Origin of the sequence: Micromonospora sp. NPDC050397, assembly GCF_044901685.1 — a bacterium.
Classification (GTDB): Bacteria; Actinomycetota; Actinomycetes; order Mycobacteriales; family Micromonosporaceae; genus Micromonospora_G.
The window spans coordinates 55,640-113,310 of the sequence record NZ_JBJDPS010000018.1; the positions used below are offsets into that span (position 1 = coordinate 55,640).

Below are 57,671 nucleotides of genomic sequence, written 5' to 3' on the forward strand. Positions count from 1 at the left end.
CCGGGCCCTGGCCCAGGTCTTCGGCTCGTGGCCCACCACCTCGGCGGAGGGGAGCCCCGGCGTGGCGCGCGGCTGGATCGCCCCCAGGTCCAGGGCCCTGCCGCCGGTCGGCACCCGCAACAGCTCACGCAGGGACCGCTTCGACCCGCTCATGCCGACACCGGCGTCGCCGAGAAGGTCCCCCTCGGCCTGGCCGGCGAACCCGACCGGCCGGACCGGACCGCACCACCCCACTCGCTCATCCCTCGATCATCGCCGAAGAGCCAGCCCGCCGCGACGCGACCCCGAGGTCAAGCGGCTGGTCCGGGTGGGGCGGCGGGCGCTCAGACCACCAGGGCGAGCCACTTGCGGTACGCGGACGCGAACGGCTCGGTGCCGTCGCCGAGTGCGTCGTAGAGCCACTCGGCCGCCGCCTCGGCCTGCACGATCACGTCCTCCGGATAGCCGAACCGGACCCGGTGCTCGGCGAACTCGTCCTCGTCGCGCAGCTCGACCGCCCCGGTGGCCCGGCGCCGGACCACGTCCAGGTCGAGGTCGATCAAGTGGACCGTGTCACCCTCCCACCGGGCCGGGCTGGCGATGTCGCAGTAGACCTCGCTGGTCCTCGGCGGCGGGTTGAACATGCCGGTCCACCAGGCCGAGTGCGGCACCAGCAGCACGAACGGAATCTGCTCCACGGACGGACGGCCGTGGTAGACCGACTCGGTGCCGGCGGTGACGCCGAGCCAGACACCCAGGTCGTCCTCGGCGAGCCGGCGGGCGGGGTAGTCCCGGTGCGCGGTGCCGTCGTACTTCCGGTAGACGACACGGACCACATCGCTCGACATTCCCGCACCCTAACCGATGCCGGCCATCCCGCGCCCGCATGAAAGGAAGGGCCCCTTATTAACGCATAGCGTTAATAAGGGGCCCTTCCTTTCAGAGGTGCGTGGTCCTGTCGGGACGGCCAGGTACGGTCCTACGGTGACCGCGCCGACCACCGCCGACAACCCCGCCGACTCCGAGGACGCCGAGTCCACCGCACCGGCACCGGCAACCCGGCGGCGCCGACGCGCCGGCCGACCGAGCACCGACGACCTGCTCGCCGCCGCCGTCGGCGCGGTGCCCGGCGGCTCGGCCCGGCCCGGCCAGCAGCAGATGGCCTCGGCGATCGAGCGGAGCATCGAGAGCGGCGAGCACCTGCTGGTCCAGGCTGGCACCGGCACCGGCAAGTCGCTGGCCTATCTCGCCCCGGCGCTCACCGTCGACGGTCCCGTGGTGGTCTCCACCGCCACCCTCGCCCTCCAGTCCCAACTGGTCGAGCACGACCTGCCCCGGCTGGCCGACGCGGTCGAGCCGGTGCTCGGCCGGCGGCCGACGTACGCGGTGCTCAAGGGGCGTCACCACTACCTCTGCCTGGCCCGGCTGGACAACTCCACTGAGGACGAGCCGGAGGACACCCTCTTCGACGCCCCCGGGCGGGGTGGGGGCGGCACCAAGTGGCTGGGCGAGGCGGGCCGGCTCGGCAAGCAGGTCGAACGGCTGCGGGCCTGGGCCGAGCGGACCGAGACCGGTGACCGCGACGAACTGGACCCGGGCGTGGACGACCAGGCGTGGCGGCTGGTCTCGATGCCGGCGCGGGAGTGCGTGGGGGCGGGGCGGTGTCCGTACGGGCCGGAGTGCTTCGCCGAGGCGTCCCGGGTCCGCGCCCGCGAGGCCGACATCGTGGTCACCAACCACAGCCTGCTCGCCGTCGACCTGCTCAACGACCGGCACATCGTCCCGCCGCACAAGCTGCTGGTGGTGGACGAGGCACACGAACTCGCCGACCGGGTCTCCTCAGCCTCCCAGGCCGAACTCGTACCGGAGCAGATCGACCGGGCCGCCCGGCGGGCCCGGCCGCTGCTCACCCCGGAGATCGCCGAGACGCTCACCGCGGCCGGTGACGCGCTCGCCATCGGGCTCGCCGAGGTGCCGGCCGGGCGGATCACGGCCGGGCTGCCAGCACCGCTGCGCGAGGCCTGCACGCTGCTCGACGCCGCCACCCGGCAGGCGCTGGAGCGGATTGGCGAGATCAAGGCCGACGACCCCGACCCGGTACGCAAGCAGCAGTCCAAGGCGGTGCTCGACGACCTCTCCAGCACCTCCCAACGACTGCTGGAGGAGGACGACTACGACGTCGCCTGGGTGGAGAAGTCCGACGGCCCCGGTGCCGGTCGACGCGCCCTGGTGGTGGCACCGCTCTCCGTGGCGGGTCTGCTCGCCAACGAGCTGTACGACGAACGTACCGTCGTGGTGACCTCGGCCACGCTGACCCTCGGCGGGCGGTTCGACACCGTCGCCAAGGCCCTGGGCCTCGGTGCGGTCGCGGCCGAGCCGCCGTCACCGGCCGCCGCCGCCCTGGCCGCGTCGACCGACCGGGCGGACCGGACCGGGACGACGACGAAGAACAGCACGGCGACGAAGAACAGCACGCCGGCGAAGAACAGCACGGCGGCGAAGAACAGCACGGCGGTAAGGAACGGCACGGCGGCGAAGAACGGGGCGGCGGCGAAGAACGGGGCGAGCGTCGCCGACGGGGTCCCGGACGCCGAGGGTGAGTCGGGAGCCGGGTGGCGGTCGCTCGACGTCGGGTCGCCGTTCGACTACGCCCGGCAGGGCATCCTGTACGTCGCCGCGCACCTCCCTCGACCGGCCGCCTCCGGGCTCCCCGACGCGGCCGGTGCCGAGTTGCTCGAACTGGTCGGCGCGCTCGGTGGACGTACCCTCGGTCTCTTCTCCTCCCGACGGGCCGCGCAGCAGGCGGCGGAGCTGCTCCGTGCGAAGACCGACCTGCCGGTGCTGCTCCAGGGCGAGGAAGCGCTGCCGCTGCTGGTCCGCCGATTCCGGGAGGAGCGGGCGAGCTGCCTGTTCGGGGTGATGTCACTCTGGCAGGGCGTGGACGTGCCGGGTGACGCGTGCCAGCTCGTGGTGATCGACCGGCTGCCGTTCCCCCGGCCGGACGAGCCACTGGCTGCGGCGCGCGCGGCTGCGGTGGATGCCTCCGGCGGCTCCGGGTTCGCCTCGGTCAGCGTCCCGATCGCGGCGGTACGACTGGCGCAGGGAGTGGGCCGGCTGATCCGCTCCACCGGCGACAAGGGCGTGGTCGCGGTCCTCGACTCGCGGTTGGAGACGGCCCGGGGCTACGGCGCGTTCCTGCGCCGCTCGCTGCCACCGTTCTGGTACACCACCCGGCCCGAGGTGGCCCGGGGCGCGCTGCAACGCCTCGCCAAGGAGTGAGCCGGCCGGGCCGGGCCGCAGGGCCCGGACGCCGAAACCCGGATCCGGCCGGCGGGACGGCGGCCGGGCGACGGCCGCCGGGCGGGCGGCTGAGACGACGGCCGCCGGGCGACGGCTGAGACGACGGCCGCCGGGCGACGGCTGAGGCGACGGGACGTGGCCGGGCTGGTCAGGGTGCGGACGAGGCGACCACGACCGCGTCCGGCGGCACCTCCGGTGGGCGTCGGTGGGCCAGCCGGCGTACGGCGGTGTTGAGCACCGCGATCAGTGGCACGGCGACAAGCGCGCCGACGATCCCGGCCAGCACCACCCCGGCGGCGATGCCGACGATCACCGCGAGCGGGTGGATCGCCACCGCCCGTCCCATGATCAACGGTTGCAGGATGTGTCCCTCGATCTGCTGCACACCGATCACCACGCCGAGGATGATCGCGGCGGTGACCGGACCGCTGTCAACGAGCGCGACCAGCACCGCGACCGCACCCGAGAGCGCGGCGCCGACGATCGGGATGAACGCGCCGAGGAAGACCAGCGCGGCCAGCGGGAACGCGAACGGCACGTCGAAGATGACCAGGAAGATGCCGATACCGACCGCGTCGATGAAGGCGACCAGCACGGTGGCCCGTACGTAGGCGACCAGGGTCATCCACGAGGCCCGCCCCGCGTCGTCAATCCGCCACCGGGCGTTGACCGGGAGCAGCCGGACCAGGAAACGCCAGATCTTGCCGCCGTCACGGAGGAAGAAGAAGGTGGCGAAGAGCACCAGCAGGGCACCGGTGAGCAGTTCGAAGAGCGTGGTCGCGGTGGAGAGAGCCCCGCTGGTCAGCGCCTGGGTGTTCTCGTCAATCCACTTCTGCGCCTCGTCGATGTACGAGTTGAGCTGGTTGTCCGACAGGTGCAGCGGCCCGGTACGGAGCCAGTTCTGGATCTGCCGGATGCCCTCGGAGGCGTTCTTGCTCAACTCGGGCACACCACCGATGAACTCGGTCACCACCCGGGTGAGCGTGCCCACCACCGCCGCGATGCCGCCGACCAGCACCAACGCGGTCGCCAACGAGCGGGGGAACCGGGCCCGGAGCAGCCAGCCGACGGCCGGTGCGAGCAGGGCGGAGAGCAGCAGCGCGATGACCAGCGGGATGATCACGATCCTGATCGTCCCGATCAGCCTGAGCAGCGCGTAGGTGACCAGGCCGATGGCGAGCAACCGCCAGGACCAGGCACCCGCGATCCGCAGTGCCCTCGGCACCTCCGCGTCGTCCCGGCTGGCCGTGGAGGAGTGCGGCGCCGCCCCGGAGTCGGACGGCGTGCGCGGTGGCGGCACGGGTGCGGCGTACTGGTCCTCGGTCGACCGCTCCGGGGCGGGCAGCCGCTCGTCGGCGGGCACCCGCTCACCCGCCGCCCGCCTGGCCCGGACCGACGCCCGGCCGGACTCGTACGCGCGGCGGGCCTTTGCCCGTAGCTGTTCGAATCGGCTCAAGCGCACCTCCTGGCTGAGGGGCCGGCTCCTGGCTGGAAAATCGGCCTTCCTACGGTAGCCGGCGCGAACACACCGAAACGGTCCGTTCCAGCCCTGATTTCTCCCCCAGTATTGCCCCTGACCACGCCCTGCCAACCAGCCCGGCGGCCGTGACCTCGGCCTCCACGGCCGGCGCTCCGGCCGCACGGTAGCGTTCCGGTCGTGACCGCCGATCCAGACCTCGACAACGGCCTACCGATCCGCCTGCTGCACGACCGCGTCCTGGTGCGCCTGGAGGGAAGCGAGGGCGAACGGCGTTCGAGTGCCGGCATCGTCATCCCGGCGACCGCGTCGATGGGACGCCGGCTGGCCTGGGCGACCGCGGTGGGCGTCGGACCGAACGTACGCTCGATCGTCTCCGGCGACCGGGTCCTCTACGACCCGGACGACCGTTCCGAGGTGGAACTGCACGGTCGGGAGTACGTCCTGCTGCGGGAACGCGACGTGCACGCGGTCGCCGCCCAGCGGGTCGACACCGACTCCACCGGCCTGTACCTCTGACCCGCCGACTGGTCCGCGCCCCCGGACCGGTCCGCGCCCCCGGACCGGTCCGCGCCCCCGGACCGGTCCGCGCCCCCGGACCGGTCCGCGCCCCCGGACCGGTCCGCGCTCCTGAACCCGGGTCAGCGGTGTCCCACCGGCGGTGGACCGTACGTTCCGTAACCGGGCGGTGGTGGCCCGTAACCGGGCGGTAGGGGGTGACCGGGCGGTGGCGGCGGCGTGAGGACCACCGGGATCGGCACCACCGGCTCGTCCGGGGCGGCGATCGTGCGTGGTTGCCCGTCCGGGAAGGCCAGGTGGTAGTTCGTCCCGTCCCAGTGCGCGACCGGCGCCTGCGGGTCCCGACCCACGAAAACCCTCCGGTACGCGGCGATGTCGTTGAGCAGCAGCCACTCCTCGTGGGCGGTCTGCGCCCGCTGCGACGGTTTGGTGTCCAGTCCCCGCAGCATCCCGTCGCGCAGCAGCGCGAGCCGGGTCGCGGAGAACTGGAAGCCGCGCATCGCCTTCAGGCCGGGCTCACCGGCCACCCGCCGGGCCCACCGCCGGGCCGAGTGCCGCCGCCCGAGGCTGCCGAGTGCGGCCACCTCGGGAGGGCTGAGCCAGCCGGCGCGTACGTAGTCGGGCAGCCGCCGCTCGGTCAGTCGTCCCTCCCAGCCCCGCAGCCAGACCGCCAGGCCGACCATGCCGAAGAAGATCGGCACCATCACCCCGATGTAGCCGTAGAGCACGATCAGGTTCTGCCCGAGCGCGGCGGCCAGCGACGGCATCAGGTTCCAGGTGCCGTGCAACATCATCGCCGCCAGCAGGCCGGCGAGCGGGGCGAAGACCCGGATCCGCCGGTCCGCCGCCCGGGCCGCGATGCCCAGGCCGATACCGGTCATCGCGGTGAAGAGCGGATGGGCGAAGCCGGTGAGCAGGATCCGCACGATGAAGATCGCGAAGACGTTCTGCACCCCGGTCGCCGGGCCGTACTGGTCGGCACCGGCGGCGTAGCCGTACCCGCCCAGGTAGAGGATGTTCTCCACCATCGCGAAGCCGACCGCCGAGAGTCCGCAGTAGACGATCCCGTCGGTGATGCCGGACCACTCGCGGCGTCGGAACAGCAGCAGCAACAGCGGGCCGAGCGCCTTGGTCAACTCCTCGACGAACGGCGCGCCGAGCACCGACACCAGTGAATCTGGCAGCCCCCACCGGGCGAACTGGTCGGCGGTGAGCTGGTTGACCTCGAGCGAGGCGGTGGTCGCGACAAAGGCGCCCCAGGTGAAGCAGAAAAGCAGGTAGATCATCGGCTCGGGCTCGTACCGGTCGAGCCAGAGGAAGCAGGCGATCAGCACCGGCACCGGCAGGATCGCCGCGGCCAGCCCGATGAGCAACGCCTGGAGACCGAGACTGTCACCGAGTTGGATGGCCATGAAGACGGCGCAGCCGGCGATGAGCAGGATCACCGCCGCCAGCACCAGGCCCCGCCGCCAGGTCAGCCCCCGACCGCCGAACCAGCCACCCCCGCGCGGGCCGGCACCGGCCGGCCCGACACCAGCCGGGACGGCACCAGCCGGCACGGGCGGCGCGGCGGGCGGGATCGGCGGTTGCGTCGACGGCTGCGGCTGCGTCGACGGCTGCGGCTGCGGCTGCGGCTGCGGAACTCCGCCGGGCGGGGTGTCGGCCATGCCGCCCAGCGTAGTCACCCCCGACCCGCTGGCCGGACCGCAATCGGCCCGGTTATGCTGCCAGCCAGGTCACGAGTGCCAGCGACCAACGACCACCATCACGACCGACGCCGGGTCACCACCCGGACGAGGCCGACGGAGGTGGACGAAGCCCCAGCTTGCTGGCCGGCAACCCTCGTCGAGTTCGCGGTGGGGTGCCCTGGGTGATGACCGGGCCCAGCCCGAACCGCGTGCTGGGCAAGCGCGGGCCCCAACCCTCAGCAACCGGGGTCCCGGATTGCCGGAGGTCGTACCCATGGGTTCTGTTCTCGCACCCGTCGTCCCCACCCCGACCGGTGCCGATCCGCTGGACGTACTCGGCGTGCCCGACCTGGTCAACCTCGACTACGCGGCCACCGCACCCTGCGCCCGGGTGGCCGCCGACGCGGTGGCCGAGCTGCTGCCCTGGTACGGAAGCGTGCACCGGGGCGCCGGTGGGCTGTCCCAGCGCAGCACGCTCGCCTACGAGCGGGCCCGCCAGACGATCGGCGACTTTCTCGGCACCCGCCCCGACGACGAAGTGATTTTCACCCGGAACACCACCGACGCGCTCAACCTGCTCGCCCGCGCGGTGCCGGCCGGCACCAGCGTGGTCACTTTCGGCGGTGAGCACCACGCCAACCTGCTGCCCTGGCCGAACGTGGTGCGGCTGCCGGTGCCGGCGACCCCCGACGCGGCGGTCCGGGCGCTCGGCGAGGCGCTGGGCGAACTGCGCCGGGGCAGCGACCGGTCGGCACCGATCCTGGTCGCGGTGACCGGCGCCAGCAACGTCACCGGCGAGTGCTGGCCGACCGAGGCGCTGGCCACGGTCGCCCACCGGCACGGCGCCCGGATCGCGGTCGACGCCGCCCAACTCGCCCCGCACCTACCGGTGGACCTCGCCGCCTCGGGGATCGACTACGTGGCGATCTCCGGGCACAAGCTCTACGCCCCGTTCGGCACCGGCGTGCTCGCCGGGCGGGCGGACTGGCTCGACGCGGCGCCGCCGTACCTGGTGGGTGGTGGCGCGACGCTCGGCGTGGGCAATGCCACCCACGACGTACGCTGGGCAACCGGCCCCGGGCGGCACGAGGCCGGCACCCCCAACCTGCTCGGCGCGGTGGCCCTGGCCGCGGTCTGTGCCGCCCTCGACGCGGCCGACCGGGGCGAGTTGTACGCCCGGGAGCAGCGCCTGCTGGCCCGGTTGCGGGACGGGCTGCGCGCCCTGCCGCACGTCGTCGAACTGCGGACCTTCGGCGCCGACGCGCCACGGGTCGGCATCGTCTCGTTCGTGGTCGCCGGCCGGGACTCCGCCGAGGTCGCCACGGAACTCGGTCGCCGCTACGCGATCGGGCTCCGCGACGGCCTGTTCTGCGCCCATCCGCTAGCTCGCCGGCTGCTCACCGAGGCGGCCGACCGCAGCGGTCGGGGTGACCTCCCACCGACCGCGCTGCGCGCGAGCATCGGGCTGGGCAGCACCCCCGCCCACGTCGACCGACTGCTCGACGCCCTGGCCGAGCTGCGCTGACCCGACACTACCCTCCGGGCACTACCCGCCCGGCCGAGCCGCGCTGCCCCGACGCCGCCCGGTCGTCCTGTCGCCCATTCGGCTGGACGACCGGGCGGCTGGGCGGTTGGACGACCGGACGGCTGGACGGCTGGACGGCTGGGTTCAGTGTGCCGACGGGCGGGACGCGTGCGACGCCGGTGTCTGGGCGCTCACCGCCCGCCGGACCAGCCGGTTCGCCTCGGTCCGCTCCAGCCCGGTGGCCCGAAGCACGTCACTGGCGGTGGTACGGACCTGGGCGACCACCACGCTGCCGGAGAACCCGACCCCCTCGCTGTACGCCCGTCCGGCCGCACTGACCGAGCGGAGCACCCGTTCCCGGGCCGCCTCCGGCTCCAGCCCCGCGCCGAGTTCCTGGTGCAGCAGCCGTACGGCGTCGGCGAGTTGCCGTACCGCCGAGGCCATCGCGGCCGGGACCGGCTCGTCGTCCTCCAGCGCGGTCACCGCCCGCCGCACCAGCACCCCGCTGTTGTGTACGGCGTGGTTGATGTACTCGGCGCTCTCCGCGTACCGGGTCAGTGCCCGCCGCCGGTTCCACCGGGCGGGGGCGAGGGTGGCCGTCTCCCGACCCCCCTCCAGCGCGTCCTGGAGTCCGTCCATGTACTCCTCGACCCGACGCAGCCGCTCCAAAGCGGTGGCGGCCCGGGTGGAGTCGTGTTCGGCCAGCGCGTCCGCGGTGACGGTCAGTTGCTCGGCAAGGGTCTCCAGCGCGGGTCGGGCCGCCCGGTCGACGATCCGCAGCGGGTTGAGCGGCAGCAGGAGGGCCACCACCGCCAGCCCGACGCCACCGCCGACCAGCGCGTCGATCACCCGGGGGAACTCCACGTCGCTCATTTTCGGGGCGAGCGCCACCAGCAGTACGGCGGTCGCCGCCGCCTGGGTCACCACGGCGACGCTGCCGCCGAGGAAAATGGTGACGATGATGGAGAGCGTGACGATCAGCCCGAGCTGCCACGGTCCGCTGCCGACGACGATGATCAGCAGGTCGCCGATCCCGATCCCGACGGCGACCCCGAGGATCAGCTCGACGGTCCGGCGCAGCCGCTGGCCGAGCGAGGCCGCCAGGGTGCCGACCGCCGAGATCGGCGCGAAGACCGGGTCGGTGTTGCCGAGGATGTCGTGCGAGATGAACCAGGAGAGCAGGGCCGCGACGCCGGCCTGTAGGGCGAGGACGAAGTTGGCCCGGACGGCGTCCATCCGGTCCCGCACCGTGGTCTTGGAGCGCGCGCCCAGCTCGCTCACCATGTGGTTGACCCGCTCGCTGTCAAGGTCTGCTGCCGAGCGGACCTTGTTCCGGGCGGACTCCATGGCCGGGACTACCCGCCGGTCGCCCGGTGAATCCTGCTCGACGCGACGGATCGCGGGATGACCGAGCCGTTCGGCGACGACCACGCGTACCCGGGCGACCTGGTCGCGCGGTGGCGGGCGGCGGCCCGGGGCGCGGGCGCCACCGCTGCCGATCCGGCCCTGGTGGCGGCCGGCGAGGGGCTGCTGCGCCGGTGGCGCGAGCCGCACCGGCACTACCACACGGTCGACCACCTGACGGCCGTCCTCTCCGTCGTCGACGCCGAATCGGCCTGGCTCGACCATCCCGGGCCGGAGCGGCTCGACCATCCCGGGCCGGAACAGCACGACCATCCCGGGCCGGAGCGGCTCGACCATCCCGGGCCGGAACAGCACGACCATCCCGGGCCGGCGAGCGACCTGGTCCGGCTGGCGGCGTGGTGCCACGACGCGATCTACGAGCCCCGATCGGCCGGTGACGCCAACGAACGGGACAGTGCGGCCCTCGCCGGCGAACTGCTGACCGGGCTGGGGCTGCCGGGCGCCGCCGTGGCCGAGGTCGAACGCCTGGTGCTGCTCACCGCCGGGCACCGGACCGAGCCGGGCGACCGGGCCGGTTCGCTGCTCTGCGACGCCGACCTCGCGATCCTCGCCGCCCCGCCGGCCGAGTACGACCGGTACGCCACCGCGATCCGCCGGGAGTACGCACACGTGCCGGAGGACCTGTTCCGCGCCGGACGGGCGGCCGTACTCCGGGAACTGCTCGCCCTGCCGACCCGCTACCGGTTGCCCGACCTCGCCGCCCGGTGGGAGCGGCCGGCGCGCGCAAACCTCACCCGTGAACTGGCCCGGCTCGCACCCGGCGACGGCCCCGACATCGACTCCCCCGGATCGCCGTGAGACATGGATCGCCCATGAGAGGTGGGGCGCCGTGAGAGGTGAATCGCCGTGAGAGTGCCGGCGGCGGATCAGGAGACGGAGTGTTTCGGCCGGCGCAGGTTGGCGGTACGGAGCAGGCGGGCGATCTCCCGGCTGGGAACCACCCGGGCGCCGAGCCAGACGGCCATCGCGAACCGGTTCTCCGGCAGGTCGTAGTGGTCCCGGTCGAACGCTCGGGGCGGGGAACCGAGCATCTCCGCGAAGACGTGCAGCTCAGCGTAGGACACGTCGCTGACCAGGTGGGACCAGAGCCGGTCGCGGTACGGCCAGGCGGGCGGATCGACGTACACCATGGTCCTCACGGTAGTCCGGCGGCTAGCCTGCCACCCATGGTCCGATCCAGCCTGATCGACGAGCTGCGCGCCGCCCTCGGTACGGCGGCGGTGCTGACCGACCCCGATCTGCTCCGGGGTTACCAGCGGGACGAGGCGGATCTCTGCGCGTCCGCGCCGCCCTCGGTGGTGGTCCGCCCCCGCACCACCGCGGAGGTGGTCGAGGTGGTGCGGCTGGCGTCGGCGTACGACGTACCGGTGATCCCGCAGGGTGCACGGACCGGGCTGGCCGGTGGGGCGAACTCGGTCGACGGGGCGCTGGTGCTCGCCACCACCGCGATGGACCGGGTCCTGGAGATCGACCCGGTGAACCGGATCGCCGTGGTGCAGCCCGGGGTGGTCAACGCGGCCCTGGCCGCCGAAGTGGCCCGGCACGGCCTGCGTTACCCGCCCGACCCGGGCTCGTGGGAGTCGTCCACCATCGGCGGCAACGTGGCCACCAACGCGGGCGGCATGTGCTGCGTGAAGTACGGCGTGACCACCGAGTACGTCCTCGGCCTGGAGGTGGTGCTCGCCTCCGGCGAGGTGTTGCGCACCGGTCGGCGTACCGCCAAGGGGGTGGCGGGTTACGACCTGACCCGGCTCTTCGTCGGCTCGGAGGGCACCCTCGGGGTGATCACGGAGATCACCCTGGCCCTGCGTCCGGCACCGGAGGAGTCGCTGACCATGGTCGCGGTCTTCCCCTCGATCGCCACCGCCGGGGCGGCGGTCGCCGAGATCTCGTCCCGGGGACTCTCCCCGAGCCTGCTGGAACTGCTGGACCAGACCCACCTGCGGGCGATCGAGGCGTACCGGCCGATGGGGTTGCGTACGGACGCGCGGGCACTCCTGCTCGCGGCGGTCGACACCGGCTCACGGGCCCCGGCCGACCTGGCCCGGCTCGCCGCCGCCTGCACCGAGACCGGCGCCGACGAGGTCTTCACCGCGACCGACCCGGTCGAGGCCGCTGCCCTGCTCCAGGCCCGGCGGCTGGCCCATCCGGCGATGGAGCGGTACGCCGCCGAGGCGTTCCCGGGTGGGAACGGCGGACTCTTCCTCGACGACGTGGCGGTGCCACGCAGCCGGTTGGCCGCTCTGCTGGACGGGGTCGAGCGGATCGCCGAGGAGCAGAAGGTGCTGATCGGCGTGGTCGGACATGCCGGCGACGGCAACATGCACCCATTGATCGTGGTTGACCGGGCGGATCCGGAGAGCGTGGCGCGCAGCCAGCGCGCCTTCGACGCGATCATGGAGCTGGCTCTCACCCTCGGCGGCACCTGCACCGGCGAGCACGGCGTCGGCCTGCTCAAACGGGACTGGCTGGCCCGGGAGATCGGCCCGGTCGGGATGCGGGTCCATTATGCGATCAAGTCGGCACTCGACCCCGACGGCCGATTCAACCCGGGCAAGGTCGTCCCAGGTTGAACCGGGCACCGTCCTCAGAGCGGGGTGATGCCCTCCAGCAGCCGGACGATCGCGCTGGCGGTCGCGGGAGCGCCGCTGGGGCACGCCTGCCAAACGACCGTGATCCGGCCGGTGTTCAGGGCGTACGAGCTCGCGTTGCGGCAGCGGGGCCGGTTCGCCTCACGCCCCTCGGCGGCCAGCTTCGGGTCGGCGAGCAGCCCCTGTAGCCGCTGCCGCTGCGAGGCGTTCAGCGTGCCGTTGTCGTCCCGGGAGCCGGCCCGGTAGCTCCACCGGCCGTCCTCCTCCACCGTCAGCGACTGGGCACCCTGGGTCGAACCGCCGGTACGCACGATCGAGACCCGGGCCGGGGTGGGGCTCGGCGACTTACTGGTCCGGCTCGCGCTCGGCCGGGGCGTCACGCTCGCGCCGGGGGTGGTCGGGGCGACGGTGGGCGAGGGAGCCGGCGGGGTGGCCGGTGGCGCCTCGGCGGTGGGCGTCTCCGGCGCCGACGAACCCGCCTCCCACAGCGGCGGTCCCGCATCGCTCTGTCCGCAGGCGGCCAACGGCAACACCAGCAGACCAACGGCGATGACGGGTACGGCACGTAGCCACAGCCGGACGCTCATTCGACCCACCGTACGGGCAGCGGATCGCGGACGCAGCAATCGAACGTGAACGGATCGGACCTGTTGTGCGGCAGAGCGCCGGTATTCCCCACATCTGTCCGATGTGCACCCTGTCGGTGACCGGACCGACCATCGGTCGCCGCCGCCCTCGCCGGTCAGCTCGGCAACTCCACCCCGGTCACGCCGGAGCCCCGGTCGGCGGCGAAGCCCCGTACGTCCGGCACACCGAGCCGGGCGGCGTCGGCGGTCGCGTCGTCGGGCATCCGCTGCGACTGCCGCTCGGCCTCGACCCGGGCCAGGTAGTGCTCCACCTCGCGGTCCCGGACCTGAGCGTCCCAGCCGAGCACCCGACCCATGATCTCGGCGGCGTGCTCGGCCGACTCGGTGCCCCGGTGGGCGGTCTCGAACGAGATCCGGGTCCGCCGGGTCAGTACGTCGTCCAGGTGCAGCGCCCCCTCCGCGCTGGCCGCGTACGCGACCTCGGCGGCTAGGTACTCCGGTGCCCCGGCCAGCGGCGAGGCGAGCAGCGGGTCGGCCGCGATCAGGGCGAGCAGATCGACGGTGAGGGTGCCGTACCGCTCCAACAGGTGCTCGACCACACCGACCTGCACCTCGTGCCGGCGGGCCAGGTCGGCCCGGTCCCGCCACATGGCCGGGAAGCCGTCCGCACCGAGCAGCGGCAGGTCGGCCGTACGCGACGGGCGGGCGTTGCCGAGCCGGCGGGCCGCCCGGTCCACCACGTCGCTGGCCATCACCCGGTAGGTGGTGTACTTCCCGCCCGCCACCAGCAGCAGGCCGAGCATCGGCTCGACCACCGCGTGTTCCCGGGACAGCTTCGAGGTGGAATCCGCCTCGCCGGAGAGCAGCGGGCGCAGCCCCGCGTACACGCCCTCGATGTCCGAGGTGGTGAGCGGCCGGTCGAGCACCATGTTCACCTGTTCGAGCAGGTAATCGATGTCGCGGGCGGAGGCCGCCGGGTGGGCCCGGTCGAGCCGCCAGTCGGTGTCCGTGGTGCCGATGATCCAGTGACCGCCCCACGGGAGCACGAAGAGCACCGAGGTCGCCGTACGCAGGATCAGCCCGGCCTCGCCGGTGATCGCCGAGCGCGGGACGACCAGGTGCACGCCCTTGGAGGAGCGGACCCGCAGCCCCGGACGGGCGCCGATGTCGCCGAGCATCCGCGACATGTCGTCGCTCCACACCCCGGTGGCGGCGATCACGGTACGGGCGCTCACCTCGAACTCGGCGTCGGGCGAGCCCGGACGAGCCTCCATGTCGCGGACCCGTACCCCGGTCACCTCGCGGGCCTGCCGGAGCAGGCCGACGGCGCGAGTGCTGGTCACCACGGCCGCGCCCAGGCTCGCCGCCGTCCGGGCCAGGGTGACGACCAGGCGGGCGTCGTCCATCTGGCCGTCGTAGTAGCGGATCGCCCCGGCGACCGCGTCGGCCCGCAGGCTCGGGAAGAGGCGGCGGGCACCCTCCCGGGTCAGGTGGCGGTGCAGCGGCATCCCCCGCCCGCCGCCGAAGAGACCGGCGAACGCGTCGTACGCGGCCACCCCGGCGCCGTAGTAGGAACGTCGCCAGGCCCGCGCGGGCAGCGCCGCCGGGCCGGCTCCCGAGGGGAGCGGGACCAGGATCGGCACCGGCCGGACCAGGTGCGGCGCGAGCCGGGTGGCGAGCAGACCACGTTCGGTGAGCGCCTCGTGCACCAGACCGAATTCGAGCTGCTCCAGGTAGCGCAGGCCACCGTGGATAAGTTTGCTGGACCGGCTGGAGGTGCCGGCGGCGTAGTCGCGCGCCTCCACCAGGGCGACCCGGAGTCCGCGCGACGCGGCGTCGAGGGCGGCGCCCGCGCCGGTCACCCCACCACCGATCACGAGTACGTCGAACCGCTCGCTCCGCAGGCGACGCAGATCCGCCGCGCGGCGGGCCGGTGAGAGTTGACCGGCGGTGTACCGGGAGATATTCGGATCGCGCACCCGTCCACGTTAACCGCCCTCGGTGAACAGTTCTCCCCCTCGGTGGGTCGTACTGTGTCCGACATGCAGGTCGGACCCCCGCAGCCCGCCGAAGATCCATCTCTCCCGCCGATCCCCCCGCCCTCGCCGCCCGGCCGGGGTCCACTGCCACCGCCCTCGCCGCCCGCCGGCGGTCCGCTGCCGCCCTCGCCGCCCGCCGGCGGTCCGCCCTCGCCACTCGCCGACACTGCGCCACCGCCATCGCCGCCCGGCTGGGGTCCGCCGCCGCCCGGGACACCGCCCTGGCCGCCGGGACCGATGTCGGCTCCCCCGGGCCCTGGGCCCTGGCCGGTGGTGGCCGCCGTCCTGGTCGGCTGCTGGGCGGTCGCGGTGACCGTGGGCGCCCAGGCGGTCGGCTGGCTGGTCGAACAGCTCCTGCTGGTCGGCGGGCTGACCCAGCCGGTCTGGGTGTGGCCGGTAACCGGGCTCGTCAACGCGGTGCTGGTCGGCGTACCGGCCGGGCTGCTGGCCGGGCTGCCCCGGTCACCGACGGTCCGGGCCACCGGGCGGGTCTGGCTGGTCGGCGCGATCGCACTCGGCGGATTCGGTCTACTGCGGGTGATACCGCTGGCCCGGCACGAGGGCTACCTCGCCGCGCTCACCGTAACCGCCGCGTTGGCGGCGATTCTCGTACGCTGGCGCGCCCGCCGCCCCCGCCCGGCGCTCGCCCCGGCGCGGCCCTCCGCCGGCACCTGCTGGGCGGTCACCGCCGGACTGGCGCTGCTGCTGCCGTGGCTCTGGCTCGGCGCACTGGGCGGCGCGACCGAAACCGTGCTGGCGGTCACCGCCTCGGCCGCCGTCGGCTGGTTCGCCGCCGAACTGCTCGACCCGACCTACTGGACCGGTTACGAGCGCCGGGCCGACGGCACCACGGCCGGTCCGGCCCGGTTGGTGCTGCTCGGCGGGCTGGTGGCCGGGGTCACCCTGGCCCTGCTCGCGGGCGGGATTGGAGCCGCCGGCAGCCAACTCGCCGTCCTGCTGGCCCTGCCGGCGGCCGGCTTCACCGTCGCCGCGCTCCGCCGAACGATCCACCCGACCAACTCGGCCGCCTCGGCCGGCTCGGCCGCCTCGGCCGGCTCGGCCGCCTCGGCCGGCTCGGCCGCCTCGGCCGGCTCGGCCGCCTCGGCCGGATCAGCCGGATCAGCCGGCTCGACCGGCTCGACCGGCTCCGGCTCGACGGGATCAACCGGATCAACCGGGTCGGCTGGGGGGCACCTACGGCCGGGATCGGCGACGGCGCCGACCGGCTGGCTGGTCGGGCTGGCCGTGCTCGGCCCGCTGGCCCTGGTCGACCCGGAGGAGATCTCGATCCTGCTGGCCACCAGTCGGGACGTGCCCTACTGGACATTGCTCGCCGCCACCGCCGCGCTCGGCATCGCCCTGCTCTCCGGCCTCGGTTACGGCCTGGCGTTCGCCCGGGTACGGGCCACGCTCCCGCGCCGGCTGGTGGCGGCCTCCGTCGCCGCGGTGCTGGTGCTCGCCTCCGCCGGGGTGTACCTCGGACTCGGCCAACCCGGCCTGTACGGCGAACGTCTCTTCGTGGTGCTGAAGGAGCAGGCGTCGCTGGACGACCTGGCGGCAGGCCCGACCGGCCCGACCGGTCAACCGAGCCGGGTACGCGAAGTCCACCGCCGGCTGATCGACACCGCCCAGCGGTCCCAGGCGGACCTGCGTCGCCAACTCGACCGCTGGCACCTCGACTACACGCCCTACTACCTGGTCAACGCGATCGAGGTGGACGGTGGTCCGGCCGTACGCGGCTGGCTGTCCCGCCGGGACGACGTCGATCGCGTCCTGCTCGGCCAACGGATCCGTCCCCTGCCCGAGCCGCCCGGCACCACCCACGGCGACCAGCCGGCGCCGAACGTACCGGCCTGGAACATCAGCCAGATCGGTGCCGACCGGGTCTGGACCCGGTTGGGCGTCGACGGCTCCGGCATCGTCGTCGGCAGTTCCGACTCGGGTGCGGACGGTCGACACCCGGCACTGGCCGGCGGTTTCCGGGGCGGCGACGACTCCTGGTTCGACCCGTGGAACGGCACCAAATTCCCGGACGACCAGGGTGGTCACGGCACGCACACGCTCGCCTCGGCGGTCGGTGCCGAGAACGTCGGCGTGGCACCCGGCGCGGAATGGATCGGTTGCGTGAACCTCGACCGTAACCTCGGCAACCCGGCGCGCTACCTGGACTGCCTCCAGTTCATGCTGGCGCCCTTCCCGAACGGCGCGGACCCGTTCACCGGCGGTCGCCCCGAGCGGGCACCCCAGGTGCTGACCAACTCGTGGGGCTGCCCGCCGATCGAGGGCTGCGACCTGGGCGTACTCCGCCCTGCCACGGCCGCCTTCGCCGCCGCCGGCATCTTCTTCACCGCCGCCGCCGGCAACACCGGACCACGCTGCGGTTCGGTCGACGACCCGCCGGCTCCGTACTCCGATGTCCTCACCGTCGGCGCGGTCGACCGTGAGCGGCGGGTGGCACCGTTCTCGAGCCGGGGTCCGGCGGCCGGCGGCGCCGCAAAGCCCGACCTGGTCGCGCCCGGTGCCGACGTGCTCTCGGCGATGCCGGGCGGCGGGTACGCCACGCTCAGCGGCACCTCGATGGCGACCCCACAGGTGGCCGGGGTGGTGGCGTTGATGTGGTCGGCCAACCCCGCGCTCATCGGTGACCTGGCCCGGACCCGGCAGATCCTCCGCACCACCGCCTCCCCGGTGGCAGGACCCACCACCGACTGCGGACCCACCAGCAACTCCACCGGCGCCGGCCTCCTCTCCGCCGAAGCCGCCGTCCGCGCCGCCCAGGGGTAAGGAAGGGCCCCTTGTTATCGCTTTTTGTATAGGAAGGGGCCCTTCCTAACCAGCCGGGGCGGGCAGCGGAGCAGGGGCGCGATGTCCTATGGTCGGCGGTCGTGGATTACGACTTCTCGATCATCGAGCTGACCGACGACGACGTACCCGCGGTGGTGGCCCTCTGCGCCGAGGCGCTGGACCTGCCGGACGACGCGGCCGAGGCGTCCGTGATCGTGACCCGGCTCCGCGACACCACAACCCTGCCGGCTGCCACCACCCGGCGCCGTACGGTCGGTTTTGTCGCCGTCGCGGACTCCGCCACGGTCGGCGTGGTGCTCGGTTCGATCGCCCACCGCGACCCGTCGCTCGGTCATGTCGACTTGATCGCGGTGCACCCGTCGCACCGCAGGCGGGGAATCGGGCGGGCGCTGGTGGCCCGGATCGAGGGTGCGCTCTCCGGGCTCGGCGCGGGCTCGGTGCTGCTCGCCGGCAACCCACCGCACTACGCCTGGCCCGGCATCGACGTGCGTTACACCCCGGCGATCTGTGCCGCCATGGCGCTCGGCTACGAGCAGGAGAACACCGCCTGGAACATGACCGCGGACCTGTCGTACGACGAGTCGCCGGCACTGCGCACCACCGAACCGGCGCAACGGCGACTCGCCGATCAGGGCATCACGGTACGTCGGGCCGAGCCCGAGGACGCCGACGCGATCGTCGGGTTCGCCCGGGAGACGTTCGGTGCCGGCTGGGGCGGTGAGGTCGCCGACTCGATCGGTCGGGCCGGCGCCGGCTGCCACATCGCCGTGCGGGAACGGCAGGACGACGGCGGGGAACAGGACGACAACAAGCGGCCAGACGACGGCGGGGAACAGGACCGCGACGAGCGGCCGGGCGACGGTGGGAAGCGGGTCGAGGTGCTCGGCTTCGCCGCGTACGGATCGTCCCGCCCGAGTTGGTTCGGGCCGATGGGCACCGCACCGGCGGCGCAGGGACTGGGCATCGGCGGGGTGCTACTCCGGCGTTGCCTGGCCGACCAGCGGGCGGCCGGGCACGAGCGGGCCGAGATCGGCTGGGTGGGTCCGGTGCCGTTCTACGCCCGTAACTCCGGAGCCCGGATCGAACGCGTTTTTTTCCTCTACCGCAAGCAACTCTGAACGCGGACCGCGCCCTTCTTATCGCGTGCCGCGTGCCGCGTGCTGCGGGCCGCGTATCGCGGGCCGCACGCTGCACATATCGCGGGCCGCGTATCGCCTGCCACATGCCGCGTATCGCGGGCCGTATGCCACGTATCGCGGGCCGTATGCCACGTATCGCCTGCCGCTTGCTGCGTATCGCGAGCGCGGGTCGTGAAGCAACTCCGAAACGTCAGGAAGAGGGCGAATAGGAGATATCCGTTTATAGTGCCGTTTCTCAGCACTGTCCCCTGCCGGCCTCCTACCGTTTGGGCGAAGGAGGAAATCATGGCGAAGGACGACGAAGCGACTGACGATCCCCCGGCCGCCGCCTGGGCCAGGATGGCAGCCGAGATCCCGGCCGACACGCCGGTACATCGCCTCGATTACGGCGACGCGGACCAGCGGATCGAGATGGATGGGACGGACGAGCTCACCTCCGACGAACCACTGGAGATGGTCGACGCCCCGGTTCAAATCAGAAAACCGTTCTCCCGCGCCGACAAGCAGCGCAATCAGCGGCGACTGCCGACATGACAAAGGGGCGGACCGCTCGCGCGGCCCGCCCCTTCGGGAGTCTGGACTCAGAAGTCCATGTCCCCGCCGCCCGGCGCAGCCGCCGGGGCCGGGTTCTTCTCCGGCTTGTCCGCCACCACCGCCTCGGTGGTCAGGAACAGGGCCGCGATCGAGGCCGCGTTCTGCAGCGCCGAACGGGTCACCTTGGCCGGGTCGATGATGCCGGCCTTGAGCAGGTCGACGTACTCACCGTTCGCGGCGTTGAGGCCGTGGCCCGGCTCCAGGTTGCGCACCTTCTCCACCACGACGCCACCCTCGAGGCCGGCGTTGACGGCGATCTGGCGCAGCGGGGCGTCGAGCGCGATCTTGACGATCTGCGCACCGGTCGCCTCGTCACCCGCGAGGTCGAGCTTGTCGAAGGCGGTCTTGCCGGCTTGCACCAGCGCGACGCCACCACCGGGGACGATGCCCTCCTCGACGGCCGCCTTCGCGTTGCGAACGGCGTCCTCGATGCGGTGCTTGCGCTCCTTGAGCTCGACCTCGGTGGCCGCGCCGACCTTGATCACCGCAACACCGCCGGCCAGCTTGGCCAGGCGCTCCTGCAGCTTCTCACGGTCGTAGTCGGAGTCGCTCTTCTCGATCTCGGCCCGGATCTGGTTGACCCGACCCTGGATCTGGTCAGCGTCACCGGCACCGTCGACGATGGTGGTCTCGTCCTTGGTCACCACGACCTTGCGGGCGCGGCCGAGCATGTCGAGGCCGACGCCGTCGAGCTTCAGGCCCAGCTCCTCGCTGATGACAGCGCCACCCGCGAGGATCGCGATGTCGGTCAGCATGGCCTTGCGGCGGTCGCCGAAGCCCGGAGCCTTGACGGCGACGGACTTGAAGGTGCCCCGGACCTTGTTGACGATGAGGGTGGCCAGCGCCTCGCCCTCGACGTCCTCGGAGATGATCAGCAGCGGCTTGCCCGACTGCATGACCTTCTCCAGGATCGGCAGCAGGTCCTTCACCGAAGCGATCTTGCTGTTGACGATCAGGATGTAGGGGTCGTCGAGGACGGCCTCCATCCGCTCCGGGTCGGTCCAGAAGTACGGCGAGATGTAGCCCTTGTCGAAGCGCATACCCTCGGTGAGCTCGAGTTCGAGCCCGAAGGTGTTGCTCTCCTCGACGGTGATGACGCCTTCCTTGCCGACCTTGTCCATCGCCTCGGCGATGATCTCACCGACGGTGGTGTCACCGGCGGAGATCGACGCGGTGGAGGCGATCTGCTCCTTGGTCTCGACGTCCTTCGCGAGCTTGGCCAGCTCCTCCGCCACCGCAGCCACCGCGGCCTCGATGCCCCGCTTCAGGGCCATCGGGTTCGCGCCGGCCGCGACGTTGCGCAGGCCCTCGCGGACCAGCGCCTGGGCCAGGACGGTCGCCGTCGTCGTGCCGTCACCGGCAACGTCGTCGGTCTTCTTGGCGACCTCCTTGACCAGCTCGGCGCCGATCTTCTCGTAGCTGTCCTCGAGCTCGATCTCCTTGGCGATGCTCACACCATCGTTGGTGATGGTGGGGGCGCCCCACTTCTTCTCGAGCACGACGTTGCGGCCCTTCGGGCCGAGCGTCACCTTGACGGCGTCGGCGAGCTGGTTCATGCCCCGCTCGAGGCCACGGCGGGCCTCTTCGTCGAACGCGATGATCTTGGCCATACGGCGTTGTCCTCCTGGACACTCACGGCCGCCCGAGCCGGTTGGTCCGGATCGGCCGCCTGACTACGCACCTTCGGACGTCACCACTGCGCTGGCGCGCGGCACGATCCGGTGCGGTCACACCGGACCAACTCCCGCGCGCTAGGCGGCAGTGACGTCCGTCGGTCGGGCCGGACAGCCCGCGACGACCGGCCATCCGCCCCGCTCCCGTCACCGGTCGCGAAACCGTGGCCCTAACCGCCCCGACCTTCTGGCACTCACACCGCGCGAGTGCCAATCACTTGTTTAGCACTCTCCCATGGCGAGTGCAAGCGAGTGCGCCAGAGCGGGCGCGGCGATCCACCCCGGCACGGGCCCAGGGCGCCTGCGGCGACCAGCAAGAACTCCAGCGCCGCCGGGCAACCACCGGCACCGGGCGGGGCGGCGTACGCGGCACCGGCGGGCCAGCGACACGGGAGCGACGTACGGGTGAACGGTCGGGGCGCCAAATGGCAGCAGCGAGCAAAAGCCCCAATTCACGGGAAAGTACTACAGACTCGGACAATTCACGAGTCCGTCACACAACGGGCAGCATCAGCCCCAATGCGCGGCACCATCCGGATCGGTACAGCCGGACGGGGCGGCGACGACCGCACGCCGACGTTCGGGCGCACGTACGCCAGGGTGGGTCCGTTGGGACGAAACCGATGACAGGGACGCCGCACTACCCGGCAAGCCGACGACGCCCCGTCGAATCGAAGTCGATTGTCGTTATCGCGGTATTCGATCAGTCAGACAACCGGTAGGTCAGATCGACGTTCAGGCGAGCAGGCGCACCTTCTCGGCCTGCGGGCCCTTCTGACCCTGGGCGATTTCGAACTCCACCCGCTGGCCGTCGTCGAGCGCCTTGTAACCATCCATCTCGATCGCGGAGAAATGGACGAATACGTCCTGCCCGCCGTCGACCGCAATGAAGCCGTAGCCCTTTTCACTGTTGAACCACTTGACGGTGCCCTGTGCCACGGTGCACTTCCTCACTTCGATCGTGCTGGGTCGCAAACCCCCGGTGTCGACGTACGTCGACCGGAGCCGCCGACTCGGTGGACCATATCGTCCGACGAAATCAGCAGCCGAAATCGCACGCTACACGAGGTCCGACCTCGGTGCACTACCACAAAAGGGACAGCAGGTTTCACTCTCCACCCACACCAACACATTGCCGCCACATCGTCAGGCGTCTTTACCTCGTACAATTGATCATGTATATCGCGCGGACCCGGCCGGGCGGTTGATCCTCAATCCGGTTGCCGGGCCGGCCCAGCGAGGGTAGGCATGCCTGATGACCAGCGTGCCGACATGGCCCACAACCGCACCGCCCGACAGGTCCGACGCCGGCCGCGACGCCTGGCCCCGGGTGCGGCGGATCCGGCCGACGGACACCGCGCGGATGCGGGCGCTACGGCTGGAGATGCTGGCCGACGCTCCGCTGGCCTTCCTCGAAACGGTCGCCGAGGCGGCGGCCCGGCCACACGGCGAGTTCGCCCAACGGGTTCGGCACAGTGCCCACGGCGGCGACATCGCCGCGTTCGTCGCCGAGATGCCGCCCGCAAACCCCGGTTCGCCGGCCGCCGGTCGCCTGGTGGGGCACCTGGGCGGGCACGCGGTGCCGACCGAACCCGGCCTCACCGTGATCTTCGCGGTCTACGTCACCCCGGCGCTGCGCGGCACCGGCCTCCTCGCCGACCTGGTCGAACAGGTGGCCGCCTGGTCCCGGGCCGCCGGACGCCCGGAACTGATGCTGGAGGTGGTGGTCGGCAACGACCGGGCGCTGCGGGCGTACCAGCGGCTCGGTTTTGTCGACACCGGCGTACGGGTTCCGCACCCCCGCGTGCCGGCCCTGACCGAGTTGCAGATGCGTCGCCGCGCCTGACCTCCCGCCCCGCCCACCATGCCGACGGTGTTAGGAAGGGCCCCTTCCTATACAAAAAGCGATAACAAGGGGCCCTTCCTTACACCTCAGATGTGGCGGCGGGACTGGACGACGCGGAACCGGTTGGCGACGTACGCGCCGTCGGTCAGGGCCGCGTTGGCCGCCGCGTTCGCGCCGCTGGCGTGGAAGTCGGAGAAGGCTGCCGACTGGTTGACAAAGACGCCACCGGTGAGGTTGCAGGAGAGGTGCACCCCGGCGTCGAGCGCCGCCGACTCGGCCGCGTCGAGCACCTCCTCGTCGGTGGCGTAGACCGCCGCGGTCAACGCGCCCCGCGCGCCCACCGTCTCCCGCAGGATCTCCAGGCTGTGCGCGGTGGAGTCGGTGGCGATCGCGAACGAGATCGGCCCGAACCACTCCCGGCCGTAGGTCCGCACGTCGTCCGCGCCGAGCCGCACGATGGTCGGCGTACGCACCACCGCGTCCGGGTAGGCCGGATGCTCGACGGTACGCGAGGCGAGCACCACCTCACCGACCCCGGCGACCTCCTCCAGCCGGCCGAGTACGCCGTCGTTCACGATCGCCCCGGTGAACTCGACCGCGCGGGCCGGGTCACCGGTGAGCTTGCCGATCGCGCCGGCGATGCCCCCGGTCACCTCGTCGAAGCTCTTGTGACCCTGGTCGGTCTCGATGCCGGAGGCCGGGATCAGGATGTTCTGCGGGGTGGTGCACATCTGACCGCTGTAGAGGGTCAGCGAGAACCCGATGTTGCGGCACATGCCGGCGAAGTCGTCGGTGGAGTCGACCACGATGGTGTTCACGCCGGACTTCTCGGTGTAGACCACGGCCTGGCGGGCGTTGTTCTCCAGCCAGTCGCCGTACTCGGTCGAGCCGGTGAAGTCGATGATCCGGACCTCCGGACGCAGCGCCAGCGTGCTGGCGATCTTCTCGCCCGGCGCCTCGGCGGCGAGCAGCACCAGGTTGGGATCGAACCCGGCCTCGGCCAGCACCTCCCGGGCGTACCGCACGGTGATCGCGAGCGGCAGCACCGCGCCGGGGTGCGGCTTGACCAGGACCGGGTTGCCGGTGACCAGCGACGCGAACAGACCAGGGTACGAGTTCCAGGTCGGGAACGTGTTGCAGCCGATCACCAGTGCCACGCCCCGGGGCACCAGGTGGAACGTCTTGCGCATCCGCAGCGGGTCGCCCTTGCCGGCCGGCTTCTCCCACTCGGCGCTGGCCGGGTGCCGGGTCATCTCGGCATAGCCGTACGCGATCGCCTCCAGCGCCCGGTCCAGGGCGTGCGCCCCGCCGGCCTGGAACGCCATCACGAACGCCTGCCCGCTGGTCGCCTGCACCGCGTTGGCCAGTTCGAAGATGTGCCGGTGCAGTCGGGCCAGGATCTCGACGCAGACGGCGGCGCGGGTCTGCGGCCCGGCGTCGCGCCACTTCGGCAGCGCTGCGGTGGCTGCGGCGATCAGCGCGTCCACGTCGCCGTGCGGGTAACGCAACCCGGTGTCGAGCCGCTGTCCGAACGGACTGGCCTCGGTCGCCACCCAGTCCGTGGTGCCGGGTTGGTCGAGCGGGAAGTCACCCCGGTAGGCCCGGAAGGCCGCCTCACCCTCGGCGGCGGCGGTCTCGCCGTACACCCGGGGGCTGGGTGATTCGGGGTAGGCCGACCAGTACCCACGTTCGGTGATCGCGGTCAGCGCCCGGGCGAGGGTGTCGGCGTGGGTGGCGTAGAGAGGATGCGGGGTCTCCGTCATCCCGCCATCATGCCGCAGCTCACCGCCGCCCTCCCTCCCCTGGGCGGGGGAGGGAGGGCGAGTCGGGTCAGAGGGTGAGTTGCCAGTTGTTCCAGGAGTCGACGGGACGGAAGCCGATCGCCTCGTTGATCGAGATCATGTGGTCGTTGACCCCGGCGTTCCAGGTGTCGATGAAGCGCAGTTCAGCCTCGTGGGCCATGGTGAACCGCAGGTTCTCGACCTTGGCGACGGTGCCGAGCCGATGGCCCCGGTGGTCCGGGTCGACGATGGTGATCTGCTGGTACGCGTGCCAGGACACGCTCGCACCAAGATCGATCATGGTCCAGGCGACGAGTCGACCGGTGGCGTCGTGGCGCAGCCCGCTGTGGTAACTCCGCCGCCCGCGCGCGGCCAGCGCGGCGTCGACCGCCAGGATCCGCTCCCGGTCCGGTTTGGCCGCCTCCCACTCCAGGTCACCGAGGGGAGCGTCCTGGATCAGCCGGCCGTCGAGGTACGCGATGTCGTCCAGGTACTCGTCGGGTGCCGAGCCCGTCCACTGCACCAGCGAGTACCCGTCCGCCCGCCGCCACGCCTCGGCCAACAGTTCGTCCAGGCCGAGGTGGTCCAGGGTGGTGATGTCGAGCCGGCGCCTCACGTCGACCAGCGCGTTCTTCGCGCCGACCGAGGCGGCGAACGCGGCCACCGGGTCCGGGCCGGACGCCTGGCCGGGCAGTACGTCGACCGAGTGCCCGTTCAGCCGTCGGCGTCCCAGCTCGCGCAGGGTACGCACGGCGTACTCGTGGAGCGTCCGGCCGACGCCACGTCGCCGGTACTCGGGCAGCACCTCGATGCTCACCGAGGCGTTCTCGGTGTTCTCCAACTGCGGCAGCTCGACGCAGAGGAAGCCAACCGGCTCGCCGTCGAGGTACGCCAACGCGAACCGGTCCTCCTCGCCGGGCATCGGATGTCGTAGCTGCCCGAGGAAGCGTTGACGGCAGAACGGCGGAAAATCGGGCAGATCTGCCGCGATGATGGCGGCCCTGAGCGCGAAGGCCTGCTCGACCGCGAGGTCGTCGGCGACGTCGAGCGGGATGACGGCGATGCCTACGGGGGTGGCGGCGGTGTCCATGCCCCCGAGGGTGCCCGGCCTCCGCGACGAACGCGAGTCATTTAGTCCGGGACGTTGGTCGGGAGGACGTGCGCACAACGCCTCCGGCGCTGGGTCGTAAGAGCTTGAAAAGTCTACGGCGACACGTCCTCCCGCACGGAGCATTTTGCGTCGCCCGATACGCGGCGTCAAGCCCTCGGCGGGGTCTTTTGCTAACCGGTGGCAAATCGCCAGCTACCGAGCGCATTGGACACATCCGCCGATCGGACCAGTCCGCCATGGTCCGATCGGCCAAACGACACACGCTCGGACGACACACCGTCAGCCGAGCAGACCGACCTCGCGGGCCGCCTTCAGCGAGGGCTTGACCCGGTACGTCGGACCGACCAGCGACGCCACCGCGTCGATGGTCTTGAGCCCCTCGCCGGTGTTGTACACCACCGTCTCGGCGGTCGGGTCGAGCCGTCCACTCGCCACCAGCTTGCGCAGGCAGGCCACGGTCACCCCACCCGCCGTCTCGGCAAAAACCCCGGTGGTACGCGCCAGCAGCCGGATCGCGTCACGGATCTCGTCGTCGTCGGCGTACTCCATCCAGCCGCCGGTACGCCGCACCGCCTCCAGCGCGTACACCCCGGCGGCCGGGTCACCGATGTTGAGTGACTTGGCGATGCCGATCGGCTTCACCGGCACGATGGTGTCGGTGTCGTTGTGCAGCGCGGTCGCGATCGGGTTGCACCCGGCCGACTGGGCGCCGAACACCTTCCAGCCGTTGGCCGGCGCCTCGACCAGCCCGATCTCGACCAGCTCGCTGAACGCCTTGTCAATCTTGGTCAGCAGTTCGCCGCTGGCCATCGGGATGACGACCTGCTCCGGGATGCGCCAGCCGAGCTGCTCGGCCACCTCGTACCCCAGGGTCTTGGAGCCCTCGGCGTAGTAGGGGCGGACGTTCACGTTCACGAACGCGGTGTCCTCGAACTCGTCGGTCTCCACCAGCTCGCCGCAGAGCCGGTTCACGTCGTCGTACGAGCCCTCGATGGCGACCAGGTCGCCGCCGTACACGGCGGTTGTGACGATCTTGCCCTGCTCCAGGTCGGACGGGACGAAGACGATCGACGGCACCCCGGCCCGGGCCGCGTGGGCGGCCACCGAGTTGGCCAGGTTGCCGGTGGAGGCGCAGGCGAACCGGTTGAACCCGAGACCGCGCGCGGCGGTGAGCGCCACCGACACCACCCGGTCCTTGAACGAGTGGGTCGGGTTGGCGCTGTCGTCCTTGACCCAGAGCGGCGCGGTGATGCCCAGCTCGGCGGCGAGGTGCGGGGCGGCGACCAGCGGGGTCAGGCCGGGGTCGAGGGTGACCCGGGTGGCCGGGTCCTGCCCGGCGGGGAGGAGCGCGGCGTACCGCCAGATGTTCTGCGGGCCCGCTTCGATGTCGGCCCTGGTGACCCGGGCCAGCGCGGCCTGGTCGTAGGCGACCTCGAGCGGGCCGAAACACTCGTAACAGGCGTGCTGGGCGATCAGCGGGTACTGGGCACCGCAGCCCCGGCAGACCAACGCGCGCGCGGGGCTGGCCGGCGTCTCGCCACCGGTGGAGGTCTGGGTTTCACCGAGGGTCGCAGTCATGCGATGTGTCCTCTCATCTTTCCCCTGGACCGCACGGTGCGGCGGGGACGGACTTGGCACCTGCCTCGCTCGGCTCGTCATCGAGCCGGCGGGTGGTTGCCGGGGCTTCATCGGGCCGTATCCCTCTGCCCCTCTGGATGAGGTATTCAGTTGTGTGCCCGATCCTACGGGTGAACCCGTCTCCGGCCCAGAGCCACACCGCCCCTGTGACCCACACCCCAGGAAGAGATGTGATCGAAAACTTCGTACATGAAAGAACATGTAGATACACGTTCTTTCATGTACGTCTTCGCCGAGTTACCACTTTGACTGGGTGCACTTTGCCCGGATCGCCCCTCTTCCAGGATTCGCGCACGGGGCTGGCTAGCTGACCACGTCCTTGCGGGTGAAGCGCCAGAAGGCGAGGCTCCAGAAGACGGTGGCATAGCTGATCGCGGAGATGCAGCCGCGTACCAGGTCGTCGGTCTGGATTGGGGTGGAGAGCAGGCCGAGCCAGGCGGTGCTGTAGTGGGTCGGCAGGAAGTCGCGTACCACGCCGAGCGCCGAGATCTGGTCCAGGATGCTGGAGAGGATCCAGAGCAGCACCGCGCCGCCGACCGCCCCCAGTGCCGCGTCGGTGGAGACCGAGAGCAGGAACGCCAGACCGGCGACGACCAGCAGCGCCACGGCCAGGTAACCCAGGACGCCGAGCAGGCGCAGCAGGCCCTCGCCGGCCGGAATCTGGGCCGCGACGGTGCTGCTCAGCGGCTCCCAGCCGTACCGCAGGGTGCCGAGCAGCAGGGCGGTGCCGGCGAGCAGCAGCAACGCCAGCCCGGAGTAGGCGAGCGCGACCACCAGCTTCACCGCGAGCAGCCGGGACCGGGGGACCGGGATGGCCAGCAGGTAACGCAGGCTTCCCCAGCTCGCCTCGCTGGCCACCGGGTCGCCGCAGAACAGCGCCACCACCACGACCAGCAGGAACGACGCCGAGACAAAGAGGCAGAAGAGGGCGAAGTTGAGCCCGCCCGAGGTGGCCAGGTCGATCAGGCTGGCGAACTCGCCGTTGCCGTTGTCGTCGTCACCGCCCGCGTCGAACTGGAACGCGATCAGCACGATCAGCGGCAGCAGCACCATGCAGGCCAGGGTCAACTGGGTACGTCGCCGGGCGAACTGGCGGCGCCACTCGGTCGCCACCGACAGGGTCGCCCCCGGGCGGTAGTTCGGGGCGGCACCCGCGTGCGAGACGGTCACCTGATCCGAGCCGGCCATGTCAGCGGTCCCCGCTTCCCCGAGTGTCTGTCATCGTCATCGGTCCCCGCTCCCCCGGGAGTTCTCCCCGACCAGGGCCAGGAAGGCGTCCTCCAGTCGGCGGCGCGGCATCACCCGGTCCACCCCGACACCGGCCCGGACCAGTTCGGCCACCACGTCGCTGCGGGCCGTCCCGTTGACGTCCACGACCAGGGCGCCGTCGCCGTTGGAGAGCACCTCCACCCCGTCCAGCCGGGCCAGCACGGCCCGCGCCGCGACCGGGTCGGTCACGTCGAACTGCACGCTCGGCGACTCGCCGACGATCTCCTCCACCGGTCCGGCGGCGACGATGGTGCCCTTGTTCACCACCACCGCGTGGGTGCAGGACTGTTCCACCTCGGCCAGCAGGTGGCTGGAGACGAGCACGGCCCGGCCGCCGGTCGCGTACCGGCGGAGCACCCGGCGCATCTCGGCGATCTGCGGCGGGTCGAGCCCGTCGGTCGGCTCGTCGAGTACCAGCAGCTCCGGCAGGCCGAGCATGGCCTGGGCGATCGCCAGCCGCTGCCGCATCCCGTGGCTGTACGTCCTGGTCCGGCGGTGGATCGAGGCGCCGAGGCCGGCGATCTCCACCGCCTCCTCGAAGTGGGCGTCGGCGAACGGCCGCCCGGTGGCCCGCCAGTACGCCCGCAGGTTCGCCATCCCGTCCAGGTGTGGCAGGAAGCCCGGCCCCTCGACCAGCGAGCCGATCCGGGAGAGCACCGGGGATCCGGGCACGAGCCGGTGACCGAAGACGAAGATCTCGCCGGCCGTCGGTTGGGTCAGCCCCATCAGCACCCGCAGGGTGGTGGTCTTGCCGGCACCGTTCGGCCCGAGCAGGCCGACCACCTGACCCCGGCGTACCTCGAAGTCGACCCGGGAGACGGCGACGAAGCCGTCCGCGTACTCCTTGCGCAGTTCCCGGACGACCAGCGGGATGTCCGCGTACTCCGGGGTCACGGAGGTGTCGTGGCGGTGGTGTCGGCGACGGACGACCAGCACCACCACGACGAGCCCGACCGCGATCGCGGCGAGCAGCGCGACCAGCGCCCAGCGCCACAGCGCCCCGCCGGTGGCGATCGGCTCGCCGTCCACCGTCGGCAGGGTGATCTGGTCGCCGCCGAGGCCGACCGAGTAGACCGTCGGCTCGACCGGGCTGGCGTAGCCCTGGTCGGAGGTGGCGACGACCAGCGCGAGCCGGTGGCCCGCCTCGACCCGGTGCACGATCGCCGGCAGCGTCACCCGGACCGGCGCCGCGCCGGCCAGGTCGGTCGGCAGGCCGCCCAGTCGGACCGGGGCGATCAGGCCGCTGGGCAGCTCGGCGGTCCCGTCCGGACCGAGGTCGTAGAGCTTGACGAAGAGCACCGCCTCGCCGGTCGGTGACGCGGCCCGGATCGAGACGGTGGGTGACCCGACCACGTCCACCGGGTCGGCGAGCGGCTCGGTGACGAACCGGGCGTGCTGGCCGGGCAGGTCACCGGCGACGCCGCCGACCACGCTGGAGAGGACCCCGGCGAAGGGCACGGTCGAGATCGCGGCCGGGTTGCCGTTCGGCGGGTTGGCGATCCGCTGCGGCGGTCCGGCGACCCCGACGGTACGGGTGCCGCCGCCGGCCGCGCCGTCGGTGCCGGTCAGCCCGGGGTAGTCGGCGGTGCGGAAACCGGTCGCGACCAGGCCCCGGTCCAGCGCGTCGAAGCCGGCCAGCCGGGACCAGGTGAAGCTGGTGCCGGGGTCGGCCCCGTTGCCGCGTACGTAGTGGTCGAGCCATTGCAGCGTGAGGAACCTGGTCCGGTCCTGGTCGGTCTGTGGTCCCGCCCCGCCGTCGTGTCCTCCGGTGAACCAGGCGACCCGGACCGGGGTGCCGGCCGCGCTGATGCCCCGGGCGTTGGCGTCCGCCTCGGAGAGCGGGAAGAGCGTGTCGGCCTCGCCCTGGATCAGCAGCGTCGGCGCCTTGATCCGGTCGAGTACGCCGGCCGGGCTGGACCGGCGCAGCAGCGCGACCGCCCGTTCGCTGGCCCGCCCGGTGGTGGCGATCTCCAGGTACGCGGCACAGACGTCGGCGGCGAACCGCCCGCAGGCCGGACTCGGGGCACCGGGACCGGAACTCGCGCCCGGACCCGGACCGGCGCCCGGACCGGGATCAGCGCCCGGACCGGGATCAGCGCCCGGACCGATACCCGGCCCGGGGCCACCGACACCGCCGAGCCCGCCCGGACCGGTGCCGCCACTGCCGAAGAAGACGCCGGCCCAGCCCTTCTTGAACACGCCGTCCAGGGTGGACCGACCGCTCGACTCGGGCAGGAACGAGGCGGCCAGGTCGTTCCAGGTGATCATCGGGACGATCGCGTCGACCCGAGGATCCGCGGCGGCGAGCAGCAGGGCCAGGCCGCCGCCGTACGAGCCACCGACGACGCCCACCCGGGGGTCGCCGTCGGCGTCGGTACGGATCTCCGGTCGGTCGGCGAGCCAGTCGAGCAGTCGGGCCGCGTCCCGTACCTCGTGGTCGGGGCTGTCCAGGTGGATCTCGCCGCCGCTGCGGCCGAACCCCCGCGCGCTGTACGCCAGCACCGCGTACCCCTGCTCGGCCAGGTCCTCGGCATCGGCCCGGACCGACTCCTTGGTCCCGCCGAACCCGTGCGCCAGCAACACCGACGGCACCTGCCGGCCGGGACTCGCCCCGTCCGGCAGGTAGAAGGTGGTGTCGAGGTCGACGGGTTGGTTGCCGTCCGGGCCGGACCGAAGGCTGAGCATCCGGTCCTCGGTCCGGAAGGAGCGCTGGTCGGGCCAGGCGGCCCAGCCGACCAGGGCGGCGACCAGCGCCACGACCAGGGCTGCCGCGCCGAGCCTGCGCCGGCCGATCCGAGCCTTCCAGCCTGTCCCGGCACGGTCGCGTCCGGACAGGACACGGTCGATGGCACGGCGGAGCCGGGACGGCGGCGCGGAAGACATGCGCACACCGTACGGGCCGCAACCTGTGTTCTGCCTGAGATCCGCCGTACGTCCGTCCGGTCAACCCGAACGTCGGCCAAATCGGGTCGTATGAACATCCTGAGTGCGAGTACGAGGGGACAACTTCGGACTATGTGAATTCCGATCTACCGGGACATAAAACTCAATCGATACATGTCGCTCAACAATAAGCACACAGAGTCACGATTTTGGGTATCCGCGACCACACGTCTGCAACTGACGTGAACCTGACTGCCCGTCGTGGATGGACAGAGTCGGACGTTCAGTTAGTTTTCCGCTCCGGTGGGCGGGACCCCGGCGGCCTCCCGGCGCCCACCACCGGACCCAGGCCGTCGCCGGAGGAGATGCACGATGACAGTTCCCGCGCAGCGGCCCCGACGATGGCCGAACGCGCCAGGTAAGGCACTGCGCCTGTTCCTTACGGTGATCTTGCTGGCCCCGGTCGTCGTGCTCTTCGCGCAGTTGCAGGGATCGGTCGACGACGATCAGGAATTGGCGGCACGGGAACAGCACGGGATCGAATACCTGCGCTCCCTGTCCGACGTGACGGTGGCCCTGACCGAGGCGCAGTCGGCGGCCGTGGCGGGGCGGCCGGTCCTGCGCGAGGCGTTGAACACGGCGGTCGAACGGACCACCGTGATCGACACCCGACTCGGCGACGAACTGCGCACCCGGGAGCGCTGGGCCGGCGTACGCGCCAAGATCGAGGCGCTGCCGGAACGGGGCGCCAGCAGCCCGGACGTGGTCTTCACCGTCTACCGCGAGACGGCCGACCTGCTGCTCGCCCTCTACGGCAAGGTCCGGGAGAGCTCCGGGCTGATGCGGGACCCGGAGGCCGACTCGTACTACCTCCAGGACGCGGTCGGTGAGGAACTGCCGCTGGCCCTGATCGCCGCCGGGCGGTTGGCCGACCTCGCCGTGCTCGGGGCGGCCCGCAAGCCCGCCGAACGGCTCCGTACGGTGGCCGAGCTGACCGCCGCCCGTACGTCCCTGGTCGACCCGGCGGGCGACCTGATCGAAGCCCTCCAGGCCGCGGTCGACAGCACCGACAGTCCCAACCTCGGTGGCAACCTGCTCAACCAGCTCGACAGCTACCAGCGCGCGATCGAGGCGCTCTCCGGCGCCTCCGCCCTGAACGACGGCACCTCGGATACGGACCTGACCCAGATCGCCGCCGCCCGGGTGACCGCGCATGCGGCGGCGGAACAGCTCTCCGCGATCATCCTCACCGAACTCTCCGCCCTGATCGACGAACGGATCGACCGGCTCTCCCGCGACCAGCAGGTCACCTTCGGCGCCGGCCTGCTGGCCCTGCTCCTCCTGGCCGGCCTGTTCGCGACCATCCTGCTCGGCGGTCGCCGGAACCGGCCGGTCCCGGCCGCCCCCGAAGGTCCGGCCGGCCCACCGGCCGATCCGGTCGGCACCGAACCCGGACGCTGGGACGCGCTGGTCGAGTGGTCCGCGAGCGGACCCGGGGGCGCCCCCACCGGGCAGCCCGGCGAGCGTCCGGTCGCCACCGCCGGTGCCGGCGCGGGCGCCGACGGCCCGCAGCCCTGGGGGCGCGCCGATGCTGCTCGGTAGGCTCCGGATCCGGGCGAAGCTCGCCCTGCTCGTCATCACCCCGCTGCTCAGCATGGTCGGCCTCGCCGTGCCCGTGGTGGTCGACCGGGTCGGTCAGGCCAGCCGGGCGGCCGAGACCGCCGAGACCGTACGGGTCGCCGGGCGGGTCGGCTCGCTGGTGCAGGAGTTGCAGCAGGAACGGCTGCTCTCGATCGGCTACCTGATGAACCTCGCCGACCGGTCCAGCCTGATCCAGCAGTCGGCCACCGTCAGCGACAAGATCGCTGACCTGCGCGCCGACCTCGGGGACAAGCTGACCGACCGGGTCTCGGCCGCGATCGGCGGGGTGCAACAGCTCGCCGAGCTCCGCACCGCCGTACTGAACCGTCGGGCCACCCCCGACCAGGTGCTGGCCAAGTTCGGGCCGGTGCACGTGTCGCTGATCGAGTCGCTCCAGCTCACCTACGGGGTGGACACCGCCACCCCGCAGGGACGGCAGGTGGTCGCGCTCGACGCGGTGCTCCGTACCGACGAGGGGATCAGCGCCGGGGCGTCGATCATCGTCCTGGTGGTGGCCAGCAAGAACCAGGGCGCGATCACCGCGTACCTGAGCAACATGGCCGCCCTCCAGGTCAACACCAACCGGTTCGCCGCCTTCGCCACCCCGGAGCAGAACGCGCTCTACCGGCTGGTCGAGGACGCGGTGGCCAACCGTACGAGTCCCGAGTTCCTGACCAGGTTCGGCACCGATCCCACCGGCACCATCGCCGGGTTCTCCATGCAACGCCTCTTCCCCGCCGTCTCGTCCCTGATCACGCTCGGGCAGTTCGTCGAGAAGCGGATCGTCACCGACGTCGTCGCGCAGGTCGCGGCGGAACAGCGCGAGGCGTTGACCACCGCGTACTGGGTTGGCGGGTTGGTGCTGCTCACCCTGCTGGTGGTGGTCCTGCTGAGCCTGGCGGTGGCCCGTACGGTCGCCCGACCCCTGATCCGGCTCACCCAGTCGGCCGACCGGGTGGCCCGGGTCGCCGAGGGGGAACTGGTCCGGATCGCCGACGACGAGTCCGAGTCGAGCAACCCGATCCGGCTCGACCCGGTCGACATCCGGGCCCGGGACGAGATCGGCGACCTCGCCCGCGCCTTCGACCGGGTGCAGGGTACGGCGGCCCGGCTGGTGGAACGGCAGGCGGCGAGCCGCCGGAACGTGGCCCAGATGTTCGGTCACGTCGGCCGGCGTACGCAGAACCTGGTCGGTCGGCAGATCGCCCTGATCGACCGGCTGGAGGACCAGGAGACCGATCCCACCCGCCTGCAACACCTCTACCGGCTCGACCACGTCTCCAGCCGGCTCCGCCGCAGCGCGAGCAGCCTGGTCGTACTCTCCGGTTCGGCCGGGGCCGACGGGCACGTGGCGCCGATGCCGCTCGGTGACGTGGTCCGGCTCGCCCTCGGTGAGATCGAGGACTACACCCGGGTCGACGTCCAGGTACGCGTCGACGTCGGGGTGGCCCCCGCGGTCATCGGTGATCTCGTGCTCACGCTGGCCGAGCTGATGGAGAACGCGACCGCGTTCTCGCCGCCGCACACCCGGGTCACGGTCTCCGGTGAACTGGTCGAGGGTGGGGTCAAGCTCACCCTCGTCGACCACGGCATCGGCATGACGGTGGAACGGCTCACCGAGGAGAACGCCCGGTTGACCCGCCGGGAACGGCTCGACCTGGCCCCGACCGAGGTGCTCGGCCTCTTCGTGGTGGGCCGGCTGGCCCGCCGGCACGGCTGGCGGGTGACCCTCGCGGCCACCTCCGGCGGCGGTGTCACCGTCGAGTTGGAGATCGCGGAACGGCTCCTGGTCGCCCGCCGGACCGAGCCGTCGGCGGTCACCGTGGCGCGGGCGAGCGTGCCGCCCACCTCGCTCACCTGGCCGGCCACGCCGCCAACGGCAGCCGAGCCGGCACCGCTGCCGTCCCGACTGCCGAGCTCACCCGTACCGGCGGCCGGCCTGCCGCTGCCCCCGCCGGCCCAGCCACCGGCACCCGCGCCGCTGACCGGAGCCGAGGTCGCCACCGGCGCCGGGGCCGGCGGCGTGACCGGGGCCGTGACCGCAACCGGGGCGGGGGTCGGGGCGAACGCGCCGGCCACCGGCGACGGCGACGCCTTGCCGGGGACGGTCGAGTTGGCGCGGAGCGCCACCCCGTCGGCCTCGGCAAGCCTGCTCGCCAGCGACCGGGCCCTCGCCGAACCGGTCTTCGACGCGGCGCTGCTCGACCGGGCCAGCCGGTCGCTCGCCGCCGGTGAACCGTGGAACGCGTTCGCCGGGCCGACCTCCGCCACCGACCCGACCGGCGCGACGACCGGGGGCAACGAGGTCGCCGACGGTCCGGGCCTGCCCACCGGGGAGGTCACCGCCGCGTCGGCGACCGGCGGCCCGGACGACACCGCCAACGCCAAGGCGCTGGGACTGCGCCAGCGGGTGCCCGGCGCGCAACTGCCGGCAAACTCCGGTCCGAACGGGACCGGCCGGGGTACGGGTCGCAACGGCGGACCACAGCCGGCCGACCCGTCCGTGGTCCGGGCGCTGATCGAGGAGTTCGAGGCGGGCGTACGCCGGGCGCACCGCCAGCAACCGGCGACGCCACCGGCGACCGGCGCCGCCGCCCGTACCGTCACGCCGGAGGTCGCCCCGGTCGGCGTGGCACCGGTGCAGCTCACCCGACGGGTTCCCGGCTCCAACCTGGATATGCCCGGGCCGTCGGTCCGCCGGGACCGGCACCGGCCCAACAGTCGCCCCGACGACCCCGACGCGGTCCGTGACCTCGTCACCCAGTTCGAGGCCGGGGTGGCCCGTGCCCTGAGCGAAGTCCGTACCGACCACCGTCACGAAGAGGAAACGCCAAGATGACCAGCCCCTTCATTCGCGACAGCATCGAACGTGAGCAGCCGGGCACGGCCACCGCGGAACTGAGTCAGGAGGCCCGGACCTTCAACTGGCTGCTGGACTCCTTCACCACGAACACCGCCGGGGTGGTCGAGGCGATCGCGGTCTCGTCCGACGGTCTGCTGATGGCGATGTCCGCGATCAAGGACCGCTCCAACGCGGAGCGACTCGCCGCGGTGGTCTCCGGCATGACCAGCCTGGCGGGCGGCGCCGCCAACTGGTACTCGCTCGGCGGGCTGAACCGGGTGATCGTCGACATGACCGACGGTTACCTGTTGGTCAGCTCGATCAGCAGTGGCTCCGTACTCGGCGTGGTGGCCGACCGTTCGGCCAACCTGGGCACCGTCGCGTACGAGATGACACTCTTCGCGGGTCGGGCGGGCAGTGCGCTCACGCCCCGGCTCATCGTCGAGTTGAAGAACTCCGTACAGTCGTGACCCGGCCCCCGGCCGGCGCCGGGCGTGAGCCCGAGCCGGCCATCCGGATCCGCCCGTATTTGCAGGCGGCCTCGGTACCCGGCGAGCCCGATCAGGAGATCGACCCCGCCGACCCGGAGGCGTTCCGTGCCGTGGCTCCGCAGGGGCTGCGACCGTTCGTGCTCACCGCCGGCCGGGTGGACAGCATCGATCCGGCGATCTGTCTGGAGACGCAGGTGACGGCGCGACCGGAGGGACCGTCCTGGACCAGCCCACCGTTGGGACGCCTCGCACCTGAACTACAGGACATCGTCACGCTCTGCGCCGAGCCGATGTCGGTAGCGGAGATCTCCGCCCGGTTGCGGCTGCACCTCGGCGTTACCAAGATCTTGGTCGGTGACCTCCGGGCCACCGGTCACCTCGACGTGCACACGTACGACATCGAGGATGCCCACGACCCCGACCTCATTCTGCGAGTGATCGATGGACTTCGTGCGATCTCCTGACTGGCCAGCCACCCCGTTGGCCAGCTCCCCCGTGAACAGCGCGCCCAGTCGCTACGGCGGGCCGACCAGTCACGGCGCCGGACCGGGCGGCAACGGCGGCCCCGCCGGGTACGCCGGTCCGGGCGCACCGACGGCACGGCACGCGCGGCCGAGCACCGGCACCGACTACCGCGAGCCGGCCGGCGCTGGCGGCGCCGCGCCCGGTCGACCGAAGGCCGCGCCGATCCCGGTGAAGATCCTCATCGCCGGCGGCTTCGGGGTGGGCAAGACCACCACGGTCGGCGCCATCTCGGAGATCGCCCCGCTCACCACCGAGGCCGAGATGACCGCCGCCGGGATCGGGGTGGACGACCCGGGCACCCGGTCGGAGAAGACCACTACGACGGTGGCGATGGACTTCGGCTGTGTCACCATCGACCGGAGTCTGAAGCTCTACCTCTTCGGCACCCCGGGGCAGTCGCGGTTCGGCTTCATGTGGGACGACCTGGCCCGGGGCGCGCTCGGGGCGCTCGTTGTCGTCGACAGCGCCCGGCTGGACGACTGCTACCCTGCGATCGACTTCTTCGAGCGCGCGAAACTACCCTTCGTTGTGGCCGTCAACGCGTTCGACGGGCAGATAGCCCACGATCTGGACTCGATCCGATGGGCGTTGGCGATCGGCGAGCACGTACCACTGGTGCGGTTCGACGCCCGGGACCGCTTGTCGGTGCGCGACGCCCTGCTGGTCGTCCTGGACCGCGCGCTGGACCGGGCGATACGGGAGCGGGAAGCGTGAGCCCGTGACCACGGTACGACATTCGGGAAAGGTGGCGTGATGCGAGGCGAGCTGGACGACGCGCTGGCCCGGATGGCCCGACGCGAGGAACTGCTCCGACGACGGTCGGCACCTTCGCCGGACCAGGGCGCGGCGCCGACCGAGGAGGCGGCCTCCCCCGGTCCGGGCATCCGTCCCCCGACGACCGGCAGCCGCTCCCCGAACGCGGGACTGCGTCCACCGTCGGAGACCGTCCACTCCTCCGCCGAGGGCATCCGTTCCGCGGCGCCCGAGGGCATGCGTAACTCCGGTGAGCCGCTCCGATACTCGGCCGACCGGTTCCGGCTCGGGACCGAACCGGTCCGGCCCCCGGCGGAGGTCGTACGCGCCGCGGCGAACGAGGTGGTCGACGCGGTACGCCGAGTGCTCGCCCAACACCCGGCGGTGACGGTCGACCTGACCGTCGAGCACGCGGGTGCGCGGATGGCGATCCGACTCGCCGGGGCGGACGGGACCGTGCCGGCGACGGCGGCCGGTGGGCCGCCACCGGCGACGCCCCCGGCGCCACCGTCCTGGCCGATGTCCCCGCAGCCCGTGCCGGGCTGGGGCACGGCGGTCGACGACCGCTCCGGTGATTCCGCCGCCCGACTGGCCGAGCTGATCCGCCGTGACCCGTCGCTGCTCGGCGGCGCCGACGAGCAGTAGCCGGGCCAAGCAGTAGCCGAGACGACCGGGACGATCGGTAGGAGCCGCCGGCCGGGCGGTAGGACGGGCGGCCGGGCGGTAGGACGGGCGGCCGGGCGGTAGGACGGGCGGCCGGGCGGTAGGACGGGCGGCCGGAGAAGACGGATCGGGATGCCCGGGGCGGCTACGCTCGGCCGGTGGCCGAGCCCGATCTCATTCTCACCGCGAACCTGCGATCGGCGGCCCTGGACGCCCGCCGGGGCATCGTACGGCTGCACCCGTCCGTGCTCACCGCGCTCGGCCTGCACCCCGGTGACCCGGTCCGGTTGACCGGCCGCCGGGTCAGCGCCGGCATCGTGGCACGGGCCGAAGCGAGCAGTGGGCGTGACCTGCTGCACGCCGACGACCTGCTCCTGGGCAACCTGGGCGTCCGCGCGGGCGACCCGGTGACGGTGGCGCCGGCACCCGTGGTGGCCGCCCACCGGGTGGTCCTGGACGGTCCAGCCGAGGTCACCTCGGTCGTACCACCGGAGTTGCTCCGGCTCGCCCTGCTCGGCAAGCTGGTCACGGTCGGCGACGACGTCTCGCTCCTGCCGCAGGACGTACTGCCGGACGGGGCGGTCCGCGCGCGGGTCGACGCGGCGCGACGCAGCCTGGCGAACACCATGGGTTACGCCTGGACGAGCACCCTGCTCCGGGTCACCACCACCGAACCGGCCACCGCCGCCCTGGTCACCATGGACACCGTGGTCGCTTGGCTCACCATGGACACCGTGGTCGGTTGGCCGGATCGCGTCGGATCGGCCGGGGCGTCCCCACAAAACCGTGACACTGCCGGCGTACGGACCTCGGGCGGTGCCCGGGCCGGTCGAGCGGCTCCCTCCGGCGGCGCCGAAAACGGCGGGATTCCCCGGTCGACGTCCACGGCACCCGTCCCGGCGTGGAGGTCGGAACCGGAGTCGGGACTGGCGTCGGCGTCGGCGTCGGAACCCTCGCCCGGCCTGGCCGACCTGCCCGGACTGCGTACCCAGGGGGCGATGCTGACCGAGCTGCTCGACCTCGGCTTCCACCACGGGGAGGTGCTGGGTCGGCTCGGCACCACGGTCTCGCTCGGCGTACTTGTCACCGGCGCGGCCGGGTCCGGCAAGTCGGCACTGGTCCGGGCGGTGGCCGGGGAGGTCGGCGCCCGGGTCGAGGCGGTCTGGGGACCCGAACTGGCGGCGCTGACCAACGACGCGGCGGCCCGTCGGCTGGACGAGTTGGCCAGGTCGGTACGCACCCACGGACCAGCCGTGCTCCTGATCTCCGATGTCGAGTCGCTTGCCCCGCGTGACGAGCCGGGTCCCCTGGCCACCTTCTTCCGGCAGATCCTCGCCGAGACAGTCCGCGCCGGGGCGGCCGTGGTCGCCACGACCAGTCGCCCGGAGGCGGTCGACCCGTCGCTGCGCGCCCCCGACCTGCTCTCCCTGGAACTGGCGGTGCCGCTGCCGGACACCGCGCTGCGGCGCGAGCAGTTGACCGTACTGACCCGGAGGATGCCGCTCGCCGAGGACGTACGGCTGGACGAGGTCGCCGCCCGTACGCCCGGGTTCGTCGCCGCCGACCTGGCCGCGCTGGCCCGCGAGGCCGGGGTGCGCGCGGCGTTGCGCCAACGCGCCGAGCCGTCGCCGCTGGTCGCGATGGCCGACTTCACCACCGCGCTGGAGGTGGTACGCCCCACCTCGATGTCGTCGTCGACGCTGCGGCTCGCCACGGTGACGCTGGACGACGTCGGGGACATGGCCGAGGTGAAGGAGACGCTGACCGAGTCGGTGCTCTGGCCGCTCACCTACCCGGACACCTTCGCCCGGCTGGGCGTGCAGCCGCCCCGAGGGGTGCTGCTCTACGGGCCACCCGGCTGCGGCAAGACCTTCCTGGTCACCGCGCTCGCCGGCTCCGGTCGCGCGAACGTGCTGTCGGTCAAGGGCGCGGAGTTGCTCTCCAAGTGGGTCGGCGAGAGCGAGCGGGCGGTACGTGAACTCTTCCGCCGGGCCCGGGACGCCGCGCCCACCCTGATCTTTCTCGACGAGGTGGACGCCCTCGCCCCGACCCGGGGTCAGGCCACCGACGGCGGCACCACCGACCGGGTGGTGGCCGCCCTGCTCACCGAGTTGGACGGGATCGAGACCCTACGCAACGTGATCGTGCTCGGGGCGACCAACCGCCCCGACCTGGTGGACCCGGCGCTGCTGCGGCCCGGACGGCTGGAACGGCTGGTGTACGTGCCGCCGCCGGACGCGCGGGGCCGGGCCGACATCCTCCGGGCGGTGGCGAAGCCGGTGCCGCTGGCCCCGGACGTGGACCTGGACGCGGTGGCGGAGTCACTGGACGGTTTCTCGGCCGCCGACTGCGCGGCGTTGGTCCGCGAGGCGGCGTTGGCTGCGATGCGGGAGTCGCTGGCCGCTGCCACGGTCACCGCCGCCCACGTGGAGGCTGCCCGGGTTCGGGTACGACCGTCGCTCGACCCGGGCCAGGTCGCCTGGCTGGCCGCGTACGCGTCCGGGCGGGACGGGACCTGACCGCCCGAACGGCACGCCTGTTGCCCGGGTGCCCGCCGACTCGGGCGCCGGCTGCCGTCGGGCGCCGCCGCGTCGGCGAGCCGATCAGCGGCGCGTCGGCTCTGCCCGTACCCGCGCGAAGTCGGCGCGGAGCCGATCGCGCAGCATCCTGGCGACCGGCCGCTCGTAGATCACGTTCAGCGCCGCCGCGAGCAGCAGCACACCGATCACGATGGTGCCGAGCAGCAGCCACGGCGCCATGCCGAGGTCCCGGAACTCGCGGATGACGAGCTGCCCGATCCGCTGGTGGAGCAGGTAGACCGGGTAGGTGAGCAGGCCGATCGTGACCAGGCCCCGCCACCGCAGCCAGGAGAACCAGCCGAGGGCGATCGCGACCATGATCAGGAGGAAGGCGGAGAAGAGCGCCAGGGCCACCGCGTAGTGCGTCTGCCGGCCGTCCACCCGGGCGGTCAGCGAGACGGCACAGAGAATGGCGGACATGCCGAGGGTCGCCCAGAGCAGGAGACTCGGTCCGAAGCGGTGGATCAGGTAGAGCGTGACGCCCACCACGAAGTACGGCGCGTACAGCGGCTCGACCAGAACCTGGAGCAGTCGGGTCTCGGTGGCCTGCGCGAACAGCGCGACGACCGTCCACATCGCACAGAACAGCAGCACCCGCCGGTACGTCGCACCGACCGCCACCACGACGGCGAAGAGCAGGTAGAACTTCAGCTCCACGAAGAGCGTCCAGTAGACCGTGTCGATGCTCGGCTGGTCCAGCAGCGACTGGACCATGGTGAGGTTCGCGAGGATCTGGGGCACCGACAGGTCGTTGCCGGGCGGTGGCCCGAGCAGGACCACGGCCGAGGTCAGGAGCACGGCCAGGACGTACATGGGCATCAGCCGGGTGACCCGGGAGACGAAAAACTCCGACAGGGTCCGGCCCCAGCCGCTCATGCAGATGACAAAGCCGCTGATCACAAAGAAGAACTCGACGCCGATCCAGCCGTAGCGGAAGAACTGGGTGACGGTGTGGGTGAAGAGCGTGGCGGTGTCCGCTCCCCAGACCTCGGACGGGGCCACCAGGTGGAAGCCGACCACCATCATGGCCGCCCCGAAGCGGAGCAGGTCGAGCACGTAGAGACGGTCGCCCGACCGGGCTCCCCGGCGCTCCGGCAGCGCCGGGCCGCTCCCGACCTGCTCGGCCCGGGTCTCACGAAGGTCGGTGGCGACGTCACGAGGTTCGCCGGTGCCGTCGGGCGGCCCGGCAGCGACGTCGGACGGCCCGGTGGCGGCTCCGCGCGGCAGCGGCACCTCCGGTCGCACAGGGTCCTGGTACGCCGTGGGCGTGCTGTTCACGCTTCCTCGTCTCCTGCCGACCATGCTGCGGGCGGCGGGAATCCTACCGGTCGCCCGGGTGGCGGGCGGACCGCAGGCACGACTCGGCCGACCCACCCAGCCGACCCGCTCGGCCGCCCTCCAGCCACCCCGCCCAGCCGGCCCCTCTAGCCCGCCCGTTCGGCGGTCCGCGCGGCTGCCGGGGTCAGCCCAGGCGAATTCGGGCCCGTACGGTGTCGCCGTCGTGCTCCAGCTCCGCACCGGCACGGCGGAGCACGCCGAGGGCCGGGATGTTGTCGGGGGTGGTGTCGGCGGTCACCAGGCGGGCGCCGGCACCGACCGCCTCGGCGAGCAACAGCCGCAGCGCGGCGGCGGCGATGCCCTGGCCCCGGGCCGACTTGCCGAGCCACATCCCGGTCTCCATGGTCGCCGGCTGGTCGTGGCAGGTCATCCTGATCATGCCCACCACGTCGTCGTCCACCAGGATGGCGAACATCGCGGTACGGGCCGCACCGGCGAGGCCGTCGAACCTGGACCGGTGGAAGGCACGGAACGCCTCGCGTCGCGCGTGTGACCAACCGGCGGGTGCCTCGACCGGGGGCATCACGTCATCCGGTTCTGCCTCGGCAACGGCTACGGAGAGCAACGGCTCCAGGGTCTGCTCGTCTATCGGTCTCAGTCGTACGTTGCTGCTCACGAACCGCAGTTTGGTCGCCCCGTACCCGAACCGTCCACCGCTTTGGCCAAGCTTGCCGTTCCGCCGTCACGCCCTGCCCGGTACAACCCCCGACTGGCACTGAACGCCCTACCCAGGGTGACCGATGGGGAGGACGGCGCCGTCGATCGGCGGCGGCTCCGGCCCGACGCGCCACCCCGGGTTCGGTCGCCCTCACGGTCCCACCCTCGACCGAATCGCCGCCGGAGAAGGTCGCGCTCAGTGATCGACGTCAGGCGTCCCCAGTTTCGGCGAAGCGGACAAAATGTAGCCAAATCGTAGTAATAATGCCTTACACCCATAGCCGGGGCTTCTCGGCCGACAAGTGAGCAAAGATCCCGGACGTACGGAAACAAGGCTGTTTCATGCGCCCACCTCGTCGATCGTGAGGAAGCCGTCGGTGAACGCGTTCCGGTCCTACTGGCATCGTCTGCCCACGCTCGAAGAGCGCTACTCCGCCAAGCAGAACGCCTTCGGTGTGCTCCGGATGGCGTTCGCCTGCGGCGTGATCATCGCGCACGCCCAGCCGCTCGGGTTCGGCCAACCGAGCATCGGCTGGGGCTGGTCGTCCGGGCAGAGCGACCTCGGCACCATGTCGCTCTACGGGTTCTTCCTCATCTCCGGCTTCCTGATCACCGAGAGCGGGCTCCGCCACTCCCTGGGCCGGTACGCCTGGGCCCGCTTCGTCCGTGTCTTCCCCGGCCTCTGGGTCTGCCTACTGGTCACCGCCCTCGTCCTGGCGCCGCTGGTGGCGCTCTACGAACGTGGCAACCTCAACGGGTTCTGGAGCCATCCGGAGGGACCCTTCGACTACCTGACCACCAACTGGCTGGCCTCGATGGAGCAGTTCAACATCTCCGGACTGCTCGCCGGCACCCCGTTCGGTGGCATGGTCGGCGGCCCGAGCGCGTTCGACGGCTCGCTCTGGACCCTCCGGTACGACCTGGTCTTCTACGGGGTCGTCGCGATCCTGATCGCCACCGCCGTGCTGAGCCGGGCACCCCGGGCGGTGCTGCTGATGACCGCTGTCTGTTACGCCCTGATCCTGCGTGACCTGCTCGGCGCGGCGGACCTCACCAGCCGCCCGGCCCAGCACGGCGCGATCGGCCCGTTCCCGCTGATCGGTTCCTTCGCCGCCGACTGGACGCTCTACCTCGGTTTCCTCTTCCTGTTGGGCGCGGCCGCCAGGCTCTACCCGCACCGCGTCCCGATGCACGGATCACTGGCCGTGCTGGCGGCGGTGCTGCTGGCCGGCTCGCTCTCGCTGGGGGCGTTCATGGCGGTGGGTCCGCCGACGATCGCGTACCTGGTGCTCTACCTGGCGGTCGCGCTGCCGCAGCGGTTGGCCCGGCTGGGGCGCGGCCGGGACTACACCTACGGTCTCTACATCTACGGCTTCCCGGTACAGCAGGTCATCGCCCTGCTCGGGGTGGCCCAGTTCGGGCTGGTCGGCTTCATCGTCTTCAGTCTGCTCGGCACCCTGCTGTTCGCGGTGCCCTCCTGGCACTTCGTCGAAGGTCCAGCGATGCGGCTGAAGCATGGTCTCCCGATCCACACCTACCGTCGCCGCCACGGCGCCCGGATCACCGCCCGACACACACCCGCGCCGGTCCGTACCCCGACGCCGATCGTCACGGCGCCGGTCCCGACGATCGGTACGGCGCCCACCGGCCCCCGTCCCCGCGATGGCGGGCGTCGAGGGCCGGCGCGGCACCGTCAGGTCGCCGCGAGCGGCTCCGCCCGGCTACGCAGAACCGGCCAGTTCTCGTACCGGGACGTCGAGGCCCTGCTGGACAAAACCCGGCGTTGAGCCCACGAGGCTCTCCCCAGTGGTGAGCCGTCCGACCGGCGGCCCACTGCCCGTGCGCGCGGCCTTGGCCCGACCCATCGGTCCGCCAAGGCCGCGCCACTGGGCTGGCTGCATCGGCTCGCGGGGTCAGCGGTCGAATCGGCAGAGTGCGGCGGTCGCGTCGTCGTACCGCTTGAACCGGTGCCGCTCCTGATCCTCGACGACCTCCCGCTCGGCCGCACGCACCCGACGGATCAGCTCGCTCGGGCCGTCGGCGGTGAGCAGGGCGAGCAGGCTGTGCCAGTCGAGCAGGCCGAGCTTGTCGACCGCGTACGACGCGCCGTCGGTGAGCAGCGCCGCCCGGCGTACCCGGTCCGGACCGGTCAGCGACAGCCCACCGCCGATGGCGTGGTACGCGGCCTCGGGGTCGGCGGCGGCGACCCAGTACCCGCCCGGGGTGTTCATCTGCTGCCGCTGCCAGATCACCGAGCGGCGGAACCGGGCCTGCGGGTCGTTGTCGTCGCCGCTTGCCTTGCCGGCGAACGCGGCCGATCTGAGCCCGACCATGGTGGTCTCCAGCCGGTCATCGGTGATCACCTGCAACCGGCTGCCCAGGTCGACGACGAGCGGACTGTCGCAGAGGACCAGGTAGTCGACGTGCTCGGCGCCCTCCCGGACAAGGCAGACGGTGGACGACGGTGTGCCCGGGTGTCCGAGGTCGCACCGGTTGCCGTGATCGCCCCGGACCGCGTCGATCGCGGCGGCCAGCACCTCCATCAGGGTGGCGCCCGGTTGGTCGGCGGCGACCAGGCCGATCCGGGCCGCGAGCCGGCGGACGTACCAGGCCGGACCGTGTACGCATCCGGTGTCGAAGCCCTCCGGCACGGTCGCCCCGTCGAGTACGCCGACGAGTTGTCCGTACTGGAAGACGTGGTCCTCGTTCGCCAGTCGGTCCGGTGCCGCTTCGGAGGCGGACCATACCTGCATCATCCTGGGGTCTCCGGCTCTGCCGCGAGGCAGCGGGGCTGCGCTCGGTCGAAGGGGTGTCGAAGCGGTTGCGCCTTGATCCATGTCTACCCGACCGGAGCTGCCCGCCCTTACTGAATGAGTCCCTTCCCACCGGTGGAATACCCGATCCCGCGCCGGAAGTACGTACGGGCGGGCGGGTATGGCAAATCCGAACTTTGCTCGTCATGACTGACGGTAGTGTCAGGGCATGTTGAAGAAACTGCACGACATGGGTCTACGGTCGGACCACTGCTACATCGCGGGTTTTGCCAGCATCGCCCTGTCTTTCGGCTGCTGGCTGGCGTCCAAGCAGTTCGAGAAGGGGGCGGAGATCGACCGCGCGGACCGCTGGGGCATCTTCGTCGGCGAGTGGGCGCCCACGTTCATCGCGCTCGGCAACGGGCTCCAGGGTTACGAAAAGTAACGCCTCACCACACCTCGACCCTCACCGGCGCCGGGTACGCGACCGCGCGGCCCGCAGCCGACGCAGGCGGGCCACCAGCACCGGTTCGGCGGCGAGTGCGGCCGGGTTGTCGAGCAGTCCGTTGAGAAGCTGGTAGTAACGCGTCGCGGAGATGTCGAAGCTGTCGCGGATCGCCTGCTCCTTGGCCCCGGCATGCTTCCACCAGCGCCGTTCGAAGGCCAGGATCTCCCGCTCCCGCTCGGAGAGCCGGACCGGACCGACCACTCCAGCCGGACCGGGCTCGACCTCTTCCGGTCCGACCTCTCCCGGTGCGGCCGGGTCCCGCTCGGTTGTCGAATCCGGGCCGGTCCGTTGCCCAGGCACGACCGGCGAGACGGCTGGCGGGCCGCCGGGCACCGGGGCCGGTGACACGACCCGCTCGGCGTGCCCCTCGTCGTTTGTCGCGCGAGCGTCAGCACCCGGCTTCATGGCGCTCCTCGCAGACCTCGGAAGCCGCACCCTCCGTACGGCCCCACCAGCCTAATCGCGCCCACCCGGTACGCCCAGCCCCCGGCCGGCGCCGACCGCCGCGGCGGCGTGTCCGGGCACTGCCCCGTCCCGTCGTAAGCGCCCAGCCGAAGTCGACACTTGACGAAGACCTACACGAAAGATGATGTGCCTACACGTTTTTACGTGTAGGAATCGACGGCGACACCACTTTCGGTGGGGCTACTCAGCGTCACGTCACGTCGCGGCTGCGCATCGCCCAGAGCGCGGCGGCGAGCACGACCACCGTGCCGACGCCGAAGACGAGGCCCGAGTCCTGCCAGGTGAGGACAAGTTCCCCCGGCGTGCATTCGCCGAACTGAAAGTTGCACGCCTGGTAGTCGCGGAGCGTCCACTCCTTCTCGAACCAGGCCAGCGCGTAGGTGGAGAGGACGTACCGGTCGCCGAACGGGGTGCCGATCAACCCCATCACGATCCGTACGCCGATCTCGCTGACCACGGTGAGGCCGACCGCGACGCCGAGCGCCATCGCGGTGTGCCGGCCGAGCGAGGCCAGCCCGAAGGCGATCGTGCTCACCGCCAGCACCAGACCGACGGCCCGGAGCCCGGAGAGGGCGAACGACTCCCACACCCCCCGGGTCAGCTTGCCGGTCACCCCGTCGTAGCGGCCGATCAGCCAGAACGCGGCGGTCCAGAGCGCGCCGAGCACCAGGCTCAGGCCGAGCAGCGTACTGAGCAGCGCGGCCAGTTTGGTGAGCAGCACCGTCAGCCGTTTCGGCCGCCAGAGCAGGAGATTCGTCATCCCGCCGGAGTTCCACTCGGCGCCGACGTACGACGCGCCGACGACAAACCCGAACAGGGCCAGGATGCCGGCGAAGATGGCGATGAAGGAGCCGAACTCCTCGCGGAAGTCGAACTGGTACGGCATGAACCACTCGGCCTGGAAGTTCTCCCGGGTCGGGGTCCACTCCCGGCCACAGTCCGGCGGGAACTGGTCGGCGGGCGCACCCGCTGCCTTGGCCGCGTCGCAGGCCCGGATCGAGTCCTCGTGGTACCGCAACTGCTCCCGGTACTGCGCCTCGGCGCGGGCCTCGGCCGCGGCGACCTGGGCCGGGCCCACCTTGTGACTGTTGAGGGTGAAGGCGACCGCGATGCCGGCGAGCCCGAGCAGGAGCAGGGCCAGCATCAGCCGGGTCACCCGGCGCTTGAAGATCCGGCGCAGCTCGGTCGTGTAGAGGTTCATACTCCCCAACCTCCCGGCGCTCCGCCGGATTCGGGTGTTGCCTGCTCACCGCCGCCGACCAGGGCCGAGTCGTCCACCTGACGGGCCTGGCCGGGCACCGGCGCGGTGGCGGTCAGGTCCAGGAAGACAGACTCCAGGTCGGCGGTGACCGGGGCCAGTTCGCTGACGTACAGGTCACGGTTGGCGAGGGTGCGGCTGACCCAGGAGGACTGCTCGACGCCGTACACCATCAGGTGGTCGGCCTCGGCGGTGACCTCGGCCCCGGCCTGGCGCAGCGCCTCGGCCGCCGCCGGCAGGTCGGCGGCGGCGTCGAGCCGGACCCGCAGGGCGTGGCCGGCGTGCTGGGCGAGGACCTCGGAGACCGGGCCGGCGGCGACCCGGCGACCGCGCGAGATGATCGTGACCGAGTCACAGATGAGCTGCACCTCGCCCAGGATGTGACTGGAGAGCACCACGGTCATGCCGGAGCCGGCGAGGTCCCGCATCAGCGCCCGCATCTCACGGATGCCGCCGGGGTCGAGCCCGTTGGCCGGTTCGTCCAGGATCAGCAGTCGCGGGTTCTTCAGCAGGGCGGACGCGACCGCGAGTCGCTGCTTCATGCCGAGCGAGTACGACTTGACCCGCTCCCCGCTCCGGTCCCGGAGTCCGACGAGTTCGAGCACCTCGGTCACCCGCGTCTGGGGCACCCCTCCGGCACCGGCCAGCAGGGAGAGCGTGTCCTGCGCGGTGAAGTTCGGGAAGAACTGCGGGCTCTCCACGATCGCGCCGACCGAGCCGGCGACCTCGGGCAGGGCGGCCGGCACCTCCCGGCCGAGAATCGCCATCCGGCCGTCGTTGGGCCGGATCAGGCCGAGCAGCGTACGCAGGGTGGTGGTCTTGCCCGAGCCGTTGGGGCCGAGGAAGCCGTGCACCTGCCCCGCCTCGACCAGCATGTCGAACCCGTCCAGAGCGTGCCGTACGCCTCGGCGCCTACTCCGGTAGGTCTTCCGCAGACCCTCGATCTCCAGTACGGCCGTCAAGCCCGACCTCCCGTGCGACGGTTACGACTCGCGCCATCCTGCCCGGTATACCAGGCAACCAAGCTGAAAGTGTCCGAAACCTAGCAATTGACTACAACCTGCCCAACCGATACGTCCTCGCTCGGGGTGCGTACTCAGGCCGTGATCACGTGCACCCCGACCTGCCGGAAGGCGTCGACGATCGCCGGGTCCGCGCCGGAGTCGGTCACCAGCGTCTCCACCCGCTCCACCGGGCAGATCCGGGCGAACGCGTGACCGCCCAGTTTGGACGAGTCCGCGATGATCACGACCCGCTTGGCACGGGCCACCATCAGGTTGTTCATCGACGCCTCACCCTCGTGGTGCGCCGCCGCCCCGAGTTGTACGTCGATCGCGTCCACCCCGAGCAGCGCCACGTCCAGGGTCACCTCGCGCAGCAGCGCCCCGCCGAGCGGCCCGACCAGTTCGAACGACTGCGGTCGGACCACCCCGCCGGCCACCACCACCTTCATCCGGGACCGGACCAGCAGCTCGTTGGCGATGTTCAGGGCGTTGGTGACGACGGTGAGCTGGGAACCGTCGGCGCTGGTGTTCAGGTCGGGACGGACGGCGAGCGCGCGGGCGACCTCGGTGGTGGTGGTGCCCCCGTTGAGGCCGACCACCATGCCCGGGGCGACCAGCGCGGCGGCGGCCGTCCCGATCCGCTGCTTCTCCGCCGAGTGCTTGGCCGTCTTGTAACGCAGCGGCAGGTCGTACGAGACCCCGTTGGCGACCGCGCCACCCCGGGTACGGTTGATCATCTGCTGCTGGGCGAGCTGGTCGAAGTCACGGCGGATGGTGGCCTGCGAGACGTCCAGCCGCGCGGCGGCATCCTCCACACTGACCCGACCGCTCTCGGTCAGCAGCTCGAGCAGGGCGTTCCATCTCGCGTACCGGTCCACCGCGAGCCTCCACGCACGTACGGTGATTGATTGCGTGCACACTAGTGCGCGAAACAGGGGTCGCGCAAAGAACCCGCCTGCGCGAACCTGCACACAGTTGCCAGGTCGAACATGTTTCGAGCAGAATAACGCGCGAAAGACGGTCGGAACGAACGGTATCGCGCAGCAGTTCTCGCCACCGAGGAGCCCTGATGGCGTACGTCGACGCGGAAATCACCAGCCAACCCGACTGTTGGCTACAGGCCGCCGCACTCGCCGACCCGTCGGCCGAGGCGCTGCCCCGACGGGGTGAGCGGGTGGCAGTGGTCGGCTGCGGCACCTCCTGGTTCATCGCGATGGCGTACGCCGCGTTGCGTGAGCGCGCCGGCCACGGCGAGACCGACGCGTTCCAGGCGTCCGAGTTCCCCGCCGGACGGCGCTACGACCGGATCATCGCGATCACCCGCTCCGGCACCACCACGGAGGTGCTCGACCTGCTCACCGCCGTACGCGGTCGCACCCCCGCGACCGTCGTCGTCGGCGACCCCGACTCCCCCGCCGTCGACCTGGCCGCCGCCGACGTACGGCTCCCCTTCGCGGACGAGCGGTCGGTGGTGCAGACCCGCTTCGCCACCAGCGCGCTCGCGCTGCTCCGCGCGCACCTCGGCGAGAACGTCACCGCGCTGGCCGCCGACGCCGAGGTGGCCGTCCGGGCGCCGCTGCCGGTCGACCCGGGCCTGGTGGAGCAGGCGACCTTCCTCGGTCGGGGCTGGACCGTCGGGCTGGCCCAGGAGGCCGCGCTGAAGTGCCGGGAGGCGGCCACCTTCTGGTCCGAGGCGTACCCGGCGATGGACTACCGGCACGGCCCGATCGCGATCGCCGGCCCGGGACGGGTGGTCTGGGCGTTCGGCGACATCCCGGACGGGCTGGCCGAGGAGATCGCCGGCACCGGAGCCGCCTTCGTGCACAGCCGGACCAACGGCACCCACACCGTGCTCGGTGACTGGGCCGCCGGCCGTACGCCGCTCGACCCGATGGCCGACCTGATCCTGGCGCAACGCTTCGCGGTGGCGCTGGCGACCAGCCGTGGCCTGGACCCGGACACCCCACGCAACCTGACCCGGTCCGTGGTGCTCGCGTGACCGACGTACTCCCGCCGGTGCCGTCCGCCGGGTCCACCCGGTCCGCCGTGGTGATCGCGCTCGACGTCGGCGGCACCGGGATCAAGTGCGCCCTGGTACGACCGGACGGCACGACCCACCACGTCGAACGGCATCCGACCGGTGCCGACCGTGGACCGGAGGCGGTGGTCGAGACCATCCTGTCCATCGCCGAGGGGCTGGCCGACCGGGCCCGCGCCGACGGGCTGACCCCGGCGGCGGTCGGCATCGCCGTGCCCGGGGTGGTGGACGAGGCGGCCGGGGTGGCGGTCTGGTCGTCGAACGTCGGCTTCCGCGACGTACCACTGCGGGACCTGGTCACCGCGCGGCTCGGCCTACCGGCCAGACTCGGCCACGACGTACGTGCCGGAGCCGTCGCCGAGGCGCGACTCGGAGCCGGACGGGGCGCGGCGTACGTGCTCTTCGTCGCCATCGGCACCGGCATCGCCGCCGGCCTGACCATCGACGGTACGGCGTTCACCGGTGCCCACGGCGCGGCCGGCGAACTCGGCCACATCGTCGTACGCCCGAACGGGCCGAAGTGCGGTTGCGGCCAGACCGGTTGCCTGGAGGCGATCGCCTCGGCCGCCTCGGTCGGCCGCCGTTACAGCGAACTCGCCGCCGATTGGCCGACCGGGCAACGGATCGACGCCGCCGAGGTGGTCCGACGGGCGCGGGACGGTGAGGAACTCGCGTCCCGGGTCTGGCGGGAGACGATCGAGGCGCTCGCCGACGGGCTGCTGACCGCACAGGCGCTCTACGACCCGGCGGTGGTGGTGCTCGGCGGAGGGCTGGCCGAGGCCGGCGACGAACTGCTCGTACCGCTGCGTACGGCGCTGCGCGCCCGGCTGACCTTCCACCGTGAACCCCGGCTGGTGCCGGCCGCGCTCGGTGACGAGGCCGGCTGTCTCGGTGCGGCACTGCTCGCCCTGGACAGCATCGGCGCCCCGGGAGCGGGTGGCACCCTCGACCCCGTCCACACCCCCTGACAGGTTGGAGAGAGCGCTCGTGATCAATCGCGTGACCGGCAAGGTGGTAACCCCGACCGGCGTCATCCGGCAGGGTTGCGTGGAGATCGACGGCGAGCGGATCACCGCGGTCGCGGAGTATCCGTCGATCCGGGACGGGCACTGGATCGTCCCCGGGTTCGTCGACATCCACAACCACGGCGGCGGCGGACACACCTTCACCACCGGCGACCCGGACGCGGCCCGCGCCGCCGCGGCCTTCCACCTCTCCCACGGCACCACCACGTTGCTGGCCAGCCTGGTCAGCTCCCCGTACGAGCTGATGCAGGACGCGACCGCCGCGTTCGCCCCGCTGGTGAAGGAGGGGGTGCTCGCCGGTGTGCACTACGAGGGGCCGTACCTCTCGGAGGTCAGGTGCGGGGCGCAGAACCCGGACTTCCTGCGCGATCCTTCGCTGGACGAGCTCGGCAGGCTGATCGAGATCGGCGACGGCGTGGTCCGCATGGTCACCATCGCCCCGGAGCGGCCGGGGGCGCTGGAGGCGATCCGGCTGCTCGTCTCCCGTGGCGTGGTCGCCGCGATCGGCCACACCGACGCCGCGTACGACCAGACCATGGCCGGGGTGAATGCCGGCGCGACCGTCGCGACCCACCTTTTCAACGGCATGCGTACGCCGCACCACCGCGAGCCCGGCCCGGTCTTCGCGCTGCTCGGCGCGGCCGGTGTGGTCAGCGAGTTGGTCGCCGACGGGGTGCACCTGCACGACGGCACGCTCAGCTTCGCCGCCTCGGTGGGCGGCGCGGAGCGATCCGCGCTGATCACCGACGCGATGGCCGCCACCGGCATGCCCGACGGTCAGTACGAGCTGGGCGGCCTGGAGGTGGTGGTCGCCAACGGGGCGGCCCGACTGGCCCGCGGCGGCGCGATCGCCGGCAGCACCCTGACCATGGACGCCGCGCTACGCCGGGCGGTCGGAGTCGGCATCGCCATACCGGACGCCTGCCGGATGGCCTCCACCACCCCGGCCCGCACCATCGGCCTCGCCGACGACCTCGGCGCCCTCATCCCCGGCCTCCGCGCCGACCTCGTCGAACTCGACGAAAACCTCAACGTCGTCCGAGTAATGCGCGCCGGCACCTGGCTCCCCTGAGGGTGCGGGCGAGGGTGGCCAGGGCTAGGACGGCGAGGGCGGTGAGGACGGTGGCAGGGGGCAGGGTGGCGGCCAGGGTCAGGCAGCCGAGCAGGCCCAGCAGGGCGAGCGCCCGTACGGGTAGGCGCCGGCCGGGGTCACGGTTAAGGGTCAGCGCGGCGGCGTTCGTGATCGCGTAGTAGACCAGCACGGCGCAACTGGAGAAGCCGATCGCGCTGGCCAGGTCGCCGAGGCTCACCAGGACGATCACCAGACCCGCCACCAGCAGTTCGGCCCGGTACGGCACCCGCCGGTCGGGGTGTACGGCAGCCAGCGCACGGGGCAGGTCACCCCGCCTGGCCATCGCCAGCGCGGTCCGCCCCACCCCGGCGACCAGCGCCAGCAGTACGCCGACGACGGCGACCGCCGCGCCGAGACGTACCAGTGGGGCGAGGGTGGGCAGACCTGCGGCTTCGACCAAGTCCGCCAGTGGCGTCGTCGAGTCGGCGAGCCGGTCCGCGCCGAGCACGGCCAGGGTCACCGTGGCGAGGGTGAGGTAGACCAGCAGCACCAGCCCGAGCGCCACCGGCACCGCGCGCGGGATCGTGCGCTCCGGGTCGCGTACCTCCTCGCCCAGCGTGGCGATCCGGGCGTAACCGGCGAAGGCGAAGAAGAGCAGTCCGGCGGCGCCGAGTACGCCGTACCCCGTGAAACCGGAACGGTCGACGAGCCGGGCGGGGTCGGCGGACCCGGTGGCGACTCCGACCACCGTCACCGTCGCGAGCACGGCCAGGGTGATCGTGACCAGCCAGCGGGTGGCCCGCGCGGTCTTGCCGATGCCGCCCAGGTTGACCGAGGTCACCGCGACCACCGCCAGGACCGCGACCAGCTTGGCCTGCCCCGGCCAGAGGTACGCGCCGATGGTCAGCGCCATCGCCGCGCAGCTCGCCGTCTTGCCGGCGACAAAGCTCCAACCCGCGACGAAGCCGGCGAGGTCGCCGAGCCGTTCCCGGCCGTAGACGTAGGTGCCGCCGGATTCCGGGTAACGAGCGGCGAGCCGGGCCGAACTGGTCGCGTTGCAGTACGCGACAAAGCCGGCGATCACGAGCGCGACCAGCAGTCCGAGGCCGCTGCCGGCGGCGGCGGTGGCCGGGGCGAAGACCACGAAGACGCCCGCGCCGAGCATCGAGCCGAGCCCGATGACCACCGCGTCGGGCACACCGAGCCGCCGGTCGAGTGCCGCCGGGGCGCCTGACTGTTCCATGGGCCGCAGGCTAGAGGGCGTCGGTGAACACTCCGGGTCGGTCGAGCCCGTTCGGCAAGGCCGGCAGCGGCAGGTCGTCCCAGGGAATCCGGGCGAGCAGCCGGTCGACAAAGAGACCGAGCAGCACCCCGGCGACGCTGTCGGTGATCCAGTGGTAGCTCAGGTAGGTGGTGGTGACGAAGACGATCACCGGGGGCGCGATCCGGATCGCCCGGGCCAGGCCCGCTGGCGGGTGGGGTCGACCCAGCGTACGCAGGAGCGAGACCAGGAGCAGGGCGATCACGCCGTACCAGATGATCGCGTTGGCGACGTGGCCGGACGGGTAGGACATGCTGTACTCGTCCAGCCCGTGGTTGAAAATCTTCACCGACTCTTCCGGCGGAAGGGTCTTCGAGCTGGGTGCGGCCCGGTCGGTCCAGAGCTTGAACGGCCCGATGGTGACGTACGTCGCCACGAAGGCGGCGGCCACCACCAGGACCGGCCGGATCGAGCGGGACCGTAGTGCGGTGGAGATGCCGAGGATCGCGGCGATCGGGGTGAGCAGCCAACCGCCCTGGCCGAGGAAGTTGAAGACCTGGGCGATCCAGCGGGCGGCGTCGGGGCGGTGGGCGTTGCACCACTCGCGTACGGCCTGGTCGATGCCGTAGAGGTGACCCTCGGCCAGGGCGAAGGTGAGACCGGCGAGCGCGGCGAGCAGCAGCACGTCGAACCACCAGCCCGCCGGACGCACCGGCCGCAGCCGCAGCCGCGACCGGGTCCGCCGTACCGTCCCGGCCGTCTCTCCGCCGGTTGTCGCGCCGCTTCCGGTGGTCTCTCCGCTTCCCCGCACCCGCCAAAGCTACCGTGCCCGCTCCCACCGCCTCGCGGGTAAGGAAGGGCCCCTTATTAACGCTATGCGTTAATAAGGGGCCCTTCCTTACCCAGCAGGGTGGGTGTGTGACCGGCCACGGTGAGGGGCGGTAAGGGGCGCGGAGCCGGCATGCTTGTCCCCGTGCGCATCACCTCGGCCCTCGTCGACCCGGCGCTGCTCGACCTGCCGTGGTCGACGCCGCTGGAGCAGTGGCCGGCTGACCATCTGGTGGCGCTCCCCCAGGGAATTTCCCGGCATATCGTACGTTTCGTACGTCTTGCCAACACCGTGTACGCGGTCAAGGAGACCGGTGAAAGGGTCGCCGAGCGGGAGTACGACCTGCTCCGCGCCCTGGAACGGATCGACTTCCCGTCCGTGCAGGCGGTGGCGATCGTCGCCGACCGGGTGGACGACAACGGGGAGCCGCTGGACCCCGTACTGATCACGAAGCATTTGCAGTTCTCGCTGCCGTACCGGGCGCTCTTCTCGCACACGCTCCGCCCGGAGACGATGAACCGACTGCTCGACGCGCTCGCCGCGCTGATCGTCAGAATGCACCTGACCGGCTTCTTCTGGGGCGACTGCTCGCTGTCGAACACCCTGTTCCGACGGGATGCCGGGGCGTTCGCCGCCTACCTGGTCGACGCCGAGACCGGGGCGCTGCGCAGCCAGCTCTCCAACGGGCAGCGCGGCGAGGACATCGAGATCGCCCGGGTGAACATCTTCGGCGAGGCGCTCGACCTCCAGGCCGCCGGACTGCTGCACGAGGCGATCGACCCGGAGGAGGTCGCCGACCAGGTGGTGGAGCGCTACGAGCGGCTCTGGCACGAGATCACGTACGAGCAGCAGGTGGAACGGGACGACCGGCACGACATCGAGGGCCGGATCCGACGGCTGAACGAGATGGGCTTCGACGTCGCCGAGGTCGCCATGTCCCTGGTCGACAACGGCCGCTACCTGGTACGCCCGAAGGTGGTCGACGCGGGTTACCACAGCCGGCGGCTGCTCCGGCTGACCGGGCTCGACGCCGAGGAGAACCAGGCCCGGCGACTCCTCAACGACCTGGACACCTACCGGGCCGAGAGCGACCTGTCGGACGAGCAGCAGTCCGCGCACCGCTGGTTGACCGAGGTCTTCGAGCCCGTGGTCCGCGCGGTGCCGGCGCACCTACGCAAGAAGCTGGAGCCGGCGGAGCTCTTCGTGCAGGTCATCGAGCACCGCTGGCGGCTGTCGGAGCAGGCGGGACGGGACGTCGGGCTGGCCCCGGCGGTGCAGTCGTTCCTCGCGGACGTGCTCGTGCACCGGCCGGACGAGCAGGCTGTACTCGGCGTACCCGTACCGGCCGTCCAGGCGTCAGCCACCTGATTCCGACCTGAACAGCTCACCCGGCGAGGTATACCGAACGCTATACTTGCGGGGTGGGTGGCCAAGAATGGGAGATCTACCTCGTGGACGAGGTACGCGAGTGGATCGATCGTCTTGACCCGGAAACCCATGCTCGGGTCGTGCAGGCCATCGACCTGCTGGCGGAGGCGGGCCCCGGCCTGGGGCGCCCACTGGTCGATTCGATCCACCGGAAATCCATAGCCAACCTGAAGGAACTGCGGCCGGGCACCGTACGGATCCTCTTCGCATTCGACCCGTGGCGTTCCAGCATTTTGCTGGTCGCCGGCGACAAGGCCGGGAAGTGGAACGCCTGGTACAAGGAGGCCATCCCCCTCGCGGAGGAGCGATATGAGGCGTACCTGAAGGAGCGCACACACGAGGAGGGCAGAAACCGATGAGCAGCTACTCACGCTGGCAGGACATTCGCGCGGAGCAGGTCGAACGCGCCGGTGGCGAGCAGGCCGTCGAAGCCGGCAAACAGGAACTCCTCGCGGAGGTGCTCGGACACCGCCTCGCCGAGGTGCGCCGGGCGCGCGGCCTGACCCAGCAGCAGGTCGCCGACCGTATGGGCGTGACCAAGGGCCGCGTCTCCCAGATCGAACAAGGCAAGGTCTCCGGGCAGGACGTGCTGGCCCGCTTCGCCGCCGCTCTCGGCGGACGTCTACATCAGGCGATCTACTTCGACGACGGCGACATCGCCGCCATCGCGTG

46 protein-coding genes, 3 pseudogenes and 2 riboswitches (2 of these 51 running past the window's edge) are annotated in these 57,671 nt (G+C 71.9%); of the genes and pseudogenes, 25 read left to right on the plus strand and 24 right to left on the minus strand.

The window, feature by feature from the left end; all coding sequences use genetic code 11:
* On the minus strand, positions 1–153 hold the start of the coding sequence (locus tag ACI2K4_RS32175; RefSeq protein WP_404516770.1) for a PPK2 family polyphosphate kinase. It extends 771 nt beyond the left edge of the window; only the first 153 of its 924 coding nucleotides appear in the window; it begins with the start codon at positions 151–153; its stop codon lies beyond the left edge, outside the window.
* A 170-nt stretch (positions 154–323) separates the two neighbouring features.
* On the minus strand, positions 324–827 hold the full coding sequence (locus tag ACI2K4_RS32180) for a DUF402 domain-containing protein (protein ID WP_404516772.1): 504 nt from the start codon (positions 825–827) through the stop codon (positions 324–326).
* Between the two features lie 250 nt (positions 828–1,077).
* Here ACI2K4_RS32180 and ACI2K4_RS32185 point away from each other — a divergent pair.
* Both ACI2K4_RS32185 and ACI2K4_RS32190 read left to right on the plus strand, forming a co-directional pair.
* A pseudogene (locus ACI2K4_RS32185) lies at positions 1,078–2,337 on the plus strand (ATP-dependent DNA helicase); the annotation flags it as partial.
* 228 nt (positions 2,338–2,565) lie between these two features.
* Positions 2,566–3,258, plus strand: a pseudogene (locus ACI2K4_RS32190) (ATP-dependent DNA helicase); the annotation flags it as partial.
* 169 nt (positions 3,259–3,427) lie between these two features.
* Here ACI2K4_RS32190 and ACI2K4_RS32195 read toward each other — a convergent pair.
* Complete coding sequence (locus tag ACI2K4_RS32195; RefSeq protein ID WP_404516774.1) at positions 3,428–4,741, minus strand: AI-2E family transporter; 1,314 nt, start codon at positions 4,739–4,741, stop codon at positions 3,428–3,430.
* Between the two features lie 195 nt (positions 4,742–4,936).
* Here ACI2K4_RS32195 and ACI2K4_RS32200 point away from each other — a divergent pair, with 195 nt between their 5' ends.
* The gene (locus ACI2K4_RS32200) at positions 4,937–5,275 is read left to right on the plus strand and encodes a GroES family chaperonin (protein ID WP_404516776.1); all 339 of its coding nucleotides are present in this window, start codon (positions 4,937–4,939) and stop codon (positions 5,273–5,275) included.
* A gap of 122 nt (positions 5,276–5,397) precedes the next feature.
* On the opposite strand, the pseudogene ACI2K4_RS32205 reads toward ACI2K4_RS32200, so the two are convergent.
* A pseudogene (locus ACI2K4_RS32205) lies at positions 5,398–6,985 on the minus strand (PrsW family intramembrane metalloprotease).
* Positions 6,986–7,009: 24 nt separating this feature from the next.
* Positions 7,010–7,192: riboswitch (SAM riboswitch) on the plus strand.
* 45 nt (positions 7,193–7,237) lie between these two features.
* Here ACI2K4_RS32205 and ACI2K4_RS32210 point away from each other — a divergent pair.
* Positions 7,238–8,488, plus strand: coding sequence for an aminotransferase class V-fold PLP-dependent enzyme (locus ACI2K4_RS32210; protein ID WP_404516778.1), 1,251 nt, complete (start codon positions 7,238–7,240; stop codon positions 8,486–8,488).
* A gap of 144 nt (positions 8,489–8,632) precedes the next feature.
* Here the strand turns inward: ACI2K4_RS32210 and ACI2K4_RS32215 are convergent, their stop codons facing one another.
* Positions 8,633–9,835 carry an aromatic acid exporter family protein gene (locus ACI2K4_RS32215; protein ID WP_404516780.1) on the minus strand — a complete coding sequence of 401 codons (1,203 nt, stop codon included), beginning with the start codon at positions 9,833–9,835 and terminating at the stop codon, positions 8,633–8,635.
* Between the two features lie 57 nt (positions 9,836–9,892).
* On the opposite strand from ACI2K4_RS32215, the gene ACI2K4_RS32220 reads away from it, so the two are divergent.
* Positions 9,893–10,711 (plus strand): metal-dependent phosphohydrolase, encoded by an 819-nt coding sequence (locus ACI2K4_RS32220; RefSeq protein ID WP_404516782.1) that lies wholly within the window; start codon positions 9,893–9,895, stop codon positions 10,709–10,711.
* Between the two features lie 68 nt (positions 10,712–10,779).
* Here the strand turns inward: ACI2K4_RS32220 and ACI2K4_RS32225 are convergent, their stop codons facing one another.
* A complete protein-coding gene (locus ACI2K4_RS32225) occupies positions 10,780–11,043 on the minus strand; it encodes a DUF4031 domain-containing protein (protein ID WP_404516784.1) in 264 nt (87 codons plus the stop codon).
* A gap of 36 nt (positions 11,044–11,079) precedes the next feature.
* Here ACI2K4_RS32225 and ACI2K4_RS32230 point away from each other — a divergent pair, with 36 nt between their 5' ends.
* A complete protein-coding gene (locus ACI2K4_RS32230; RefSeq protein WP_404516786.1) occupies positions 11,080–12,486 on the plus strand; it encodes an FAD-binding oxidoreductase in 1,407 nt (468 codons plus the stop codon).
* Positions 12,487–12,500: 14 nt separating this feature from the next.
* On the opposite strand, the gene ACI2K4_RS32235 is transcribed toward ACI2K4_RS32230, so the two are convergent.
* Both ACI2K4_RS32235 and ACI2K4_RS32240 read right to left on the minus strand, forming a co-directional pair.
* Entirely contained in the window at positions 12,501–13,091 is a 591-nt protein-coding gene (locus ACI2K4_RS32235) for a hypothetical protein (protein ID WP_404516788.1), read from the minus strand.
* Between the two features lie 155 nt (positions 13,092–13,246).
* Positions 13,247–15,055 (minus strand): glycerol-3-phosphate dehydrogenase/oxidase, encoded by a 1,809-nt coding sequence (locus ACI2K4_RS32240; RefSeq protein WP_404516876.1) that lies wholly within the window; start codon positions 15,053–15,055, stop codon positions 13,247–13,249.
* A gap of 312 nt (positions 15,056–15,367) precedes the next feature.
* Between ACI2K4_RS32240 and ACI2K4_RS32245 the strand changes: the two genes are divergently transcribed.
* The 3 genes from ACI2K4_RS32245 to ACI2K4_RS32255 all read left to right on the plus strand — a co-directional run bounded on the left by ACI2K4_RS32245 (position 15,368) and on the right by ACI2K4_RS32255 (position 19,608).
* Entirely contained in the window at positions 15,368–17,914 is a 2,547-nt protein-coding gene (locus tag ACI2K4_RS32245; RefSeq protein ID WP_404516790.1) for a S8 family serine peptidase, read from the plus strand.
* 101 nt (positions 17,915–18,015) lie between these two features.
* A complete protein-coding gene (locus ACI2K4_RS32250; RefSeq protein ID WP_404516792.1) occupies positions 18,016–19,053 on the plus strand; it encodes a GNAT family N-acetyltransferase in 1,038 nt (345 codons plus the stop codon).
* Between the two features lie 306 nt (positions 19,054–19,359).
* Positions 19,360–19,608: a hypothetical protein gene (locus ACI2K4_RS32255; protein WP_404516794.1), complete on the plus strand. Its 249-nt coding sequence runs from the start codon at positions 19,360–19,362 to the stop codon at positions 19,606–19,608.
* A gap of 47 nt (positions 19,609–19,655) precedes the next feature.
* Here ACI2K4_RS32255 and groL read toward each other — a convergent pair whose 3' ends face one another.
* Positions 19,656–21,278, minus strand: a complete 1,623-nt coding sequence (gene groL / locus ACI2K4_RS32260) for a chaperonin GroEL (protein WP_404516796.1) — start codon at positions 21,276–21,278, stop codon at positions 19,656–19,658.
* Positions 21,279–22,076: 798 nt separating this feature from the next.
* Positions 22,077–22,280 (minus strand): cold-shock protein, encoded by a 204-nt coding sequence (locus ACI2K4_RS32265; protein WP_121157415.1) that lies wholly within the window; start codon positions 22,278–22,280, stop codon positions 22,077–22,079.
* 424 nt (positions 22,281–22,704) lie between these two features.
* Here ACI2K4_RS32265 and ACI2K4_RS32270 point away from each other — a divergent pair, with 424 nt between their 5' ends.
* Positions 22,705–23,187, plus strand: a complete 483-nt coding sequence (locus tag ACI2K4_RS32270) for a GNAT family N-acetyltransferase (RefSeq protein ID WP_404516878.1) — start codon at positions 22,705–22,707, stop codon at positions 23,185–23,187.
* A gap of 86 nt (positions 23,188–23,273) precedes the next feature.
* Here ACI2K4_RS32270 and paaN read toward each other — a convergent pair whose 3' ends face one another.
* From paaN to ACI2K4_RS32295, 5 genes are all read right to left on the minus strand, one after another.
* Entirely contained in the window at positions 23,274–24,950 is a 1,677-nt protein-coding gene (gene paaN / locus ACI2K4_RS32275; protein WP_404516799.1) for a phenylacetic acid degradation protein PaaN, read from the minus strand.
* 67 nt (positions 24,951–25,017) lie between these two features.
* Entirely contained in the window at positions 25,018–26,058 is a 1,041-nt protein-coding gene (locus ACI2K4_RS32280) for a GNAT family N-acetyltransferase (RefSeq protein WP_404516801.1), read from the minus strand.
* Positions 26,059–26,358: 300 nt separating this feature from the next.
* Complete coding sequence (gene thrC, locus ACI2K4_RS32285) at positions 26,359–27,657, minus strand: threonine synthase (RefSeq protein WP_404516803.1); 1,299 nt, start codon at positions 27,655–27,657, stop codon at positions 26,359–26,361.
* 10 nt (positions 27,658–27,667) lie between these two features.
* Positions 27,668–27,801, minus strand: a riboswitch (SAM riboswitch).
* Positions 27,802–28,020: 219 nt separating this feature from the next.
* Complete coding sequence (locus tag ACI2K4_RS32290; RefSeq protein WP_404516805.1) at positions 28,021–28,905, minus strand: ABC transporter permease subunit; 885 nt, start codon at positions 28,903–28,905, stop codon at positions 28,021–28,023.
* 36 nt (positions 28,906–28,941) lie between these two features.
* On the minus strand, positions 28,942–31,869 hold the full coding sequence (locus ACI2K4_RS32295; RefSeq protein ID WP_404516807.1) for an alpha/beta fold hydrolase: 2,928 nt from the start codon (positions 31,867–31,869) through the stop codon (positions 28,942–28,944).
* A 372-nt stretch (positions 31,870–32,241) separates the two neighbouring features.
* On the opposite strand from ACI2K4_RS32295, the gene ACI2K4_RS32300 reads away from it, so the two are divergent.
* The 7 genes from ACI2K4_RS32300 (at position 32,242) to ACI2K4_RS32330 (ending at position 41,303) form a co-directional block, all read left to right on the plus strand.
* Positions 32,242–33,471 (plus strand): hypothetical protein, encoded by a 1,230-nt coding sequence (locus tag ACI2K4_RS32300; RefSeq protein WP_404516809.1) that lies wholly within the window; start codon positions 32,242–32,244, stop codon positions 33,469–33,471.
* Positions 33,458–36,349 carry a nitrate- and nitrite sensing domain-containing protein gene (locus ACI2K4_RS32305; RefSeq protein WP_404516811.1) on the plus strand — a complete coding sequence of 964 codons (2,892 nt, stop codon included), beginning with the start codon at positions 33,458–33,460 and terminating at the stop codon, positions 36,347–36,349. The genes ACI2K4_RS32300 and ACI2K4_RS32305 overlap by 14 nt, the downstream gene beginning before the upstream one ends.
* Entirely contained in the window at positions 36,346–36,822 is a 477-nt protein-coding gene (locus ACI2K4_RS32310; RefSeq protein WP_121157422.1) for a roadblock/LC7 domain-containing protein, read from the plus strand. The genes ACI2K4_RS32305 and ACI2K4_RS32310 overlap by 4 nt, the downstream gene beginning before the upstream one ends.
* Positions 36,819–37,307: a DUF742 domain-containing protein gene (locus tag ACI2K4_RS32315; RefSeq protein WP_404516813.1), complete on the plus strand. Its 489-nt coding sequence runs from the start codon at positions 36,819–36,821 to the stop codon at positions 37,305–37,307. The genes ACI2K4_RS32310 and ACI2K4_RS32315 overlap by 4 nt, the downstream gene beginning before the upstream one ends.
* Positions 37,285–38,082, plus strand: a complete 798-nt coding sequence (locus tag ACI2K4_RS32320) for a GTP-binding protein (protein ID WP_404516815.1) — start codon at positions 37,285–37,287, stop codon at positions 38,080–38,082. Before ACI2K4_RS32315 ends, ACI2K4_RS32320 begins: the two co-directional genes overlap by 23 nt.
* A gap of 39 nt (positions 38,083–38,121) precedes the next feature.
* Complete coding sequence (locus tag ACI2K4_RS32325; protein WP_404516817.1) at positions 38,122–38,766, plus strand: hypothetical protein; 645 nt, start codon at positions 38,122–38,124, stop codon at positions 38,764–38,766.
* 176 nt (positions 38,767–38,942) lie between these two features.
* Positions 38,943–41,303 (plus strand): AAA family ATPase, encoded by a 2,361-nt coding sequence (locus tag ACI2K4_RS32330; protein WP_404516819.1) that lies wholly within the window; start codon positions 38,943–38,945, stop codon positions 41,301–41,303.
* An 84-nt stretch (positions 41,304–41,387) separates the two neighbouring features.
* On the opposite strand, the gene ACI2K4_RS32335 is transcribed toward ACI2K4_RS32330, so the two are convergent.
* A complete protein-coding gene (locus ACI2K4_RS32335; protein ID WP_404516821.1) occupies positions 41,388–42,641 on the minus strand; it encodes an acyltransferase family protein in 1,254 nt (417 codons plus the stop codon).
* 184 nt (positions 42,642–42,825) lie between these two features.
* A complete protein-coding gene (locus ACI2K4_RS32340; RefSeq protein WP_404516823.1) occupies positions 42,826–43,317 on the minus strand; it encodes a GNAT family N-acetyltransferase in 492 nt (163 codons plus the stop codon).
* 418 nt (positions 43,318–43,735) lie between these two features.
* Here ACI2K4_RS32340 and ACI2K4_RS32345 point away from each other — a divergent pair, with 418 nt between their 5' ends.
* Positions 43,736–45,145: an acyltransferase family protein gene (locus ACI2K4_RS32345; RefSeq protein WP_404516825.1), complete on the plus strand. Its 1,410-nt coding sequence runs from the start codon at positions 43,736–43,738 to the stop codon at positions 45,143–45,145.
* A 126-nt stretch (positions 45,146–45,271) separates the two neighbouring features.
* On the opposite strand, the gene ACI2K4_RS32350 is transcribed toward ACI2K4_RS32345, so the two are convergent.
* On the minus strand, positions 45,272–46,114 hold the full coding sequence (locus ACI2K4_RS32350; RefSeq protein ID WP_404516827.1) for a hypothetical protein: 843 nt from the start codon (positions 46,112–46,114) through the stop codon (positions 45,272–45,274).
* 226 nt (positions 46,115–46,340) lie between these two features.
* On the opposite strand from ACI2K4_RS32350, the gene ACI2K4_RS32355 reads away from it, so the two are divergent.
* Positions 46,341–46,556, plus strand: coding sequence for a hypothetical protein (locus ACI2K4_RS32355; RefSeq protein ID WP_404516829.1), 216 nt, complete (start codon positions 46,341–46,343; stop codon positions 46,554–46,556).
* A 21-nt stretch (positions 46,557–46,577) separates the two neighbouring features.
* Here ACI2K4_RS32355 and ACI2K4_RS32360 read toward each other — a convergent pair whose 3' ends face one another.
* From ACI2K4_RS32360 to ACI2K4_RS32375, 4 genes are all read right to left on the minus strand, one after another.
* Entirely contained in the window at positions 46,578–47,024 is a 447-nt protein-coding gene (locus ACI2K4_RS32360; RefSeq protein WP_404516831.1) for a DUF3263 domain-containing protein, read from the minus strand.
* Positions 47,025–47,274: 250 nt separating this feature from the next.
* On the minus strand, positions 47,275–48,285 hold the full coding sequence (locus ACI2K4_RS32365) for an ABC transporter permease subunit (RefSeq protein ID WP_404516833.1): 1,011 nt from the start codon (positions 48,283–48,285) through the stop codon (positions 47,275–47,277).
* Entirely contained in the window at positions 48,282–49,304 is a 1,023-nt protein-coding gene (locus ACI2K4_RS32370) for an ABC transporter ATP-binding protein (protein WP_404516835.1), read from the minus strand. The genes ACI2K4_RS32365 and ACI2K4_RS32370 overlap by 4 nt, the downstream gene beginning before the upstream one ends.
* Before the next feature lie 134 nt (positions 49,305–49,438).
* Positions 49,439–50,224: a DeoR/GlpR family DNA-binding transcription regulator gene (locus tag ACI2K4_RS32375; RefSeq protein WP_404516837.1), complete on the minus strand. Its 786-nt coding sequence runs from the start codon at positions 50,222–50,224 to the stop codon at positions 49,439–49,441.
* A 191-nt stretch (positions 50,225–50,415) separates the two neighbouring features.
* Here ACI2K4_RS32375 and ACI2K4_RS32380 point away from each other — a divergent pair, with 191 nt between their 5' ends.
* The 3 genes from ACI2K4_RS32380 to nagA are packed head-to-tail and all read left to right on the plus strand — an operon-like array spanning position 50,416 to position 53,481.
* On the plus strand, positions 50,416–51,345 hold the full coding sequence (locus tag ACI2K4_RS32380) for an SIS domain-containing protein (protein ID WP_404516839.1): 930 nt from the start codon (positions 50,416–50,418) through the stop codon (positions 51,343–51,345).
* Positions 51,342–52,352 (plus strand): ROK family protein, encoded by a 1,011-nt coding sequence (locus ACI2K4_RS32385; protein ID WP_404516841.1) that lies wholly within the window; start codon positions 51,342–51,344, stop codon positions 52,350–52,352. Before ACI2K4_RS32380 ends, ACI2K4_RS32385 begins: the two co-directional genes overlap by 4 nt.
* A gap of 19 nt (positions 52,353–52,371) precedes the next feature.
* Complete coding sequence (gene nagA / locus ACI2K4_RS32390) at positions 52,372–53,481, plus strand: N-acetylglucosamine-6-phosphate deacetylase (RefSeq protein WP_404516843.1); 1,110 nt, start codon at positions 52,372–52,374, stop codon at positions 53,479–53,481.
* Here nagA and ACI2K4_RS32395 read toward each other — a convergent pair.
* Both ACI2K4_RS32395 and ACI2K4_RS32400 read right to left on the minus strand, forming a co-directional pair.
* Complete coding sequence (locus ACI2K4_RS32395; protein WP_404516845.1) at positions 53,438–54,724, minus strand: APC family permease; 1,287 nt, start codon at positions 54,722–54,724, stop codon at positions 53,438–53,440. The two genes, nagA and ACI2K4_RS32395, sit on opposite strands and share 44 nt — an antisense overlap.
* A 10-nt stretch (positions 54,725–54,734) precedes the next feature.
* A complete protein-coding gene (locus tag ACI2K4_RS32400) occupies positions 54,735–55,553 on the minus strand; it encodes a phosphatase PAP2 family protein (RefSeq protein ID WP_404516847.1) in 819 nt (272 codons plus the stop codon).
* Between the two features lie 150 nt (positions 55,554–55,703).
* On the opposite strand from ACI2K4_RS32400, the gene ACI2K4_RS32405 reads away from it, so the two are divergent.
* The 3 genes in view from ACI2K4_RS32405 to ACI2K4_RS32415 are tightly spaced (at most 53 nt apart) and all read left to right on the plus strand, a layout consistent with a single transcriptional unit that may run on beyond the window.
* Positions 55,704–56,939, plus strand: a complete 1,236-nt coding sequence (locus tag ACI2K4_RS32405) for a DUF4032 domain-containing protein (RefSeq protein ID WP_404516849.1) — start codon at positions 55,704–55,706, stop codon at positions 56,937–56,939.
* 53 nt (positions 56,940–56,992) lie between these two features.
* Positions 56,993–57,358 carry a type II toxin-antitoxin system RelE/ParE family toxin gene (locus tag ACI2K4_RS32410; protein WP_404516851.1) on the plus strand — a complete coding sequence of 122 codons (366 nt, stop codon included), beginning with the start codon at positions 56,993–56,995 and terminating at the stop codon, positions 57,356–57,358.
* A protein-coding gene (locus tag ACI2K4_RS32415; protein WP_404516853.1) for a helix-turn-helix domain-containing protein crosses the window boundary here: on the plus strand, positions 57,355–57,671 show its 5' portion. Its footprint extends 1 nt past the window's final position; the window shows 317 of its 318 coding nt (coding positions 1–317); the start codon lies at positions 57,355–57,357; only part of the stop codon is in view: it crosses the right edge, with 2 bases visible at positions 57,670–57,671. The genes ACI2K4_RS32410 and ACI2K4_RS32415 overlap by 4 nt, the downstream gene beginning before the upstream one ends.

Excerpts from the sequence above, each read along its gene's own strand:
- ACI2K4_RS32180 (WP_404516772.1), bottom strand. The coding sequence starts at position 827 with ATGTCGAGCGATGTGGTCCGTGTCGTCTACCGGAAGTACGACGGCACC.
- ACI2K4_RS32210 (WP_404516778.1), top strand. The coding sequence starts at position 7,238 with ATGGGTTCTGTTCTCGCACCCGTCGTCCCCACCCCGACCGGTGCCGAT.
- ACI2K4_RS32215 (WP_404516780.1), bottom strand. The coding sequence starts at position 9,835 with ATGGAGTCCGCCCGGAACAAGGTCCGCTCGGCAGCAGACCTTGACAGC.
- ACI2K4_RS32220 (WP_404516782.1), top strand. The coding sequence starts at position 9,893 with ATGACCGAGCCGTTCGGCGACGACCACGCGTACCCGGGCGACCTGGTC.
- ACI2K4_RS32225 (WP_404516784.1), bottom strand. The coding sequence starts at position 11,043 with ATGGTGTACGTCGATCCGCCCGCCTGGCCGTACCGCGACCGGCTCTGG.
- ACI2K4_RS32230 (WP_404516786.1), top strand. The coding sequence starts at position 11,080 with ATGGTCCGATCCAGCCTGATCGACGAGCTGCGCGCCGCCCTCGGTACG.
- ACI2K4_RS32235 (WP_404516788.1), bottom strand. The coding sequence starts at position 13,091 with ATGAGCGTCCGGCTGTGGCTACGTGCCGTACCCGTCATCGCCGTTGGT.
- ACI2K4_RS32245 (WP_404516790.1), top strand. The coding sequence starts at position 15,368 with ATGTCGGCTCCCCCGGGCCCTGGGCCCTGGCCGGTGGTGGCCGCCGTC.
- ACI2K4_RS32255 (WP_404516794.1), top strand. The coding sequence starts at position 19,360 with ATGGCGAAGGACGACGAAGCGACTGACGATCCCCCGGCCGCCGCCTGG.
- groL (WP_404516796.1), bottom strand. The coding sequence starts at position 21,278 with ATGGCCAAGATCATCGCGTTCGACGAAGAGGCCCGCCGTGGCCTCGAG.
- ACI2K4_RS32270 (WP_404516878.1), top strand. The coding sequence starts at position 22,705 with ATGCGGGCGCTACGGCTGGAGATGCTGGCCGACGCTCCGCTGGCCTTC.
- paaN (WP_404516799.1), bottom strand. The coding sequence starts at position 24,950 with ATGACGGAGACCCCGCATCCTCTCTACGCCACCCACGCCGACACCCTC.
- ACI2K4_RS32280 (WP_404516801.1), bottom strand. The coding sequence starts at position 26,058 with ATGGACACCGCCGCCACCCCCGTAGGCATCGCCGTCATCCCGCTCGAC.
- thrC (WP_404516803.1), bottom strand. The coding sequence starts at position 27,657 with ATGACTGCGACCCTCGGTGAAACCCAGACCTCCACCGGTGGCGAGACG.
- ACI2K4_RS32290 (WP_404516805.1), bottom strand. The coding sequence starts at position 28,905 with ATGGCCGGCTCGGATCAGGTGACCGTCTCGCACGCGGGTGCCGCCCCG.
- ACI2K4_RS32295 (WP_404516807.1), bottom strand. The coding sequence starts at position 31,869 with ATGTCTTCCGCGCCGCCGTCCCGGCTCCGCCGTGCCATCGACCGTGTC.
- ACI2K4_RS32300 (WP_404516809.1), top strand. The coding sequence starts at position 32,242 with ATGACAGTTCCCGCGCAGCGGCCCCGACGATGGCCGAACGCGCCAGGT.
- ACI2K4_RS32305 (WP_404516811.1), top strand. The coding sequence starts at position 33,458 with ATGCTGCTCGGTAGGCTCCGGATCCGGGCGAAGCTCGCCCTGCTCGTC.
- ACI2K4_RS32310 (WP_121157422.1), top strand. The coding sequence starts at position 36,346 with ATGACCAGCCCCTTCATTCGCGACAGCATCGAACGTGAGCAGCCGGGC.
- ACI2K4_RS32320 (WP_404516815.1), top strand. The coding sequence starts at position 37,285 with ATGGACTTCGTGCGATCTCCTGACTGGCCAGCCACCCCGTTGGCCAGC.
- ACI2K4_RS32325 (WP_404516817.1), top strand. The coding sequence starts at position 38,122 with ATGCGAGGCGAGCTGGACGACGCGCTGGCCCGGATGGCCCGACGCGAG.
- ACI2K4_RS32350 (WP_404516827.1), bottom strand. The coding sequence starts at position 46,114 with ATGATGCAGGTATGGTCCGCCTCCGAAGCGGCACCGGACCGACTGGCG.
- ACI2K4_RS32355 (WP_404516829.1), top strand. The coding sequence starts at position 46,341 with ATGTTGAAGAAACTGCACGACATGGGTCTACGGTCGGACCACTGCTAC.
- ACI2K4_RS32360 (WP_404516831.1), bottom strand. The coding sequence starts at position 47,024 with ATGAAGCCGGGTGCTGACGCTCGCGCGACAAACGACGAGGGGCACGCC.
- ACI2K4_RS32365 (WP_404516833.1), bottom strand. The coding sequence starts at position 48,285 with ATGAACCTCTACACGACCGAGCTGCGCCGGATCTTCAAGCGCCGGGTG.
- ACI2K4_RS32380 (WP_404516839.1), top strand. The coding sequence starts at position 50,416 with ATGGCGTACGTCGACGCGGAAATCACCAGCCAACCCGACTGTTGGCTA.
- ACI2K4_RS32395 (WP_404516845.1), bottom strand. The coding sequence starts at position 54,724 with ATGGAACAGTCAGGCGCCCCGGCGGCACTCGACCGGCGGCTCGGTGTG.
- ACI2K4_RS32405 (WP_404516849.1), top strand. The coding sequence starts at position 55,704 with ATGCTTGTCCCCGTGCGCATCACCTCGGCCCTCGTCGACCCGGCGCTG.